This window comes from Streptococcus sp. 27098_8_69, from assembly GCF_041432445.1.
In the GTDB taxonomy this organism is placed as follows: Bacteria; Bacillota; Bacilli; order Lactobacillales; family Streptococcaceae; genus Streptococcus.
The window spans coordinates 1-41,898 of sequence record NZ_JAPVZO010000019.1; the positions used below are offsets into that span (position 1 = coordinate 1).

At 41.0% G+C, this 41,898-nt stretch carries 46 protein-coding genes, 2 pseudogenes and 1 other annotated feature; of the genes and pseudogenes, 40 read left to right on the forward strand and 8 right to left on the reverse strand.

All coding sequences use genetic code 11. The annotated features are described in order from the left end of the window. The first annotated feature begins 164 nt into the window (after positions 1 to 164). Both rplM and rpsI read left to right on the forward strand, forming a co-directional pair. Positions 165 to 611 (forward strand): 50S ribosomal protein L13, encoded by a 447-nt coding sequence (gene rplM, locus O3658_RS07325; RefSeq protein WP_001044622.1) that lies wholly within the window; start codon positions 165 to 167, stop codon positions 609 to 611. An 18-nt stretch (positions 612 to 629) separates the two neighbouring features. Then, positions 630 to 1,022, forward strand: coding sequence for a 30S ribosomal protein S9 (gene rpsI, locus O3658_RS07330; protein ID WP_000075969.1), 393 nt, complete (start codon positions 630 to 632; stop codon positions 1,020 to 1,022). A 106-nt stretch (positions 1,023 to 1,128) separates the two neighbouring features. On the opposite strand, the pseudogene O3658_RS07335 reads toward rpsI, so the two are convergent. Beyond that, a pseudogene (locus O3658_RS07335) lies at positions 1,129 to 1,329 on the reverse strand (tyrosine-type recombinase/integrase); the annotation flags it as partial. 139 nt (positions 1,330 to 1,468) lie between these two features. Between O3658_RS07335 and O3658_RS07340 the strand changes: the two are divergent. The 6 genes from O3658_RS07340 to O3658_RS07365 all read left to right on the forward strand — a co-directional run bounded on the left by O3658_RS07340 (position 1,469) and on the right by O3658_RS07365 (position 6,842). Beyond that, a complete protein-coding gene (locus O3658_RS07340; protein WP_371560444.1) occupies positions 1,469 to 1,981 on the forward strand; it encodes a GNAT family N-acetyltransferase in 513 nt (170 codons plus the stop codon). A 684-nt stretch (positions 1,982 to 2,665) separates the two neighbouring features. Further along, positions 2,666 to 3,115 carry a MarR family winged helix-turn-helix transcriptional regulator gene (locus O3658_RS07345; RefSeq protein WP_371560520.1) on the forward strand — a complete coding sequence of 150 codons (450 nt, stop codon included), beginning with the start codon at positions 2,666 to 2,668 and terminating at the stop codon, positions 3,113 to 3,115. 18 nt (positions 3,116 to 3,133) lie between these two features. Next, positions 3,134 to 3,988, forward strand: a complete 855-nt coding sequence (locus O3658_RS07350; RefSeq protein WP_371560446.1) for an SDR family oxidoreductase — start codon at positions 3,134 to 3,136, stop codon at positions 3,986 to 3,988. Next, complete coding sequence (locus tag O3658_RS07355) at positions 3,981 to 4,709, forward strand: ATP-binding cassette domain-containing protein (protein WP_371560448.1); 729 nt, start codon at positions 3,981 to 3,983, stop codon at positions 4,707 to 4,709. Before O3658_RS07350 ends, O3658_RS07355 begins: the two co-directional genes overlap by 8 nt. Further along, positions 4,702 to 6,222 (forward strand): ABC transporter permease/substrate-binding protein, encoded by a 1,521-nt coding sequence (locus O3658_RS07360; RefSeq protein WP_371560450.1) that lies wholly within the window; start codon positions 4,702 to 4,704, stop codon positions 6,220 to 6,222. The genes O3658_RS07355 and O3658_RS07360 overlap by 8 nt, the downstream gene beginning before the upstream one ends. Continuing rightward, positions 6,219 to 6,842 carry an endonuclease III domain-containing protein gene (locus tag O3658_RS07365; protein WP_371560452.1) on the forward strand — a complete coding sequence of 208 codons (624 nt, stop codon included), beginning with the start codon at positions 6,219 to 6,221 and terminating at the stop codon, positions 6,840 to 6,842. Before O3658_RS07360 ends, O3658_RS07365 begins: the two co-directional genes overlap by 4 nt. Before the next feature lie 186 nt (positions 6,843 to 7,028). Here the strand turns inward: O3658_RS07365 and O3658_RS07370 are convergent, their stop codons facing one another. Next, positions 7,029 to 7,562, reverse strand: a complete 534-nt coding sequence (locus tag O3658_RS07370; RefSeq protein ID WP_371560454.1) for a TetR/AcrR family transcriptional regulator — start codon at positions 7,560 to 7,562, stop codon at positions 7,029 to 7,031. Positions 7,563 to 7,695: 133 nt separating this feature from the next. Here O3658_RS07370 and O3658_RS07375 point away from each other — a divergent pair, with 133 nt between their 5' ends. Together O3658_RS07375 and O3658_RS07380 are read left to right on the forward strand one after the other, a co-directional pair. Continuing rightward, positions 7,696 to 8,592, forward strand: a complete 897-nt coding sequence (locus O3658_RS07375) for a cation diffusion facilitator family transporter (RefSeq protein WP_371560456.1) — start codon at positions 7,696 to 7,698, stop codon at positions 8,590 to 8,592. Positions 8,593 to 8,671: 79 nt separating this feature from the next. Beyond that, positions 8,672 to 9,709, forward strand: a complete 1,038-nt coding sequence (locus O3658_RS07380) for a zinc-binding dehydrogenase (RefSeq protein ID WP_281335687.1) — start codon at positions 8,672 to 8,674, stop codon at positions 9,707 to 9,709. A gap of 63 nt (positions 9,710 to 9,772) precedes the next feature. On the opposite strand, the gene O3658_RS07385 is transcribed toward O3658_RS07380, so the two are convergent. Then, entirely contained in the window at positions 9,773 to 10,774 is a 1,002-nt protein-coding gene (locus O3658_RS07385) for a LacI family DNA-binding transcriptional regulator (RefSeq protein WP_371560459.1), read from the reverse strand. A gap of 168 nt (positions 10,775 to 10,942) precedes the next feature. Between O3658_RS07385 and O3658_RS07390 the strand changes: the two genes are divergently transcribed. The 3 genes from O3658_RS07390 (at position 10,943) to O3658_RS07400 (ending at position 14,095) form a co-directional block, all read left to right on the forward strand. Further along, complete coding sequence (locus O3658_RS07390) at positions 10,943 to 12,121, forward strand: galactokinase (protein ID WP_371560461.1); 1,179 nt, start codon at positions 10,943 to 10,945, stop codon at positions 12,119 to 12,121. Between the two features lie 18 nt (positions 12,122 to 12,139). After that, a complete protein-coding gene (locus tag O3658_RS07395; protein WP_371560462.1) occupies positions 12,140 to 13,621 on the forward strand; it encodes a UDP-glucose--hexose-1-phosphate uridylyltransferase in 1,482 nt (493 codons plus the stop codon). Between the two features lie 69 nt (positions 13,622 to 13,690). Then, the gene (locus tag O3658_RS07400) at positions 13,691 to 14,095 is read left to right on the forward strand and encodes a PaaI family thioesterase (protein ID WP_371560463.1); all 405 of its coding nucleotides are present in this window, start codon (positions 13,691 to 13,693) and stop codon (positions 14,093 to 14,095) included. 58 nt (positions 14,096 to 14,153) lie between these two features. Here O3658_RS07400 and O3658_RS07405 read toward each other — a convergent pair whose 3' ends face one another. Then, a complete protein-coding gene (locus tag O3658_RS07405) occupies positions 14,154 to 14,540 on the reverse strand; it encodes a bleomycin resistance protein (RefSeq protein ID WP_371560465.1) in 387 nt (128 codons plus the stop codon). 11 nt (positions 14,541 to 14,551) lie between these two features. Beyond that, positions 14,552 to 15,379 carry an exodeoxyribonuclease III gene (locus O3658_RS07410; protein WP_371560467.1) on the reverse strand — a complete coding sequence of 276 codons (828 nt, stop codon included), beginning with the start codon at positions 15,377 to 15,379 and terminating at the stop codon, positions 14,552 to 14,554. 132 nt (positions 15,380 to 15,511) lie between these two features. Between O3658_RS07410 and O3658_RS07415 the strand changes: the two genes are divergently transcribed. The 14 genes from O3658_RS07415 to trpA all read left to right on the forward strand — a co-directional run bounded on the left by O3658_RS07415 (position 15,512) and on the right by trpA (position 30,404). After that, positions 15,512 to 15,967, forward strand: a complete 456-nt coding sequence (locus tag O3658_RS07415) for a DUF3290 family protein (RefSeq protein WP_371560469.1) — start codon at positions 15,512 to 15,514, stop codon at positions 15,965 to 15,967. Further along, on the forward strand, positions 15,964 to 16,599 hold the full coding sequence (locus tag O3658_RS07420) for a DUF421 domain-containing protein (protein ID WP_371560471.1): 636 nt from the start codon (positions 15,964 to 15,966) through the stop codon (positions 16,597 to 16,599). Before O3658_RS07415 ends, O3658_RS07420 begins: the two co-directional genes overlap by 4 nt. A 54-nt stretch (positions 16,600 to 16,653) precedes the next feature. Next, entirely contained in the window at positions 16,654 to 18,399 is a 1,746-nt protein-coding gene (locus O3658_RS07425) for an ABC transporter ATP-binding protein (RefSeq protein WP_371560473.1), read from the forward strand. Then, positions 18,389 to 20,131 (forward strand): ABC transporter ATP-binding protein, encoded by a 1,743-nt coding sequence (locus O3658_RS07430; protein WP_371560476.1) that lies wholly within the window; start codon positions 18,389 to 18,391, stop codon positions 20,129 to 20,131. Before O3658_RS07425 ends, O3658_RS07430 begins: the two co-directional genes overlap by 11 nt. A gap of 107 nt (positions 20,132 to 20,238) precedes the next feature. After that, positions 20,239 to 20,931 (forward strand): sugar transferase, encoded by a 693-nt coding sequence (locus O3658_RS07435; RefSeq protein WP_371560478.1) that lies wholly within the window; start codon positions 20,239 to 20,241, stop codon positions 20,929 to 20,931. Positions 20,932 to 20,969: 38 nt separating this feature from the next. Continuing rightward, positions 20,970 to 22,196 carry a DegT/DnrJ/EryC1/StrS family aminotransferase gene (locus O3658_RS07440; protein WP_371560480.1) on the forward strand — a complete coding sequence of 409 codons (1,227 nt, stop codon included), beginning with the start codon at positions 20,970 to 20,972 and terminating at the stop codon, positions 22,194 to 22,196. Positions 22,197 to 22,255: 59 nt separating this feature from the next. After that, positions 22,256 to 22,487: a binding site (T-box leader), on the forward strand. A gap of 185 nt (positions 22,488 to 22,672) precedes the next feature. Continuing rightward, the gene (gene trpB, locus O3658_RS07445) at positions 22,673 to 23,851 is read left to right on the forward strand and encodes a tryptophan synthase subunit beta (protein ID WP_371560482.1); all 1,179 of its coding nucleotides are present in this window, start codon (positions 22,673 to 22,675) and stop codon (positions 23,849 to 23,851) included. A 293-nt stretch (positions 23,852 to 24,144) separates the two neighbouring features. Further along, entirely contained in the window at positions 24,145 to 25,506 is a 1,362-nt protein-coding gene (gene trpE, locus O3658_RS07450) for an anthranilate synthase component I (RefSeq protein WP_371560484.1), read from the forward strand. Next, positions 25,503 to 26,069, forward strand: a complete 567-nt coding sequence (locus O3658_RS07455; protein ID WP_033679778.1) for an aminodeoxychorismate/anthranilate synthase component II — start codon at positions 25,503 to 25,505, stop codon at positions 26,067 to 26,069. Before trpE ends, O3658_RS07455 begins: the two co-directional genes overlap by 4 nt. Positions 26,070 to 26,079: 10 nt before the next feature. Then, positions 26,080 to 27,084, forward strand: coding sequence for an anthranilate phosphoribosyltransferase (trpD, locus tag O3658_RS07460; protein ID WP_371560486.1), 1,005 nt, complete (start codon positions 26,080 to 26,082; stop codon positions 27,082 to 27,084). Further along, entirely contained in the window at positions 27,081 to 27,848 is a 768-nt protein-coding gene (gene trpC, locus O3658_RS07465) for an indole-3-glycerol phosphate synthase TrpC (RefSeq protein WP_371560488.1), read from the forward strand. Before trpD ends, trpC begins: the two co-directional genes overlap by 4 nt. Next, complete coding sequence (locus tag O3658_RS07470; RefSeq protein ID WP_371560490.1) at positions 27,835 to 28,434, forward strand: phosphoribosylanthranilate isomerase; 600 nt, start codon at positions 27,835 to 27,837, stop codon at positions 28,432 to 28,434. The genes trpC and O3658_RS07470 overlap by 14 nt, the downstream gene beginning before the upstream one ends. Beyond that, entirely contained in the window at positions 28,412 to 29,635 is a 1,224-nt protein-coding gene (gene trpB / locus O3658_RS07475; RefSeq protein ID WP_084925140.1) for a tryptophan synthase subunit beta, read from the forward strand. Before O3658_RS07470 ends, trpB (O3658_RS07475) begins: the two co-directional genes overlap by 23 nt. Further along, a complete protein-coding gene (gene trpA / locus O3658_RS07480; protein WP_371560493.1) occupies positions 29,628 to 30,404 on the forward strand; it encodes a tryptophan synthase subunit alpha in 777 nt (258 codons plus the stop codon). The genes trpB (O3658_RS07475) and trpA overlap by 8 nt, the downstream gene beginning before the upstream one ends. Here the strand turns inward: trpA and O3658_RS07485 are convergent. Continuing rightward, positions 30,376 to 30,477, reverse strand: a pseudogene (locus tag O3658_RS07485) (prepilin peptidase); the annotation flags it as partial. The gene trpA and the pseudogene O3658_RS07485 overlap by 29 nt on opposite strands. Before the next feature lie 120 nt (positions 30,478 to 30,597). Between O3658_RS07485 and O3658_RS07490 the strand changes: the two are divergent. Beyond that, positions 30,598 to 31,329, forward strand: a complete 732-nt coding sequence (locus O3658_RS07490) for a hypothetical protein (protein ID WP_075231471.1) — start codon at positions 30,598 to 30,600, stop codon at positions 31,327 to 31,329. 14 nt (positions 31,330 to 31,343) lie between these two features. After that, on the forward strand, positions 31,344 to 32,495 hold the full coding sequence (locus O3658_RS07495) for an ImmA/IrrE family metallo-endopeptidase (protein WP_075231470.1): 1,152 nt from the start codon (positions 31,344 to 31,346) through the stop codon (positions 32,493 to 32,495). A gap of 51 nt (positions 32,496 to 32,546) precedes the next feature. On the opposite strand, the gene O3658_RS07500 is transcribed toward O3658_RS07495, so the two are convergent. Continuing rightward, positions 32,547 to 33,206: an A24 family peptidase gene (locus tag O3658_RS07500; RefSeq protein ID WP_371560496.1), complete on the reverse strand. Its 660-nt coding sequence runs from the start codon at positions 33,204 to 33,206 to the stop codon at positions 32,547 to 32,549. 70 nt (positions 33,207 to 33,276) lie between these two features. Between O3658_RS07500 and O3658_RS07505 the strand changes: the two genes are divergently transcribed. From O3658_RS07505 to O3658_RS07540, 8 genes are all read left to right on the forward strand, one after another. Next, positions 33,277 to 33,732 (forward strand): GNAT family N-acetyltransferase, encoded by a 456-nt coding sequence (locus O3658_RS07505; RefSeq protein ID WP_371560499.1) that lies wholly within the window; start codon positions 33,277 to 33,279, stop codon positions 33,730 to 33,732. An 85-nt stretch (positions 33,733 to 33,817) separates the two neighbouring features. Continuing rightward, positions 33,818 to 34,567, forward strand: coding sequence for a tRNA pseudouridine(38-40) synthase TruA (gene truA, locus O3658_RS07510; RefSeq protein WP_371560501.1), 750 nt, complete (start codon positions 33,818 to 33,820; stop codon positions 34,565 to 34,567). Further along, positions 34,557 to 35,330: a bifunctional hydroxymethylpyrimidine kinase/phosphomethylpyrimidine kinase gene (locus O3658_RS07515; protein ID WP_371560503.1), complete on the forward strand. Its 774-nt coding sequence runs from the start codon at positions 34,557 to 34,559 to the stop codon at positions 35,328 to 35,330. Before truA ends, O3658_RS07515 begins: the two co-directional genes overlap by 11 nt. Next, entirely contained in the window at positions 35,308 to 35,769 is a 462-nt protein-coding gene (locus O3658_RS07520; RefSeq protein ID WP_075227789.1) for an ECF transporter S component, read from the forward strand. The genes O3658_RS07515 and O3658_RS07520 overlap by 23 nt, the downstream gene beginning before the upstream one ends. Before the next feature lie 68 nt (positions 35,770 to 35,837). Further along, a complete protein-coding gene (locus tag O3658_RS07525) occupies positions 35,838 to 36,062 on the forward strand; it encodes a YqgQ family protein (protein ID WP_049529907.1) in 225 nt (74 codons plus the stop codon). Positions 36,063 to 36,067: 5 nt separating this feature from the next. Further along, positions 36,068 to 36,448, forward strand: a complete 381-nt coding sequence (locus O3658_RS07530; RefSeq protein ID WP_371560506.1) for a rhodanese-like domain-containing protein — start codon at positions 36,068 to 36,070, stop codon at positions 36,446 to 36,448. A 92-nt stretch (positions 36,449 to 36,540) separates the two neighbouring features. After that, on the forward strand, positions 36,541 to 36,768 hold the full coding sequence (locus O3658_RS07535; protein WP_371560508.1) for a DUF4190 domain-containing protein: 228 nt from the start codon (positions 36,541 to 36,543) through the stop codon (positions 36,766 to 36,768). A 200-nt stretch (positions 36,769 to 36,968) separates the two neighbouring features. Then, positions 36,969 to 37,196 (forward strand): DUF4190 domain-containing protein, encoded by a 228-nt coding sequence (locus O3658_RS07540; protein ID WP_371560510.1) that lies wholly within the window; start codon positions 36,969 to 36,971, stop codon positions 37,194 to 37,196. Positions 37,197 to 37,236: 40 nt separating this feature from the next. Here O3658_RS07540 and O3658_RS07545 read toward each other — a convergent pair whose 3' ends face one another. Beyond that, positions 37,237 to 37,962, reverse strand: coding sequence for a 16S rRNA pseudouridine(516) synthase (locus O3658_RS07545; RefSeq protein WP_371560512.1), 726 nt, complete (start codon positions 37,960 to 37,962; stop codon positions 37,237 to 37,239). Positions 37,963 to 38,123: 161 nt separating this feature from the next. Between O3658_RS07545 and typA the strand changes: the two genes are divergently transcribed. From typA to O3658_RS07560, 3 genes are all read left to right on the forward strand, one after another. After that, complete coding sequence (gene typA / locus O3658_RS07550; protein WP_371560514.1) at positions 38,124 to 39,965, forward strand: translational GTPase TypA; 1,842 nt, start codon at positions 38,124 to 38,126, stop codon at positions 39,963 to 39,965. Between the two features lie 19 nt (positions 39,966 to 39,984). Further along, positions 39,985 to 40,230, forward strand: a complete 246-nt coding sequence (locus tag O3658_RS07555; RefSeq protein WP_371560516.1) for a DUF3165 family protein — start codon at positions 39,985 to 39,987, stop codon at positions 40,228 to 40,230. A 370-nt stretch (positions 40,231 to 40,600) separates the two neighbouring features. Continuing rightward, on the forward strand, positions 40,601 to 41,898 hold a 1,298-nt coding region (locus tag O3658_RS07560; protein ID WP_371560518.1), incomplete at its 3' end, for a G5 domain-containing protein.

The following is a 41,898-nucleotide window of genomic DNA, read 5'->3' on the forward strand; positions in this document are numbered from 1 at the left end:
AATAAAAAAATATTTTCCCAATCTCTTGACTTTTATCTGAGAATTTTGATACAATAGTAGACGGTATTGTTTACCCCATTTGTAAGGCCCCGGAACCTTTCAAATACCCCGCGGACCGGAACATCCGCCCTGTAAACAAAAACGATATTCATATAGGAGAAATCATGAACAAAACTACATTCATGGCTAAACCAGGCCAAGTAGAACGCAAATGGTACGTTGTTGACGCAACTGATGTACCTCTTGGACGCCTTTCAGCAGTTGTTGCTAGCGTACTTCGCGGAAAAAATAAACCAACATTCACACCACACACTGATACAGGTGACTTCGTAATCGTTATCAATGCTGAAAAAGTTAAATTGACTGGTAAAAAAGCATCTGATAAGATCTACTACACTCACTCAAACCACCCAGGTGGATTGAAATCAATCTCTGCTGGTGAACTTCGTTCTAAAAATGCAGTTCGTTTGATCGAGAAATCAGTTAAAGGTATGCTTCCACACAATACTCTTGGCCGCGCTCAAGGTATGAAATTGAAAGTATTCGTTGGAGCTGAGCACACTCACGCTGCACAACAACCAGAAGTTCTTGATATTTCAGGACTTATCTAAGGAAAGGAACAATAAAGTATGTCACAAGCACAATATGCAGGTACTGGACGTCGTAAAAACGCTGTTGCACGCGTTCGCCTTGTTCCAGGAACTGGTAAAATCACTGTTAACAAAAAAGATGTTGAAGAGTACATCCCACACGCTGACCTTCGTCTTGTAATCAACCAACCATTCGCAGTTACTTCAACTGTAGGTTCATACGACGTTTTCGTTAACGTTGTAGGTGGTGGATACGCTGGTCAAGCGGGAGCTATCCGTCACGGTATCGCTCGTGCCCTTCTTCAAGTAGACCCAGACTTCCGCGATTCATTGAAACGCGCAGGACTTCTTACACGTGACTCACGTAAAGTTGAACGTAAGAAACCAGGTCTTAAGAAAGCTCGTAAAGCATCACAATTCTCAAAACGTTAATCAATACGATTATATCAACGTTTCAAAGCACTCAAAAGTTTACCTTATGGGTGCTTTTTTCGTGTTTTTTTGAAAAGTTCACCTCAAAGTTTACCTTATTTTCACCTTATTGTTTTAGAGACTTTAAAGCAAATTCACCTACTATCATAGGAACTACATTAGAGGTATTTACATAAATCTGTGTTGTTCCTGTGTCACTGTGTGTTAGAGCCTCAGAGATAGCTTCTAAGCTCATTCCTGCTTGTTTAGCAAGAGTAGCATCGGTATGGCGTAATTTATGAGGTGAAATGTGTTTTAACCTTGGATATTATTTTTCTTCATAGTATGTTGTGCTATAATGTAGATGCGATATGAAAAAATTAAGATAGCTCTGTAAATTCTGTAAATGTCACTTTGTGTGAACATGAGTAAATTTGAGTTTAGAGAATGATAGGAGATGTTTTACAATGATAAGTTTAGAGCTGATGTTTGAAGAAAATAGCATAGATGTTTATTCTTTTGAAAAAGAAAATAGAGAGTATTTTGAGCGAAGTTTACCTCCTAGACCAGCTCACTATTTTGACTTAGAAGGTTTTAAAGAAATTACAAGGGGATTGTTAAGGGAACAAGAGAGCCATGATGTCTACATGCATCTTATTAGAGATGCACAAGGCATTATGGTCGGAAGAATCAATTTAAGTGTTTTAGGGAAGGATAGAAAAACAGCGGAACTTGGATATAGGATTGGAGAAAATGTTACTAATTTAGGATATGCAAGCGAAGCAGTTAAACTCGTTTTAGAAAAGGCCTTTACTACTTATGGTTTACATAAGATTATCGCAGGGACGGCAACGGACAATCTGGCTTCCCAGAGAGTGCTTTTAAAAAATGGTTTCACCTTTAGTAAAATCATAGAAAATGACTTTCAAATGCATAACGAGTGGATTCATACGGCAGTATTTGAGATAAGGAATCTATAGCATCATCATTACCAGTCGTTTGCCAAAACTCAACATTCCCAGTAGACATTTGTCTGCTTTTTTATGGAAAATAGAAGGATATTTGTATAGTTGATTGAAATAAGATGTGAACAAAGAGGTTAGGAGAGTCAGATTAATTTCTAAAAATGTTTTAGAATCTATATTGTACTACTCTAAGTTCAATCTACTATAGCATTCTTTGTTCTTGTTTTTAGTTCTCTATCGTCATGATTTCAAGCCAATTTGTATCTATAATATCTCTTTATTAGCCTTGTTTCTTGTCAAACTTTTTAATCCTCAGATCAAGCCGAATATCTTATCAGCTAGTTTTGCTATGGGATTTAATATTCTATTGAATACATCAATTGTCTGTTATCTTTACTTTCTTGAGTTAAAAACTCTTAGTTTTAGTTCTTTTTACTTACTCTACTATATAAAAATTTTTATCATTCCTTTATGCTTGGTTTCTAGTCAAAATTCTAAGTATGGTCCTTATCTAGCCCATAGTACTCTTTTTAAGAGGGATGCTTCAGATGTAATTTATGTTTAATTTTATAAAAACGATGACTTTCTACTTTTTGGTAGGAAGTTTTTTATTATTTCCATATCGAAATAGTTGACAGATGTAATTCAGGGTGTTACAATAATTAAAAAGTTCGATATAGAATAAAAAAAGGAGACAAAATAGACAAGATGTTAGGGGGCTACCAAGCTCTACAGATTCGATTGTTAAATGGGCGTATCTTTCAAAAGTTGCTGAGCAAGGAACCAGATGCTCAGTACAGAAGTGAACAAGGGAAAATTTTAACGATTTTGTGGAAGCAAGAGTTGGGGTGCGCTACTGCGACCGATATCGCTCTCGCGACGGGTCTAGCCAATAATACATTGACCAGTATGGTTAAGAAATTGGAAGAACAAGGCTTGGTTACGATTCAACCTTGCACACAGGATAAAAGGAAAAAATATATTTCTTTGACAGAACTTGGTTGGGCGCAAAAAGAAATTGGAGACCGTGTTAGTCGGGAACTGGGAGAGATTTTCTACCAAGGGTTTTCAGATCAAGAAATCCGAGAATTTGAAGCCTATCAAGAGCGGATTATCTCAAATCTAAAGGCTAAAGAAAATGACATCTAAGGAAAGGAAGTAACAGTTATGATTGGTATTACAGGGGTATCAGGGGAATTAGGTTCCTATGTGGCGAATCTTATAGATCAAAAAGGAATTGCTTCCGTCCATTTAGCACGAAGCCCAGAGCGTGCAAAGATCTATGCGTCTGCGGAAATCCGTAGAATATCGTATGTCAATACACCAGAGGTGGTTGAGGCCTTGAAGGGTATTGATATCTTGTTGATGGTTTCTGCTCGGGAAAATCCAGAGCGTGTCAAGGAGCATAAGGAGTTTTTAGATGCTGCAAGACTAGCAGGGGTGCAACATATCGTTTATACCTCCTTTTATGGGGCAGATGAGAAGGCAACGTTCACTTTGTCTCGAGATCATGCCCAGACGGAAGCCTATATCAAGGAGTTAGGGTTCACCTACACTTTTTTGAGAGATAATTTTTACTTGGATTTCTTGATTGATATTGCACTTGAAAATGAAGAAATTCGTGGTCCGGCCGGCAGTGGCCTTGTGTCAGCTGTTGCCCGTAAGGACACATCTAGGGTTGCAGCAGAAATTCTTTTAAATCCTAAGGAGTGGGAAAATCAAACCTTGAATTTGACAGGGCCAGAGGATCTCTCCATGGAAGAAATCGTAGCACTTCTCTCAAATCAGACCGGTAAGGACATCACGTATATAGATGAATCAGTAGAAGAAGCCTATGAGTCACGAAAAAAATGGCCAGCACAAACTTGGGAGTACGATGCATGGGTCAGTACTTATACAGCGATTAAAGTTGGGGAACAGGCTGGGGTTTCAACAGATATCGAAAAAGTCCTAGGGCATCCAGCAAGCAACCTATTGGATATTCTTAGAGACAGAAAACTTATTGAGGAAAAAAATGATTGAATACAAACATGTAGCCTTGCGCTACACGGATAAAAACATTTTGAAAGATGTCAATCTCCGAATTGAAAATGGAGAATTCATGGTGCTAGTGGGTCCTTCAGGATCTGGAAAGACCACTATGATCAAGATGATTAACCGTCTTTTGGAACCGACAGATGGCAATATCTATATGGATGGAAAACGCATCAAAGACTATGATGAACGAGAATTACGTCTCAGTACCGGCTATGTCCTTCAAGCTATTGCCCTATTTCCTAACTTGACGGTTGCGGAAAATATAGCTCTCATTCCTGAGATGAAGGGCTGGAGCAAGGAGCAAATCACCTCTAAAACCGAAGAACTCTTGAACAAGGTGGGGCTACCTGCTGCAGAGTATGCCCATCGTTTACCAAGCGAGTTATCTGGTGGTGAGCAACAGCGGATTGGCATTGTACGAGCCATCATTGGGGAACCAAAAATCTTGCTGATGGATGAGCCCTTTTCAGCCTTGGATGCTATCTCTCGCAAGCAGTTGCAAGCTCTCACCAAGGATTTGCACAAGGAGTTCGGGATGACCACCATCTTCGTTACTCATGATACGGATGAGGCTTTGAAATTAGGGGATCGAATTGCAGTTTTGCAGGATGGAGAAATTCGCCAGGTGGCAGAACCTAAAACAATTTTACAAGCGCCTGCGACAGACTTTGTAGCAAACTTATTTGGAGGTAGCCTTCATGTCTAATTTGATTTCAACCTTTCAAGAGCGTTTTGGGGAATGGTTAACCGCTCTTGGGCAACACTTACAATTATCGCTTTTGACCTTATTGGTTGCTATTTTTCTGACCATCCCACTTGCGGTTTATCTAAATAGCCACAAAAAAGCTGCGAACTGGGTGCTACAAGTTGCGGGTATCTTTCAGACCATTCCTTCAATGGCTTTGTTGGGGCTCTTTATTCCTTTCATGGGGATTGGAACCTTACCAGCCCTTACAGCTCTAGTTATTTACGCTATTTTTCCGATTTTAGAAAATACGATTACAGCCTTGAACGGCATTGATCCTAGTCTTGAGGAGGCAGGGATTGCTTTTGGAATGACCAAGTGCGAGCGACTCAAAAAGTTTGAAATTCCACTTGCCATGCCTGTCATTGTATCGGGGGTTCGTACAGCAACCGTTATGATCATTGGGACAGCGACTTTAGCCGCTCTTGTTGGAGCTGGTGGATTAGGCTCCTTTATCCTTTTGGGAATTGATCGTCGGAATGCTAGTCTCATTTTAATCGGTGCAATCTCATCAGCTATTTTGGCTATTCTCTTTAATGTTGTTCTCAAATGGTTGGAAAAGGCAAAGTTGCGTACGATTGTTGCAGCCTTTGCAGTGATGGTCCTTGGTTTGGGAGCTAGTTATGCTCCAAGCATGATTCCTAACAAAGAGAAAGAAAATCTGGTTATAGCTGGGAAGTTGGGACCTGAACCTGAGATTCTCATGAATATGTATAAGCTTCTCATTGAGGAAAATACGGATATGACGGTGACGGTCAAGCCTAACTTTGGGAAGACAGATTTCCTTTATCAAGCGCTGAAAAAAGGGGACATTGATATCTATCCAGAATTTACAGGGACTATTACAGGTTCTCTCTTGCAGCCAGCTCCTAAAGTGAGCAATGACTCTGAAGAGGTTTTCGAAGCTGCGCGTGATGGTATTAAGAAACAAGATAATCTAGTCTTACTGAATCATATGGCTTATCAAAACACCTTTGCGATTGCAGTTCCTAAAAGTATTGCGAAAGAATATAATTTGAAGACTATTTCCGATCTTAAGGGAGTTCAAGATAAACTGAAGGCAGGATTTACTCTAGAGTTTAATGACCGCGAGGATGGAAACAAGGGATTGCAATCTGTTTATGGACTAAATCTCAATGTGGCAACAATGGAGCCAGCCCTTCGCTATGATGCGATCAAGGCTGGTGATATACAGATTATGGAAGTTTATTCGACAGACCCAGAAATCGAACGTTACCAACTTCAAATTTTAGAAGATGATCAACACCTCTTCCCTCCTTATCAAGGGGCACCACTCATGAAAGCTGAATTACTCGAAAAACATCCGGAGTTGGAAGCTGTTCTTAATAAGCTAGCTGGTAAAATCACTGAGAACCAGATGAGTCAGATGAACTACCAGGTTGGTATTGATGGTAAGGATGCTTATACTGTTGCACATGATTTCTTGGTGGAACAGGGATTATTGAAAAAATGATCAAGCAAGAAGAAATACAAGAGACTCTTTTGCGACTCTGTAAGCACTATGGAGAACAAAATTGGTGGCAATCGGATAACAAGCTGGAAGATTTGGTATCGACAATTCTTATCCAGCGAACAACTGAGAAGAATGCCAAGTTAGCTTTAGCTGGTCTTATGGATGTCATGACAGTAGAGGGTATCCTGGCTTTATCGCTAGAAGAGTTACAGGAACGTATTCGACCTGCTGGATTTTTTAAGCAAAAGTCTCAAACGATTAGGGGACTTCTGATCTGGTTAAGAGAAAATGGTGGTTTTGAGGTTCTTGCTAGGATTGGAACAGAAGATTTACGGAAGAAACTTTTAGAGTTAAAAGGGATTGGACCAGAGACTGCAGATGCACTTTTACTTTATCTTTTTGATCGTCCAGTATTTATTTCTGATGAATATGCGAGAAGACTTTTTCGACGCTTAGAATTTGGAAACTTTAAAACCTATAGTGAAATGCATGCTGTTTATGGTGACGTCTTGGAAGGATTCACTCTTAAACAATGCCAAGAGATTCATGCTGTTATTGATGAGCATGGGAAAGCTTTTAGCAAAAGTAAAGGCCAGTTAGACGAAAGTTGGTTACGATAAAAAATTCTAAGACTTCTTGTCTTAGAATTTTTTTAGTGAATTTACTGGCTTAAAAAATCATAGTTTGATCAGATTAGTAAGTAGAAAGTAGATGTAAAATACTCAAGGTGAATTGGAATATTTGAATGATAGAATGTCGACTAGTATTTTTCTTTTGAGTGGATATGAAATCTATAGTTGTGTTTACTACTTCATCTCTAAAACATCTAAGTAAAAGCTCACTACTTGATCTTCCTTATAGGATTTTCCTTTTTTGAGCCACCAGGTCAATGTTTCGATAAAGTTAGTTACTACAAAATGCTTGAGATAGGAAGTAGGAATATTAGGATAGGAAACTTGTAAATCCTTTGCGACCATGGGATAAACATGGTGTTCCAATTCTTTCTGTAATTGGCGGAGGAAGTAGTCATTTTTAGAGAAAAGAAGACTGGTGACGTGGTCCTGATTTTTCTTAAAATGCGAAAAGATATGGGACAAATAAGCTTCTGTAGATATATTTTCCTCGCGTTCAAAAAGATGATGAAAGAGATACCGGCAGAGCTCATCTAGGAGTAATTCCTTACTCTCATAGTGACTGTAAAAGGTGGAGCGACCAACATCTGCCAGGTCTATAATCTCCTGAACTGTGATAGTTTCGTAATCTTTTTGATTCAATAATTGTAAAAAAGCAGTATAGATAGCTTTTCGTGTCTTGGTAATGCGGCGATCTTGAGCAACCATATGGACAATTTGAACAAATTGTTCAGTAACTTACAAAGAGAACAGTTTGCCCCTATCCTTTCTTTTCGGAGTAAGAGATAATACTAGTAAAGGGAATATTTATACTACTATTATACCAAAGGAGGATGAAAAAATGACAACGAAAGGTGCGGTTTGGCTAGCTTTTTTCTTAAATTTGAGTTATGCCATTGTCGAGTTTATGGCTGGTGGAGTGTTTGGTTCCAGTGCTGTTCTTGCTGACTCTGTCCATGATTTGGGAGATGCAATCGCAATTGGGCTATCAGCATTTCTAGAAACAATCTCCAATCGTGAAGAAGATAGTCATTACACCTTGGGGTACAAACGTTTTAGTCTCTTAGGTGCCTTGGTAACGGCTGTTATTCTCATGACAGGATCTGCTTTAGTCATTTTGGAGAATATAACGAAACTCTTTCATCCACAAGCGGTCAATGATGAGGGTATCCTCTGGCTAGGAATCATTGCTGTTAGCATTAATGTGCTGGCGAGTCTAGTAGTTCGCAAGGGAAAAACAAAAAACGAATCCATTCTTAGCCTGCATTTTCTGGAAGATACTCTGGGTTGGCTGGCTGTTATCCTAATGGCTATTGTTCTGCGATTTACCGACTGGTATATTCTGGATCCGCTCTTATCTCTTGTCATTTCCTTCTTCATTCTGTTAAAGGCTATTCCACGTTTTTGGTCTACACTCAAGATTTTCCTCGATGCCGTGCCAGAAGGAGTGGATATCAAGCAAGTAAAGAGTGATTTGGAACGGTTGGAGTATGTGGCTAGTATCAATCAGCTTAACCTATGGACCATGGATGGTTTGGAGAAAAATGCCATTATCCATGTTTGTCTAAAAGAGATCGGACAGATGGAGGTTTGTAAAGAATCCATTCGAACCCTACTCAAAGATTGTGGTTTTCAAAATATTACCATTGAGGTAGATGCAGACTTAGCAAGCCACCAGGTTCATAAGCGTAAAATTGAGGAGTTGGAAGTAGATAAAAGTCATGAACATCATCATTAATGAGATGTAGTATAAGTGAGCGAAAGCTAAATAAAAAGTGTATACTAAAGGTAGTTACATAGAGAGAGGAAATTTTTAAATGAAATCAGCAATTTATACCAAGGCAGGTCAGGTCGGCATTGAAGAAGTTAAGCGTCCAAGCATTCAAGAATCGGATGATGTCATTATCCGTGTAGTTCGTGCTTGCGTTTGTGGTTCAGACCTATGGAGTTACCGCAATCCAGATATTAAAGCGGGACATAAAAATAGTGGACACGAAGCAATCGGAATCGTTGAAGAAACTGGAGAAGCCATTACCACGGTCAAGCCCGGTGATTTTGTGATTGTGCCATTTACTCATGGTTGTGGGGAATGTGATGCCTGTCGTGCTGGATTTGATGGTTCCTGTGACAATCATATTGGAAATAACCTAGGTGGAAATTTCCAAGCTGAATATCTCCGCTTCCACTATGCTAATTGGGCCCTTGTAAAAATTCCTGGACAACCGTCTGACTACACAGAAGGTATGCTCAAGTCTCTCTTGACTCTGGCTGATGTCATGCCAACAGGCTATCATGCAGCGCGTGTAGCAGATGTAAAACCAGGTGATAAGGTTGTCGTTATTGGGGATGGGGCTGTTGGCCAATGTGCTGTCATTGCTGCTAAGATGCGTGGAGCTTCACAAATTATCCTTATGAGTCGTCACGAAGATCGTCAAAAGATGGCCTTGGAATCAGGAGCGACAGCTGTTGTAGCTGAGCGAGGAGAAGAAGGCATTGCCAAGGTGCGTGAAATTCTTGGCGGTGGAGCAGACGCCGCTCTTGAGTGCGTCGGTACTGAAGCGGCTGTTGAGCAAGCACTGGGTGTCCTTCATAATGGCGGTCGTATGGGATTTGTAGGAGTTCCACATTATAAGAATCGTGCTCTTGGTTCAACCTTTATGCAAAATATCTCTGTTGCAGGTGGAGCAGCTTCTGCAACAACATACGATAAGCAATTCTTGCTCAAAGCTGTTCTTGATGGTGATATCAATCCAGGTCGTGTCTTTACTTCAAGTTACAAACTAGAAGATATTGACAAAGCATATAAGGCCATGGATGAACGCAAGACCATTAAATCTATGATTGTGATGGATTAAAAAGAAAAACCTAATAGGATTTGAGAAACTCTATTAGGTTTTTTTTATGTTCAAGTGTTGTGCTTAATGCAAGGTGCTTTCTCTTAAAGTCAGTTTGGTTCCTAGCATGGTGAGGCTTGGAATTTTACGGCCGTGAAGGACTTCTCTGTTCAAAATATCCATTCCTGTGCGTCCCATTTCTTCGGTGTAGACAGTAATACTAGAAAGTGGTGGGAACACTTGCTTGGTTAGAATAGTATCATTAAAGGAAATAATGCTGACGCGCTCTGGTATGCTGATGCTGGCTTCTTGAATAGCGCGAAGAGCACCGATTGCCAAACTATCACTAGCTGCAAAAAAGGCTTGTGGAAGGTTATCTCCTAATTTTTCGATAGCCTCTTTCATCAAGTTGTATCCAGATTGGGCAGTAAATAGCCCTTGGAAAATGAATTCTTCGTTATAAATTCCCTTTTCTTGTGTATAGGATTTAAAGTAATCTAAGCGTTTATCTGAGATAACTTCTTCATGGTCAGTAGTAGTTTCAAGACCGGATAGGATACCAATCTTTTTAAGCCCATGATCTGTAAAGTAATCAACCACCTGTCGAACCGCATTATAGAAATCCGTAATGACACAGGTATGACCAAGGGCAATCGTATCACTGTCAAGGAAAACTAGAGGTTTGTGATATTCTTCAAACGAGGCAATCTGTGCTTGGCTAAATTTCCCGATACAAAGAATCCCAATAACTTCTTCGCTAAGCGTAAAAGGTTGATCATTGAAATAACGCAAGATATCGTAATCTAATTCTTGAGCTCTATTTTCAATTCCTAGGCGAATCTGGTAGTAGTAGAGATCTTCTAACTCTCCCTGTTCACTGACCCACTGGATAATAGCGATTTTCTGTTTAAGTTTATGTGATTCACCTGTTTTGAGATGTTTGGTGTAGCCTAGTTCTTCGGCAACGGTTAAAATACGATGTCTGGTTTCTTCTGTCACAGATAGGCTCTGATCGCGATTGAGGACACGGGATACAGTTGCGATCGAGACAGAGGCTAGCTGAGCAATATCTTTGAGTGTAGCCATAATTCCCCTCCTTTTTAGGTTATTATAGCATATTTTTCTTCCTTTTTACTCATAGTTTAGTAAAATATCGGTAAAAATGTTGACCTAAGCAAAACCCTTGGGTACAATAGAAGAAAACGATTACAGGATAAACTTTTTTACCTAATATTTCGTCAAAGGAGAATTCATATGACACAACATCTTACTGCTGAAGCACTTCGCAAGGATTTTCTTGCTGTTTTTGGTCAAGAAGCAGATCAAACCTTCTTCTCACCAGGGCGCATCAACTTGATTGGGGAACATACTGACTATAATGGTGGCCATGTTTTCCCGGCAGCTATTTCACTAGGAACTTATGGAGCTGCACGCAAGCGCGATGACCAAGTATTGCGTTTCTACTCCGCAAACTTTGAGGACAAAGGCATTATCGAAGTGCCTCTAGCTGACCTTAAGTTTGAGAAAGAGCACAACTGGACCAACTATCCAAAAGGTGTCCTTCATTTCTTGCAAGAAGCTGGGCATGTGATTGACAAAGGTTTTGATTTCTATGTTTTTGGGAATATCCCAAATGGTGCGGGCTTGTCTTCTTCTGCATCTTTGGAGCTTTTGACTGGTGTCGTGGCAGAATACCTCTTTGACCTAAAATTGGACCGTTTAGATTTAGTAAAAATCGGGAAATTGACAGAGAATAACTTTATCGGTGTTAACTCTGGTATCATGGACCAATTTGCTATCGGTATGGGGGCAGATCAACGTGCTATTTACCTAGATACTAATACTCTAGAATACGACTTGGTTCCTCTTGATTTGAAGGACAATGTTGTTGTTATCATGAATACCAACAAACGCCGTGAACTAGCAGATTCTAAGTACAATGAACGCCGTGCTGAATGTGAAAAAGCAGTGGAAGAACTCCAAGCTGCCTTGGATATCCAGACTTTAGGTGAATTGGACGAGTGGGCTTTTGATGAATACAGCTACTTGATCAAAGACGAAAATCGCTTGAAACGTGCTCGCCATGCCGTTCTTGAAAACCAACGTACCCTTAAAGCGCAAGCCGCTCTTCAAGCAGGAGATTTGGACAAGTTTGGTCGTTTGATGAATGCATCTCATGTTTCGCTTGAGCACGACTATGAAGTAACTGGTTTGGAATTAGATACCCTCGTTCACACTGCATGGGCTCAAGAAGGTGTTCTTGGTGCTCGTATGACAGGAGCAGGTTTTGGTGGTTGTGCGATCGCCTTGGTTCAAAAGGATGCGGTTGAGTCCTTTAAAGAAGCTGTAGGCAAGCACTATGAAGAAATCGTTGGTTACGCTCCAAGTTTCTATATCGCTGAAGTGGCAGGTGGAACTCGCGTTCTTGATTAGTCAGAAGGAGGGTTTCTAGTGACCTTAGTAGAAAATTTTGTGACCAAAGTCATTGCAGAAAGTAGCTTTGAAGAGTTGGATCGGATTTATCTAACCAATCGTGTTTTAGCACTGGTGGGAGATGGAGTTCTTGAAGTTGAGACTGACCAAGATGATTTGATTGACCTCAAAGACCAGCTTGTCGAGGAAGCCGTTCGATTGGAAACGATTGAAGATAGTCAGGCTGCGCGTGAGATTCTCGGTGCTGACCTCATGGACTTGGTAACCCCTTGTCCAAGTCAGGTTAATCGTGATTTTTGGGATACCTATGCCCAGTCTCCAGAGCAGGCGATTGCGGATTTCTACCAACTCAGTCAGAGAAATGACTACATCAAACTGAAGGCTATCGCAAAGAATATTGCTTATCGTGTACCGTCTGACTACGGTGAACTGGAGATTACCATCAATCTCTCTAAGCCTGAAAAGGATCCAAAAGAGATAGCGGCAGCTAAGTTGGTTAAATCCAGTAACTATCCTCAATGTCAGCTTTGTATGGAAAACGAAGGCTACCAAGGACGTGTTAATCATCCAGCTAGAAGCAATCACCGAATTATTCGTTTTGATATTTCTGGTCAGGAGTGGGGCTTCCAATATTCGCCTTACGCTTACTTTAATGAGCACTGTATTTTCCTAGACAGCAAGCATCGTCCTATGGCTATTAGTCGCCAAAGTTTTGAACGTTTGTTAGCAATTGTGGAGCAGTTCCCAGGCTACTTTGCTGGTTCGAATGCTGATTTGCCAATCGTAGGTGGCTCCATCCTGACCCATGATCATTACCAAGGTGGGCGCCATGTATTCCCAATGGAAGTGGCTCCTATTCAGAAAAGCTTTACCTTTGAAGGTTTTGAATCTGTAAAAGCAGGGATAGTTCAGTGGCCTATGTCAGTCATTCGATTGACTTCGGATTCTAAAGAGGATTTGACAGAACTAGCGGATAAAATCTTACTGGCTTGGCGTCAATACTCAGATCCAAGTGTACAGGTCTTGGCAGAAAGTAATGGAACACCGCATCACACTATCACACCGATTGCGCGTAAAAGAGATGGGCAGTTTGAGTTGGATTTGGTCTTACGGGACAATCAAACATCTCCAGAGCATCCAGATGGTATCTATCATCCCCACAAGGATGTCCAACATATCAAGAAGGAAAATATCGGCTTGATAGAGGTTATGGGATTGGCTATCTTGCCACCACGCTTGAAGAAAGAAGTGGAGCAAGTAGCAGCTTACCTAGTCGGAGAGGATGTTCTAGTAGCAGATTATCACAAAGAATGGGCGGATGAATTGAAAGACTCCCATCCTTACTTGACTGACAAAGACCAAGCTCTTAATATCGTCCAAGAATCTGTTGGAAAAATCTTTGCTCGAGTTTTGGAAGATGCAGGAGTTTACAAGCAAACAGAAGAAGGACAAGCAGCCTTTATGCGTTTCGTGGAGCAGGTTGGGATTTTAGCTGAATAAGTGCTTCTCCCTTGCGCAGAGTCTTGAAAAGTAGTATCATAGTGTCGTTTAAAATATCAGGAGGAAAGTATGAAAGATTTTCACTTTGACGCTATATCTGCCTTTGAAAACTACGAAATTGAAAAAATGAGAGACGGTCACGTTGCAGTAACGACAAAAGTAGTGGACTCCTCACTCAACTACTATGGGAATGCCCATGGAGGTTATCTATTTACCCTTTGTGATCAAATCAGTGGACTTGTGGTGATTTCGCTTGGATTAGATGGGGTGACACTCCAGTCTTCCATCAACTATCTGAAAGCTGGAAATCTAGGGGATGTTCTCACTATCAAAGGAGAATGTGTCCACCAAGGACGCACCACTTGTGTGGTCGATGTTGATATCACCAACCAAGATGGCCGAAATGTCTGCAAGGCAACCTTCACCATGTTTGTAACAGGACAACGGTCTGAAGATAGACAGGTGAGGATATAGGAAACAAGAAAAAGAGGTCTATGCCTCTTTTTTATTACTTTCCCACGGTAGTGTAATTCTATTCACTAAATCTTAAAAAATAGCCATCTGGGTCTAAAACTGCAAATTCATGAGGATAGATATATTGTTCACCAACACGAAATTCTCTTTTGGTCAAAGGACGATGAATAGGATAGTTAGACTTGATTACTTTCTGATAGAGTCGAGGGACATCCTCTATGCCGAAGGAGATGTTGACTCCACGACCAAAGGGGGAGTTTAGTTCAGCTAGTTCCTCCTTACTCCCCTCCTCTAGCATTAGTTGGCAATCTTCAAGAGATAGGAAGAGAAATTTTTCTTCTGGTCGTTCGTATTCGATGGTAAAACCCAACAAATCACAGTAGAAGGAACGGGACTGTTCTATATTTGAGACCATAAACTCGGGAATAACTGCATTGTAGTCCATAAATAAAATCCTTACAATTCAATCTCCAAGACAATCGGTGTATGGTCTTGGCGTGCTCCTGAATCGATCATATCTGACTTGGTAACCTTGTCTGCTACACGGTTACTTGTGAGCCAGTAGTCGATTCTCCAGCCTGTGTTGTTGATTTTTGAAGTCTTGCTGCGTTGTGCCCACCAAGTATAGCGTTCTGGCACATCGCCATGGATATGGCGGAAGGTATCTGTAAATCCTTTGGCTAAAAGGTTTGTAAATCCTTCACGTTCTTCGTCTGTAAATCCTGGTGAACGACGGTTGCTGGCTGGGTTGGCAAGGTCAATTTCCTTGTGGGCAACGTTGTAGTCTCCGGTTGCTAGGACAGGTTTTTGCTTGTCTAATTCAGCCAAGTACTCCGTATATTTGGCATCCCAAACTTGACGTTCTTCCAAGCGTTTGAGGCCATCACCAGCGTTTGGTGTGTAAACTTGAGTCACGAAAAATGTATCAAATTCTAAAGTGATGATACGGCCTTCAGAGTCCATGGTAGAAGGGGCACCGATTTCTGGGAAGCTGATGCTTGGAGTCAGTTCTTTCTTATAGAGGAACATAGTTCCAGCATAACCTTTACGAGCAGGTTCTTGAGAGGAACGCCAAGTATTTTCATATCCAGGGAAGAGTTCTTCTAACATCTCGAGATGTTTTTTAGTAGGCCCTGTAGCTGAAAGCTTGGTTTCTTGGATGGCAATGATATCAGCGTCTTCGGCTACCAAGGTTTGTAGGACATCTTGTGATAATTTCGCACGCGCAGAATCACTTGTCAATGCTGCATTGAGGGAATCAATATTCCATGAGATTAGTTTCATAATGTTTACCTTTTCATTCAGATTATAGACAATATTATACCAGAAAAGAATACATTTCCCCAGCGTATAGTTTGAAAAATCAAGGTCATTCCTTTATAATAAAGAATGATTTATATAAAGGATTGAAAATAAATGAAATTTTACTCATATGAATATGTCTTGAGCCAGATTGGCCAACAAAATAGTGTCATGATTGGCTTTGGAGTATTCTTGCTTGCCATCACTGGATTTTTTGCTTTTAAGGCTTACCGCGACCATCGAGGAACCAAGTTTCGCGAGTTGGTGATGATCTCGTCTTTGGCTTTACTGGCTGTCATTCTCGGTATTATATCTACTTATCAGTCAAATCAAGCTTCCAACAACCAATTTCAAACGTCACTTCATTTTATAGAAGTTGTTTCTGAGGACTTAGGGGTGGATAAATCAGAGGTCTACGTCAATACTTCTGCAGCCACAGATGGTGCACTTCTCAAGGTAGGAAACAAATACTACCGTGCTTTAAGTGGGAGTGAACCGGATAAATATCTCTTGGAAAAACTTGACTTATATCAAACAAGCGACATTGAATTAGTGGAGGCAAACAAATGACATTTAACTATATCGAAATTCTGATTAAACTGGCTTTAGGTCTTGTATCTCTTGTCTTTGTTATCAACATGACAGGGAAGGGAAATCTAGCGCCCAACTCAGCAATTGACCAAATCCAAAACTATGTTCTTGGGGGAATCATCGGTGGGGTAATCTATAATAGCTCTATTACTATCCTTCAGTATGCAGTTATCTTGATTATGTGGACAATCTTGGTTTTACTTCTCAAGTGGCTTACGAATAACGTCGGCTTTGTAAAACAAATGATTGACGGGAAACCAACCCTACTCATCAAAAATGGGGAAATTGATCCAGAAGCCTGCCGTTCTGTTGGCTTATCAGCTTCTGACGTAGCCCTTAAACTTCGTAGCCAAGGTATCTTCCAGCTTAAAGAAGTCAAGCGTGCTGTACGAGAGCAAAACGGTCAGCTGATTGTAGTACAAAATGGAGATGAAAATCCTAAGTTTCCTGTCATCACAGATGGTGTCATTCAGTTTGATGTCCTTGATACTCTCAGCTTAACGGAAGAATGGCTCTTAGATCATCTGAATAAGCAAGGGTATGATAATGTGGCCAATATCTTTATCGCTGAGTATGACAAAGGTCAACTAAGCGTCGTCACCTATGAATAAGAAAAACCTGGGGTTCATGCCTCAGGTTTCCATTTGTCATTAGAAAGGAATTTTATGTCTATCATCCAAAAACTCTGGTGGTTTTTTAAGTTAGAAAAACGTCGTTACCTCGTTGGAATCGTGGCTTTGGTCTTGGTCTCTGTACTCAACCTCATCCCACCTATGGTTATGGGGCGCGTGATCGATGCCATCACTTCGGGACGATTAACACAGGATGAGCTCCTGCTTCATCTCTTTTATCTCCTGCTGGCAGCTTTCGGAATGTACTATCTGCGTTATGTTTGGCGCATGTATATCCTAGGAACCTCCTACCGACTGGGACAAATCATGCGCTCAAGACTATTTGAGCATTTTACAAATATGTCGCCTGCTTTTTATCAGAATTATCGGACCGGGGACCTGATGGCTCACGCAACCAATGATATCAATGCTCTGACTCGTTTAGCAGGTGGTGGTGTCATGATGGCAGTGGATGCCTCTATCACAGCCTTGGTGACTTTACTGACCATGCTCTTTAGCATTTCTTGGCAGATGACCTTGGTTGCCATTCTGCCCTTGCCATTTATGGCCTATGCGACTAGTCGTCTGGGGAGAAAGACCCATAAGGCTTTCGGAGAATCACAAGCAGCCTTTTCAGAACTCAACAATAAGGTACAAGAGTCTGTTTCAGGTATCAAGATAACCAAGTCCTTTGGCTATCAGGCTGATGAATTGGCATCTTTCCAGGAAGTCAATGATTTGACCTTCCAAAAAAATCTGCAAACCATGAAATATGATAGCCTCTTTGACCCGATGGTTTTGCTCTTTGTTGGTTCTTCTTATGCCTTAACTCTCTTAGTCGGTGCCTTTATGGTGCAAGCAGGACAGGTAACTGTTGGGAATCTGGTCACCTTTATCTCTTACTTGGATATGTTGGTCTGGCCCTTGATGGCCATTGGTTTCCTCTTTAATATCACTCAAAGAGGGAAAGTTTCTTACCAACGTATTGAGAGTCTCTTGTCTCAAGAGTCACCTGTCAAAGATCCAGAATCTCCACTTGACGGGATTGAAAACGGGCGTTTGGACTATTCCATTGATAGTTTTGCCTTTGAAGACGAGGAGACGCTGAGAGATATACATTTTAGTCTCGAAAAAGGGCAAACCTTGGGCTTGGTTGGGCAGACTGGTTCAGGGAAGACTGCTTTGATTAAGTTGCTCCTACGTGAGTATGACGTTGATCAAGGAGCCATTTATCTAAATGGTCATGACATTCGTGACTATCGACTAGCTGACTTACGTAGTTTGATGGGATACGTCCCACAGGACCAATTTCTCTTTGCAAGCTCTATCTTAGACAATATTCGATTTGGGAATCCTGACCTGCCTTTCTCAGAAGTAGAAGAAGCAACCAAGTTGGCTCAAGTCTATCAAGACATTCAAGCCATGCCCCAGGGATTTGATACGGTTATCGGCGAAAAAGGTGTGAGTTTGTCTGGTGGACAAAAGCAACGTCTGGCCATGAGTCGGGCTATGATTTTAAATCCTGATATCTTGATTTTAGATGATTCCTTGTCAGCTGTGGATGCCAAGACAGAGTTCGCTATTATCGATAATCTCAAGGAAACTCGCAAGGACAAGACGACCATTATCACTGCCCATCGACTCAGTGCAGTTGTCCATGCGGATTTGATTTTGGTCATGCAAAATGGCCGCATCATTGAACGAGGCACACATGAAGACTTACTAGCCTTGGATGGTTGGTACGCACAAACCTACCAGTCACAACAATTAGAAATGAAAGGAGAAGAAGATGCGCAATAAACAAGAACAATGGACTGTATTGAAACGCTTGTTGTCCTATCTAAAGCCCTATGGTCTCCTAACCTTTTTAGCCTTAGCTTTTCTCCTTACGACGACTGTTATCAAGAGTATCATCCCCTTGGTAGCTTCGCACTTTATCGACCAGTATCTAAATAACCTCAATCAGCTTGCCGTTACAGTTTTGCTAGCCTACTATGCTCTCTACATTCTTCAAACCATTGTTCAATATGTGGGAAATCTCCTATTTGCTCGTGTGTCCTACAGCATTGTTAGAGATATTCGACGTGATGCCTTTGCCAATATGGAAAAGCTAGGCATGTCTTATTTTGATAAAACACCTGCAGGTTCCATTGTTTCGCGTTTGACCAATGACACTGAGACTATCAGTGATATGTTCTCAGGGATCTTGTCCAGCTTTATCTCGGCGGTCTTTATCTTTGTGACAACCCTTTACACCATGCTCGTTTTGGACTATCGTCTGACAGCTTTAGTATTGCTCTTTTTACCCTTGATTTTCCTTTTGGTCAATCTCTACCGTAAAAAATCGGTCAAGGTTATCGAAAAAACCAGAAGTCTCTTATCAGATATTAACAGTAAGCTGGCAGAAAATATCGAAGGGATTCGCATCATTCAAGCCTTTAATCAAGAAAAGCGCCTACAAGAAGAGTTTGATGAGATTAACCAGGAACACCTAGTCTACGCTAACCGTTCGGTTGCCCTAGATTCCCTCTTCTTACGGCCGGCTATGAGCTTACTGAAGCTTTTGGGCTATGCAGTTTTGATGGCTTACTTTGGTTATCGTGGTCTTTATATGGGGATAACAGCAGGGACCATGTATGCTTTTATCCAGTACATCAATCGTCTCTTCGATCCACTCATCGAGGTAACACAAAACTTTTCTACCCTTCAAACATCCATGGTGTCAGCAGGTCGTGTCTTTGCACTTATTGATGAGACCAACTACGAACCGGCCCAAGAAAATGGACAAGCGGAGATTAGAGAAGGAAATATCCGTTTTGAACATGTGTCCTTCTCTTATGACGGAAAACACCAGATTCTTGATGATATTTCCTTTACCGTCAATAAAGGTGAAACCATCGCCTTTGTCGGGCATACTGGCTCTGGGAAATCTTCTATCATTAATGTTCTCATGCGCTTTTATGAATTTCAGTCTGGTCGAGTTCTCCTAGATGGTGTGGATATTCGTAAGTATAGCCAAGAGGAATTGAGAAAGAACATCGGTTTGGTTCTACAGGAACCTTTCCTCTATCATGGGACCATCAAGTCCAATATCGCCATGTACCAAGATATCAGCGATGACCAGGTTAAGGCAGCAGCAGAGTTTGTGGATGCAGATTCCTTCATTCAAGATCTTCCTTTAGGTTATGATGCTCCTGTATCTGAGCGTGGTTCGAGTTTTTCAACTGGTCAACGTCAGCTTCTTGCCTTTGCTAGAACTGTTGCCAGTCAACCGAAAATTCTGATTTTGGATGAAGCGACAGCTAATATTGATTCTGAAACAGAAGCCTTGGTCCAAAATTCTTTAGCCAAGATGAGACAAGGTCGGACAACCATTGCCATCGCCCATCGCCTTTCTACCATTCAAGATGCTAATTGTATCTATGTTCTTGATAAGGGACGAATCATCGAAAGTGGAACCCACGAGGAACTCCTAGCATTGGGTGGAACCTATCACAAGATGTATAGTTTGCAGGCAGGGGCTCTTTCCTAGGGAAGAATTCCTTTAAAACACAGATTTCTTGCACTGCCTTTTTCATTTTGTGGTATAATGTAGAATGTTAATAAAGATTATATATAAAAAAACAGAGGAGGATGTGCATGCTGAAATGGGATGAACTGCCTCAAGAAATGCAATTGAGCGAGGTAAAACCATACTACCAGCTTGTGTCTAGAAGAAAAGGCTCACTGATTCTCAAGCGCTGCCTAGATTTGTTTCTAGCCTTGATCTTGTTAATCTTGACTTCACCCGTATTTCTGATTCTAAGTATTTGGATCAAGCTAGATAGCAAGGGTCCAGTCATTTACAAGCAGGTGCGGGTAACCCAGTACAACCGACATTTCAAGATTTGGAAATTCCGGACCATGGTCACGGATGCGGACAAGAAAGGAAGTCTGGTAACTTCTGCCAATGACAGCCGCATCACCAAGGTTGGAAATTTCATTCGCCGTGTTCGTTTGGATGAACTTCCACAATTGGTCAATGTTCTCAAAGGAGAGATGTCCTTTGTGGGAACTCGTCCAGAAGTACCACGCTATACTGAGCAGTACAGCCCTGAAATGATGGCTACCTTGCTCTTGCCAGCAGGGATTACATCGCTTGCCAGCATTAACTATAAGGACGAGGATGCCATTATCAGTCAAATGACTGCAAAAGGTATGTCGGTCGACCAAGCTTATGTCGAAAGAGTCCTTCCAGAAAAGATGCACTATAATCTAGCCTACCTACGTGATTTTAATTTCTTCGGAGATATCAAAATCATGTTCCAGACTGTATTTGAAGTTTTAAAATAAGTAATCACAAGAGTGAATACAGTAAAAGGAGTAAATCAATGCCAAATTACAATATTCCATTTTCACCACCCGATATTACCGAAGCTGAAATTGCTGAAGTAGCAGATACCCTCCGCTCTGGTTGGATCACAACAGGTCCAAAGACAAAAGAATTGGAGCGTCGTCTATCTGCCTATACTCAGACACCTAAGACAGTCTGCCTCAACTCTGCAACAGCAGCCCTTGAATTAATCTTGCGCGTGCTTGAAGTGGGTCCTGGTGATGAAGTTATCGTTCCAGCTATGACCTACACAGCTTCATGTAGCGTCATCACTCACGTAGGTGCGACACCAGTGATGGTTGATATCCAAGATGATACCTTTGAAATGGACTATGACAAGCTTGAGCAAGCAATTACTGAGAAGACAAAGGTTATCATCCCAGTTGAACTTGCAGGGATTATCTGTGACTATGACCGTTTGTTCCAAGTTGTTGAGAAGAAACGTGACCTCTTTACAGCTACTAGCAAGTGGCAAAAGGTCTTTAACCGTATTGTGATTGTATCTGATAGCGCCCACGCTTTGGGATCAACCTATAAAGGACAAGCAGCTGGTTCAATCGCTGACTTCACATCATTCTCTTTCCACGCGGTTAAGAACTTCACAACTGCTGAGGGAGGAAGTGCGACCTGGAAAGCAAATCCAGCGATTGATGATGAAGAAATGTATAAAGAATTCCAAATCCTTTCCCTTCATGGTCAAACAAAAGATGCTCTTGCCAAGATGCAACTAGGCTCATGGGAATACGATATCGTAACTCCTGCCTACAAGTGTAATATGACAGATATCATGGCTTCACTTGGTTTGGTTCAGCTAGATCGTTATCCTGGATTGCTTCAACGTCGTAAAGAAATCGTGACTCGCTATGACCGTGGATTTGCAGGAACTCGCATTCATCCATTGGCTCATGAGACAGATACTGTAGAATCTTGTCGTCACCTTTACATCACCCATGTAGAAGGTGCAAGTCTCGAACAACGCAACCAAATCATCCAAGAATTGGCTAAAGCAGGAATCGCAAGTAACGTGCATTACAAACCGCTTCCTCTTTTGACAGCCTATAAGAATCTTGGTTTTGATATGGCAGATTATCCGCGAGCTTATGCTTTCTTTGAAAATGAAATTACATTACCGCTTCACACGAAATTAACGGATGAAGAAGTAGACTATATCATTGAGACTTTTGTCAGAGTTTCTGAAGAAGTTCTTGCTTCTTCAAAAAACTAATAAAAAAATTAGTAAAAAATGAATGAAAACGGTTGACAAAGGAAAAGCAATAACATATAATTAACTCAACAAATCAGAAAAGTAGTTATTTTTGATCTTCAGGGAGCCTGTGGTTACTGTGAACAGGTGGTTGAAAGTAGTGAAATTGGGCTGATTTGAAAAAATGAATTTGAAACAATGAAAATTCGGTAGGCACACCTTACAGTGCAACTTGTTGTTAGACAAGGCAGAGATGTAAAGGGGATATTCTCTTTACAATTGAGGTGGTACCGCGTTACGAACGCCCTCACATGGAAGTAGATTCCGTGTGTGGGCTTTTTTTATCCGTCATTTTGTTTATCTTTTATTAGGGCGTTAACTGAGAGTAATATTCAAGTTTCACTTGTTCTTTGAGTAAAGGCTGAAATGGTCCCCCAGACCATTTCACTACCAAAAGCAAACAAAAAGTCGGATTCATACAGAAGGAGGAAAAATTTATGACAACTAAAGGTTATTTTGGACAATTTGGTGGTAGTTTTGTACCAGAACCAATTCAGGCTTTATTAGATGAGTTGGAAGTGACTTTTGATAGATACAAGGATGATCCTGAATTTTTGGCAGAATATCGTCATTACTTGAAAGATTATTCAGGTCGTGAGACTCCGCTCTATTTTGCAGAAAGTTTGACGGATTATCTAGGTGGGGCTAAGATTTATCTCAAACGTGAAGATCTTAACCACCTTGGGTCACACAAACTTAACAATGTCCTTGGACAAATCCTTCTTGCTAAACGCATGGGTAAAAAACGTGTGATTGCAGAGACAGGAGCTGGTCAGCACGGTGTTGCGACAGCTGCAGCAGCAGCCAAATTTGGTATGGCATGTGATGTCTATATGGGGGCAGAAGATGTGGAACGTCAACGTCTCAACGTCTTCCGTATGGAGATGATGGGAGCAACTGTTCACGCAGTTGAAACTGGTACTCGTACCCTTAAAGATGCGGTTGACGCAGCCTTTGGAGCATGGATGAATGACCTTGATGCTTTCTACGTTTTAGGTTCGGCTGTAGGTCCGCACCCTTACCCAACGATTGTTCATGAATTCCAAAAAGTAATCAGTGAAGAATCACGTCGTCAAATCTTGGAAAAAGAAGGACGTTTGCCAGACTACGTCATTGCCTGTGTGGGTGGTGGTTCTAATGCCATCGGTGCCTTTTCACAGTATGTAGCTGATGAAGAAGTTAAATTGGTTGGGGTAGAAGCTGCTGGTCACGGTCTAGATACTGACAAACACGCGGCAACAATGACCAAGGGTAGTGTAGGAATTGTCGATGGAATGAAAACCTATGCAGTCTTTGGCGAAGATGGAAATGTTGCACCTGTTTACTCTATCTCTGCTGGTTTAGACTATCCAGGGGTTGGACCAGAACACGCCTTCTTTAAAGACTCTGGTCGTGTAGAGTATGTAGCAGCGACAGATGAAGAAGCTGTCCAAGCCTTGCTTTTATTAAGTAAAACAGAGGGAATTATCCCCGCGATCGAAAGCTCACACGCTATCGCAGAGGCAGTCAAACGTGCACCAAAACTAAGTAAAGATGAGATTATCGTCATCAATGTCTCAGGCCGTGGAGACAAAGACGTAGCTGCTATTGCAGATTATCTTGAAGCTAAAAAATAAAAGATGGAAAATATACAGATATTTCTCTCACAGAGAGCTTGTGGTTGCTGGAAACAAGCAGAGAAAGCTGTAAGGTTGGGTCCATCTGAAATGAGAGAAGAAAACATAATTCTCAAGGGAGTGCCCTTTATCGCACAACCTGTTACAGGAACTATCTGAGGCAGGAATGAGAGATAGGAGAAATCCTATAATTGAGGTGGCACCGCGAATTTCGTCCTCACGCAAGTTATTTTGCGTGGGGATTTTTTGTAGCATCAACACGGAATTTAAGAAGAACTGAAAGGGAAATTACAATGGAACGAATCATTCATGGAGATGTTTTATCACCAATTTTGGCTTATATGCGCCTAAAGGGGGAGCACAAGGTTATCTTAGAAAGTATTCCGAGAGACAAGGAAACAGCTCGTTTTTCTATCTTGGCCTATAATCCAGTTTTTGAAATTAAGTTCGAAAATGGAGTCCTTTATCAAAATGGGCAAGTGATTGATTGTGATCCCTTGGATTTCCTTTATGAAGTGACTCGTAAGAGCCAGCACCATTCAGATCTACCCTTTGGTGGTGGAGCTATTGGCTTTGTTGGTTACGATATGATTTCTCTCTATGAAGAAATTGGTCAAATTCCAGAAGATACGATTGGAACGCCAGATATGCATTTCTTCGTATATGAGAGTTATATAGTTTTTGACCATAAGAAAGAAAAAATTCATGTCATAGAGGATGCTCTTTACAGTGAACGTAGTAATGAAGAACTAGAAGTGGCTTTGAACCAAGTTTTAGGAGAGTTGAAAATTCCTGCTCCTAATGAATTTGAAGATTTGGACGTTTCTCCACTTCAGTTTAGACCACATATCGCGCCTCAGAAATTTGAAGAAATGGTAGAAACAGCACGCGACTTGATTCGAAATGGCGATATGTTCCAATGCGTACTCAGTCAGCGATTCTCAGCAGAGATTACTGGAAATCCATTTGACTTCTACAGAAATCTCCGCGTGACCAATCCATCTAATTACCTTTATTTCTATGATTTTGGGGATTATCAAATCATTGGAGCCAGTCCAGAAAGTTTGGTTTCCGTTAAAAATGGCATCGTAACAACTAATCCGATTGCAGGGACACGACCAAGAGGGGCCACGGATGAAGAAGACAAGGCTTTGGCGACTGACCTGCTTTCTGATGAGAAGGAAACAGCAGAACATCGGATGTTGGTAGACTTGGGACGTAATGATATCGGCCGCATCTCTGAAACGGCCAGTGTTCAAGTTACCAAGTATATGGAAGTGGAGCTCTTCCGTTATGTTATGCATTTGACCAGTGTGGTCAAGGGGCGTTTGCTTCCAGAACTCACTGCCATGGATGCCTTGAAAGCTACACTTCCAGCTGGAACAGTTTCAGGAGCACCAAAGATTCGTGCTATGAGACGCATCTATGAACTGGAAACAGAAAAACGTGGCGTATACGCAGGAGCAATCGGCTACTTGTCTGCGACGGGTGATATGGATTTCGCCATTGCCATCCGAACCATGATTCTCAAAAATCAAACAGCTTATGTTCAGGCTGGGGCAGGGATTGTCTACGACTCTATCGCCCAAAACGAATACCAAGAAACCATTAACAAGGCTAAATCTATGACTAGAATGGGAGAACTAAGACCATGATTTTATTGATTGACAACTATGATTCTTTTACCTATAACTTGGCCCAATACATTGGGAATTTTGCAGAAGTGCAAGTCTTGAGAAATGATGATCCCAAGCTGTATGAAGAAGCTGAAAAAGCGGATGGTCTGGTCTTTTCTCCTGGCCCTGGTTGGCCAGTTGATGCTGGAAAGATGGAAGATATGATTCGTGACTTTGCAGGCAAGAAACCGATTCTAGGGATTTGTTTGGGTCACCAAGCCATCGCAGAAGTTTTTGGTGGGAAGTTAGGTTTGGCACCAAAAGTCATGCATGGGAAACAGAGCAATATCAGTTTTGAAGCGCCATCTGTTTTGTATCAAGGTATTGAGGACGGCCGTGCGGTCATGCGTTACCACAGTATTTTGATTGAAGAAATGCCAGAAGAATTTGAAGTGACAGCTCGTTCGACTGATGACCAGGCCATTATGGGAATCCAACACAAAACCCTTCCAATTTATGGCTTCCAGTACCATCCAGAGAGTATCGGAACGCCTGATGGCTTGTCTTCTATTCGGAATTTTATCGAGAATGTTGTAAAGTGAGGAAACTAGGATGAAAGAGATTATTGAAAAACTAGCAAAATTTGAAAATTTATCAGGTGTGGAAATGACGGACGTTATTGAGCGTATCGTAACTGGGCGTGTAACTGAGGCGCAGATTGCTTCTCTCCTCTTGGCCCTTAAGATGAAGGGGGAAACACCTGAAGAGCGCACAGCCATTGCCCAAGTCATGAGAGGACATGCCCAACACATTCCAACTGAAATCCATGATGCCATGGACAACTGTGGTACTGGTGGGGACAAGTCTTTCAGCTTTAACATTTCCACAACTGCAGCCTTTGTCTTGGCTGGTGGCGGTGTTCACATGGCCAAGCACGGAAACCGTTCGATTTCTTCTAAATCTGGTTCTGCAGATGTCCTCGAAGCTTTGGGTATCAATCTAGACCTCAAACCAGCTGAACTAGGTAAGGTCTTTGATAAAACTGGAATCGTCTTTCTCTTTGCCAAAAATATGCACCCAGCTATGAAATACATCATGCCAGCTCGTTTGGAGTTGGGAATCCCAACGATTATGAACTTGACTGGTCCCCTAATTCATCCAATGGCCTTGGAAACACAGCTTCTTGGAATTAGTCGTCCAGAACTTCTAGAAAGCACAGCTCAGGTTTTGAAAAATATGGGTCGCAAACGTGCTATCGTGGTTGCTGGGCCAGAAGGGTTGGATGAAGCTGGTTTGAATGGAACAACCAAGATTGCTCTTCTTGAAAATGGCGAAATCACCTTGTCAAGCTTCACTCCCGAGGATTTGGGAATGCAACGCTACGCTATCGAAGACATTCGTGGGGGAAATGCTCATGAAAATGCAGCAATTCTTGTCAGTGTTCTTAATAACGAACCAAGTCCATTCTTGGAAACAACAGTCTTAAATGCAGGTCTCGGATTCTACGCCAATGGTAAGGTGGCTAGTATCAAGGAAGGAGTGGCCTTGGCCCGTCAAGTGATTGCTAGTGGCAAGGCCCTTGAAAAACTCAGACTGTTACAGGAGTACCAAAAATGAGTCAGGAATTTTTATCACGAATTTTGGAGCAGAAGGCGCGTGAGGTCGAGCAGATGGAGTTGGAGCAAATCCAGCCCCTGCGCCAGACCTATCGCTTGGCTGACTATCTAAAACAACACCAAGACCGTTTACAGGTAATCGCTGAAGTTAAGAAGGCTAGCCCTAGTCTGGGAGATATCAATCTCGATGTGAATATTGTGCAACAGGCCCAGACTTACGAGGCTAACGGCGCTGTTATGATTTCTGTTCTGACAGACGAAGTTTTCTTCAAAGGTCATTTGGATTATCTTCGTGAGATTTCCAGTCAGGTAGAGATTCCGACTTTAAACAAGGACTTTATCATCGATGAAAAGCAAATCATCCGTGCTCGCAATGCAGGTGCAACAGTTATCTTACTCATCGTAGCGGCTTTATCAGAAGAACGCCTCAAGGAACTGTATGACTATGCGACAGAGATTGGTCTAGAAGTATTAGTGGAAACTCATAATCTAGCAGAGCTAGAAGTAGCCCACCGCCTTGGAGCTCAAATTATCGGTGTGAATAATCGTAATTTGACTACCTTTGAAGTTGACTTGCAGACTAGTGTAGACTTGGCCCAATACTTTAAGGACGATTGCTTGTACATTTCTGAATCTGCTATTTTTACAGAAGCAGATGCGAAACGAGTTGCACCCTACTTTAACGGAATTTTGGTAGGAACAGCCCTCATGCAGGCAGAAGATGTAGCCCAGAGAATCAAGGAGTTGCAGATTGACAAAGGTTAAGATTTGTGGACTATCGACCAAAGGAGCGGTAGAAACAGCTGTGTCAGCAGGGGCCGACTACATCGGTTTTGTCTTTGCACCTAGCAAAAGACAGGTGACCTTGGAACAAGCAGCAGAGCTGGCTAAGATCATTCCTACAAATGTCAATAAAGTTGGGGTATTTGTTTCACCAAATCGGGAAGAATTACTAGAAGCGATTGAAAAGGTTGGCTTGGACATGGTACAAATTCATGGTCAGGTGGCAGATGATTTGTTTGAGAAATTACCTTGTGCCAGCATTCAGGCAGTGCAGGTGGATGGAGATGGTCATGTACCAAGTTCACAGGCAGATTATCTACTTTTTGATGCACCTGTGGCAGGAAGCGGTCAAACCTTTGACTGGGAGCAACTGGATACGACAGAACTATCTCAGCCTTTCTTCATCGCAGGCGGGCTCAATGAGGATAATGTAGAAGAAGCGATTCAACACTTTACTCCCTTTGCAGTAGATGTATCAAGTGGAGTAGAATCAAACGGACAAAAAGATCATGAAAAAATTAGAAGATTTATAGAGAGGGTTAAGCATGGCATATCAAGAACCAAATAAAGATGGATTTTACGGAAAATTCGGCGGACGTTTCGTCCCAGAAACATTGATGACAGCAGTTTTGGAGTTGGAAAAGGCTTATCGTGAAAGTCAGGCAGATCCAAGTTTCCAAGAGGAATTAAACCAACTTTTGCGCCAGTATGTGGGACGTGAAACTCCTCTTTACTACGCAAAAAACTTGACCCAGCATATCGGCGGAGCCAAGATTTACCTCAAACGTGAAGACCTCAACCATACAGGTGCACACAAGATTAACAATGCCTTGGGCCAAGTTCTTCTCGCTAAACGCATGGGCAAAAAGAAAATTATTGCTGAAACAGGTGCCGGTCAACATGGTGTGGCAACTGCAACTGCTGCGGCCCTCTTTAACATGGAATGTACTATCTATATGGGTGAGGAAGATGTTAAACGCCAAGCCCTCAATGTCTTCCGTATGGAACTTTTGGGAGCCAAGGTGGAAGCTGTAACAGATGGTTCGCGCGTGCTCAAGGATGCAGTCAATGCAGCCCTTCGTTCATGGGTAGCCAACATCGATGATACCCACTATATCCTTGGTTCTGCCTTGGGGCCTCATCCTTTTCCAGAAATTGTGCGTGATTTCCAAAGTGTTATCGGTCGAGAAGCTAAACAACAGTACCGTGACTTGACAGGGCAAGATTTGCCAGATGCCCTAGTAGCCTGTGTTGGTGGAGGTTCGAATGCTATCGGGCTTTTCCATCCATTTGTGGAAGATGAGTCAGTGGCTATGTATGGAGCTGAAGCGGCAGGACTAGGTGTGGATACAGAGCATCATGCAGCAACCTTGACCAAGGGTAGACCAGGTGTTCTCCACGGTTCGCTCATGGATGTGCTCCAAGATGCTCATGGTCAAATTTTAGAAGCCTTCTCTATCTCAGCAGGTTTAGACTACCCAGGTATCGGTCCAGAACATTCTCATTACCACGATATCAAGCGTGCGACCTATGTTCCTGTGACAGATGAGGAAGCTTTGGAAGGATTCCAACTCTTGTCTCGTGTGGAAGGGATTATCCCAGCCTTAGAGTCTAGTCACGCTATCGCCTTTGCGGTGAAATTAGCCAAAGAACTTGGACCAGACAAGTCAATGATTGTCTGTCTATCAGGTCGCGGGGACAAGGATGTAGTTCAAGTTAAAGACCGTTTGGAAGCAGACGCAGCAAAGAAGGGAGAAGCTCATGCCTAAGACACTAACAGAAAAACTGAACGCTATCAAAGCAACTGGAAAGGGAATTTTTGTTCCCTATATCATGGCTGGAGACCACGAAAAAGGATTAGATGGTCTCGGTGAAACAATTCACTTTTTAGAAGACTTGGGTGTTTCAGCCATTGAAGTGGGAGTTCCCTTCTCGGATCCAGTTGCAGATGGTCCTGTTATCGAGGAAGCTGGCTTGCGTAGCCTAGCTCGCGGAACCTCTACCCAGGCTTTGGTTGAAACCTTGAAAACCATTGAAACAGAAATCCCAATTATCATCATGACTTACTTTAACCCCCTCTTTCAGTACGGTGTGGAGAAATTTGTTAAAGAACTTGCTGATACAGCAGTCAAGGGCTTGATTATACCAGACCTCCCTCATGAGCACGCTAACTTTGTAGAGCCCTTTTTGGCAGGTACAGACATAGCCTTGATTCCACTTGTCAGCTTGACAACAGGAATTGAGCGCCAGAAAGAGTTGATCAAGGGAGCAGAAGGCTTTGTCTATGCCGTTGCTATTAACGGGGTGACAGGGAAGTCAGGCAATTACCGTGCAGACTTGGATAAGCACTTGGCACAATTGCATCAAGTAGCTGACATCCCAGTCTTGACAGGTTTTGGTGTGTCTAGTCAAGCCGATGTAGAACGCTTTAATGCGGTGTCAGATGGCGTTATCGTTGGTTCGAAAATTGTAAAAGCTCTCCACCAAGGAGAGCCAATTGAGGACTTTATCAAACAAGCAGTAGCTTACCAAAAATAATCACACAAGCAGCGAGTAAAAGGAAAGGCACGAAAGGAAGTCTTTCCTTTTTCTTTTGTAGGAGAAAGGCCAGTTTTAGATATCATTTGCTAAGTTACTCTGATATGTAACTTTAAGAAAAAGCTAATTATTGTAGTAATTTCTTTAAGAAAATGATATAATTCATTAAAAAGTATTCGGAGGAGGAAAAATTATGTTGAATCAGGATCTCTTTGATTCGCTCAAGGCACAAAAAATTGTAGATACTTTGATGAAAGGTCAAAAAGATTATGTAGATGAACGTCTAGAAAAAAGAGAGACAATGAAAGTGTCGAATGGTTATGCATGGACGCGACCTAATCATATTGATAATGCATTTGCATCAGCAGATTTGTTTGAGTATAAATTACAATTAGCAGGACAGACTTGGGGATATTTAGAATTTGAAACAAATACAGAAAAATATGGGAAAGTATTGTTAATTATAAAGGGTAAGAAGCGACTTACGAGCCAATTTCCTTTGGTACAAAAAAATAAGAGTGGCTACTTATTTGAATATGCTAGGATGAATACACTTTATCTTAATCAACATTCTTCCTACAAAAATGATGAAGATAGTCATTCTTTTCCAATTCAGATGGAGTTAGTTTCTGATGAAATGATTCAAGAAATTGAACAAGCTACTAAAAATTCGAATATCGAAAAATTTATGATTTTAACTTATGAGGCGGACTCGGAAAACAATATTATATCTGTAGATGTTGTTATGCCTGATGCACGAACTGGTCAGTTACACTTGATTCAGGATTTGTCTGAGTATATTCAATCAAGTTCGTACCATTTCGAAGAAGCTAAATATCAAGATATTCCTAATTTTTCAGAATTATCGGAAACAGAAGATTTTGAAATTATTCCAAGAATAGAAAAACAAGAAGCTCAAAAGTAGTAAGGAGTATGTAAATGTTTAATGGTCGGGTATTGAAAGAATTACGGCTGTTAAATGGTTTAAGTAGAGCAGAATTGGCTCAGAGAATTAATTTAACGGAACAAGCCATTTGGCAGTTTGAGTCTAACGAAACGAAACCTAAATTATCAACTAGACTGCATTTGGCCAACCAATTTCATGTTGATTTAACTTATTTTGAACAGGAAGAAGAGAGCATTCGATTTGATTCTTCTGTAATTGCCTTTAGAAATGCAGATCTAGCAACACGGAAAACAATAGATATTCAAACTATGTATTTACATAAGGTAGATAGTTTGATTGATTATTTTGAAAGTTTTGTAATTATACCTAATATTACAATTCATGACCTAAGTAATGTAGTGAGTGAATCTTATCATAAGGGAGAATCTATTGAGGAATTGGCTCTTTACGCCAGAGGAAAATTAGGCATTTCAAAAGATAATCATGATTTGCTTTATAAATTAGAACGTTCAGGAATCTATATCGTGGAACGACTCATTAATGGTCAAGCTGATGCTTATAGCGCATGGTCAAAATCGGGAAGACCTTATATTGTATTGGGAACGAATAAATCATCTGTACGTCGAAATTTTGATTTAGCTCATGAGCTAGGACATATTCTTTTGCACAAATATAAAGATATGAATGAAGATGGTGATTGTTTGGAGCAAGAAGCAAATTATTTTGCATCATGTTTTTTATTGCCAAAAGAAGAGTTTTTAGTCAAATTTGAAGAGAGGGTAGGGAAACGTGTTAGCAATCCTGATAGTTATATTTTATTGAAGTCGGATTTGAATGTTTCGATACAGGCTTTAGAGTATCGAGCTTTTAAGTTAGGATTATTGACTCCAAAGCAACATTCTTACTTTTATCGTCAAATTGCGCAAAAAGGTTACAAAATTATTGAACCTTTGGATGATCAAATTTTTGTAAAAAAACCAAGCAAAGTAAAGAGTATTCTGGACGTTGTTTTGAGTAATCGTCTAGTCAGTCTAGCGACGATAATGTCTAAACAAAGTATTCGTTTACAGTTTATAAGCGAAATATTTTCGGTCGAAATGAAATTTTTTGATCAATATCAAGAAGATAAAAGAACAGATCAATTTGATAATATCATTCCTTTGTATAAAAGAAATAATTTATAATTTAACTGTGAAATAATTTCATGAAGGACATATGATAGAAATTGGACTTTATCAAACAAGCAGTAGCTTACCCAAAATAATCATACAAGCAGCCAGTAAGAGGAAAGGCACAAAAGGTAGTCTTTCCTTTTTCTTTAGTAGGAGAAAGGCTAGGATACCAGTCGTGGAAGCAAATTGAATTAAAATCAGAATTTCTGTAAGTGTAAAGACGAGTGCACAAGAAGCCAGAAAGAGAAAATCCCCTGCCCCTATGCGGATATCGATAAAGTGAGCCAAAATTCCAAGGACAAGGAAGAAGACCATGACCAGATTCCAGCCAGAGGAAGCCATGAGGATTAGGTGGAAAGTCATCCAGACCAGTAGGGGATACTCCTGATGACGAAAGTCGTAGATGCCTAAGGTCAAGCCAGCGGCAATCAAAATGACTTGATTCAAAGTTAGAAATCCCCAAGAAAAAGTTAAAAAGAGTAGTCCCAAGCACAACTCAAAGAGAACATACCAGAAAGGATAGTGGGCCTTGCAATAGCGACAGCGAAAGCCATGGACTACTTGAGAGACAATCGGAATCAAATCCAGTGATTTCAAGCGAGTCTGACAAGAATCACAGTGACTAGCAGGGAAAACAATGGATTGCTCAGGGAAACGATCAATGACCAATCCAAGAAAGGAAGCAAAAATAGCTCCAACAAGAAAAAAGTAAAGATGAATCATACTTATTTATTCGGAAAAAATAAGAGAAAGAGTATAATAGTTGGATATAGGAAAAATTTTAGGAGCAAATATGAAAATTCACTTTGAAAAAGGACTTCAGATAGAAAATGCCCAACTCATTTGTCGCTGGTCTAATGCTTTGGGAGAAAGTTTTCAGAAGCAATGGATGGGACCAATGATTCCTTTTCCCTTGGCAATTCAAGTCTTGCAAGATTTGGAAGGAATTTTTTCAATATTTGATGGACAAGAGTTTGTGGGGCTTATCCAGAAAATCAGGCTAGAAGACAGGAATCTTCATATCGGGAGATTTTTTATCAATCCTCAGAAACAGGGGCAGGGCTTAGGTAGCCAGGCTTTAAGGAAATTTGTTAGTTTGGCCTTTGAAAATGAAGACATAGATACTATTTCTCTAAATGTCTACGAGGCAAATCAAACAGCTTACAATCTTTACCAAAAAGAAGGATTTGAAATCGTTCAAATGGTTGAAGCACCTGTACGAAAATATATGATGATAAAATCTAGATAAGAATTAGATTATATCAATAACTGTCCCCATGCAATTTTCGGTTTTCAAACTTGTTGCAGAGAAATTTTCTTGATAAAATAGATACATGACTAGATATAAAGCTATAATTTCTTATGATGGCTATGCTTTTGCTGGTTTTCAGCGGCAACCTCACGCGCGTAGTGTCCAAGAGGAAATTGAAAAAACTCTAACCAAATTAAATAAAGGACAGGCCATTACAATACATGGTGCTGGGCGAACGGACAGTGGTGTTCATGCCTTAGGGCAGGTCATCCACTTCGATCTCCCCTATCAGATGGATGAGGAAAAACTTCGCTTTGCTCTTGATACCCAAAGTCCTGAAGATATCGATGTGATTTCGATTGAGATAGTGGCTGACGATTTTCATTGCCGTTATGCCAAGCATAGCAAGACCTATGAGTTTATCGTGGATAGAGGGCGTCCTAAAAATCCTATGAGACGTCATTATGCTACTCACTTTCCCTACCCACTCGATGTGGAACGGATGCAGGAGGCTGTCAAAAAGCTTGAGGGGACCCATGATTTTACTGGTTTTACGGCATCAGGTACTAGTGTAGAGGATAAGGTCAGGACGATCACGGAAGCTAGTCTTAGGGTTGATGAAACAGGACAATTTTTGACCTTTACTTTCTCAGGCAATGGCTTCCTCTATAAGCAGATTCGAAATATGGTTGGAACCTTGCTGAAAATTGGTAACAACCGTATGCCAGTTGAACAGATTGACCTCATCTTGGAGAAAAAAAACAGACAGTTGGCAGGACCAACTGCAGCACCTAATGGATTGTATTTAAAGGAGATTCGTTATGAAGAATAATCGTATTTTAGCACTTTCAGGAAATGATATTTTTAGTGGTGGTGGACTAGCTGCTGACCTTGCGACTTATACTTTAAATGGTTTGCATGGTTTTGTAGCCATGACTTGCTTGACTGCCTTGACAGAAAATGGTTTTGAGGTCTTCCCGACGGATGAGACTATTTTTCAACAACAGTTGGATAGTCTTAAAAGCGTAGACTTTGGAGGGATTAAGATTGGTCTCTTGCCGACTGTTGGTGTTGCTGAGAAAGCATTGAATTTCATCAAGGAAAGATCAGGAGTCCCTGTCGTTCTGGATCCTGTATTGGTTTGTAAGGAAACGCATGATGTTGCAGTTAGCGAACTCTGTCAAGAGTTGATTCGCTTTTTCCCTTATGTATCTGTGATTACTCCCAATCTTCCTGAGGCAGAGTTGCTTGCAGATCAAAAGATTGAAAGTCTGGATGATATGAAAGCTGCAGCGGGGAAATTACATGGCTTAGGAGCGCCAGCAGTCATTATTAAGGGAGGAAATCGTCTCAGTCAGGATAAGGCTGTAGATGTCTTTTATGATGGAGAGAATTTTACCATTCTTGAAAACCCAGTCATTCAAGGACAAAATGCTGGGGCAGGATGTACCTTTGCGTCAAGTATTGCTAGCCAGCTAGTTAAGGGAGAAGAACTCTTACCAGCAATTGAAACTTCCAAAGCCTTTGTTTACCGTGCCATTGCACAAGCAGATCAATATGGAGTGAGACAGTATGAAGCAAACCAAAACAACTAAAATTGCCCTAGTATCTATCTTAGCAGCCACTTCTGTCGTATTGGGGTATTTTATAAAAATCCCAACACCAACTGGATTTCTAACACTTTTGGACGTTGGAGTCTTCTTCACAGCCTTTTACTTTGGAAGCCGTGAAGGAGCCGTTGTCGGGGGGTTAGCAGGATTTCTCATTGACCTCATTTCAGGCTACCCTCAGTGGATGATTTTTAGCTTAATCAATCATGGTTTGCAAGGCTATTTTGCAGGCTTTAAAGGGAAATGGCAATGGTTAGGATTAGTCTTGGCGACTCTATTCATGGTAGCTGGTTATGCCTTAGCATCAGCTTGGATGAATGGTTGGGGTGCAGCTATTCCAGAAATCATCCCAAATCTCATGCAAAATGTTGTTGGAATGACTCTAGGATTTCTTCTTTGTCATAGTGTAAAGAAATTCAGATAATAGTGAAAAAAGGAAACCTACTCCGAACTATTAGGGAACTATTGAAAAAACTCTGATTATTTGCTAAAATGAGAGCTATGAAAACACTCTACGATGTGCAACAATATCTAAAACAGTTTGGTATCATTGTTTATATGGGAAAACGTCTCTATGACATTGAACTGATGAAGATTGAACTATCACGGATTTATGATGCAGGCTTGATGGACAAGCTAGATTATCTTGAAGCAGAAGCTGTTCTTCGCAGAGAGCACAAACTAGAATTAGACTATTTAGAAAAAAATGGAGATTAGGTAATATGGTAACTTGGATATTATGGGGACTTATTGTAGCGATGTTGGCTTGGATGGGATACAACTACCTTCGCATTCGTCGTGCAGCGAAAATTGTAGACAATGCAGAGTTTGAGTCTTTGATTCGTACAGGTCAGTTAATTGACTTGCGTGATCCAGCTGACTTCCACAGAAAACATATCCTTGGAGCTCGTAATATTCCTTCAAATCAATTGAAGACAAGTCTTGCAGCTCTTCGCAAGGATAAACCTGTCCTTCTATATGAAAACCAACGTGCGCAACGTGTGACCAATGCAGCACTTTTCTTGAAAAAGCAAGGCTTCTCAGAAATCTATATCCTCTCTTACGGATTGGATTCATGGACTGGCAAGGTGAAGTCTAATTAACAATGTGAAAAAACTTGTCACATATGTTTAATATAAAGTCTCGGCTTTTTATGGTATAATTGTTAGTATAAAATTTAAGGAGTTTTTTGAAGATGAAAGAAAAGAAAAAACCATCACTTGTTTTAGGTATCCTATCTATCGTCCTTGGTTTGCTATCTCCAATTGTAGGTCTCGTTTTAGGGATCATTGGTCTAGTCTTGGCTAATTCACATCAAAAAGAATCTGAATTAGACTATAAAACAGAACGAATTCTTAATATCGTAGGGATTGTAGTTTCTGTAATTAACTGGGTTGCAGGACTCTTCTTAATGATGCACTAATCAGGATTCTAACAAAAAAAGCTTTATTTTTAAAAGCTTTTTTTGTTTTATCCACTTTTCGTTAAGTGGTTTTTAATGATTTTCAATTCTTTCTGGCTCAGGGACAAGTTTGCATAGTTCTAAAACTTGTTACCTAATAGATAAAGCCAAATTGTATGGTATAATGAATGGGTTAAAAAATTTAAGAAGTTTATTGAAAAATGCAAGAAAAGAAGAAAAATCCACTTATAGTGGGTATCCTATCTATTGTTCTCGGATTACTAAATCCATTCGTAGGCCTGTTTTTGGGTATCGTTGGTCTAGTCTTGGCTATCTCACTTCAAAAAGAACCTGAACTAGACTATAAAAAAGAACGAACTCTCAATATCGTAGGTATTGTAGTTTTTGTAATAAACTTGATTGTAGCCATAGCGAGAGTTTATGGATAAGCAATAACAAAAAAGCTTTGAAGTATAAAGCTTTTTTGTTTTATCCACTATTTTCTAAGTATGTTTTAATAAACCGCAGTTCTTCTTTGTTTAGAGGACGGAAATCACCTTCTGCTAGGTCAGGGTCCAATATAAAATTCCCGAATTGAACTCGTTTTAGGGCAGTGACCTTGACACCAACAGAGAGGAACATTTTTTTGACTTGATGAAACTTTCCTTCAGAGATGGTGATAGTGGCTTTGCTGAGACTAGGACTTGAGGATAAAATCTCAAGTTGAGCAGGTTTACAAATAGTTCCGTCAAGAAAGACAATCCCGTCTTTGAACTCTTGAATATGGTCGGGAGTTAGTGGCCCATTGACCTCTACTTGGTAAGTTTTATCGACATGGTATTGAGGATGGAGGAGTTGAAAACCTAGAGGCCCATTGTCCGTTAAGAGGAGGAGTCCTGTCGTATCCCGATCCAGACGACCGATGGCGTAGAGTTGGTCAGACTGGAGATGCTGAGGAAGGAGGTCCATGACCGTTGGGAGTTTCTTATCCTTGCTTGCAGTTACGACTCCATTTAGCTTATGGAGCATGAGGTAGGTGTGTTCATATCCTTGGATTTTTCTATCTTTGAAAATCAGCTCTTGCAACCCTGTATCAACATTCTGTGCAAGGGAACGAGCAGCGTGTCCATCTACAAAGATTTCTTTTTTCAAAAGAGCTTGTTTCATGGCCTTACGGCTGATTTTTTCCTGGGCTAATAATTTATCTAAACGCATACCAGCCTATCTTATCACAAGTCAGGATTTTTGAAAAGAAAAGAGAAGGAATGAATTTTCTTTTGAAAACATTTACACTTGCTTGAATTAAGTCATTTGCTTAAAATTGTGGTATAATCGTTCAGTTAGAAAATAAATTTTTGAATACAATAGAGGAAATCATGACAAAATTAAGAGAAGATATCCGTAATATCGCGATTATCGCCCACGTCGACCACGGTAAAACTACCCTCGTTGACGAATTGTTGAAACAATCTGAAACTCTTGACGCGCGTACAGAATTAGCTGAGCGTGCAATGGACTCAAACGATATTGAGAAAGAGCGTGGAATCACCATCCTTGCGAAAAATACAGCAGTTGCCTACAACGGAACTCGTATCAACATCATGGACACACCAGGACACGCGGACTTCGGTGGAGAAGTTGAACGTATCATGAAAATGGTTGACGGTGTTGTTTTGGTCGTAGATGCTTACGAAGGAACTATGCCACAGACTCGTTTCGTATTGAAAAAAGCCTTGGAACAAGACCTTGTGCCGATCGTTGTCGTTAACAAAATCGACAAACCATCAGCTCGTCCAGCAGAAGTCGTAGATGAAGTCTTGGAACTTTTCATCGAGCTTGGTGCAGATGATGACCAGCTTGACTTCCCAGTAGTCTATGCTTCAGCGATCAACGGAACATCTTCATTATCAGATGATCCAGCAGACCAAGAAAAGACGATGGCGCCAATTTTTGACACCATTATTGACCACATCCCAGCTCCGATTGATAACTCAGATGAGCCCCTTCAATTCCAAGTGTCACTTCTTGACTACAACGACTTTGTAGGCCGTATCGGTATCGGACGTGTCTTCCGTGGTAGTGTAAAGGTTGGGGACCAAGTTACCCTTTCTAAATTGGACGGTACAACCAAGAACTTCCGTGTTACAAAACTCTTTGGTTTCTTTGGTTTGGAACGTCGTGAAATCCAAGAAGCCAAAGCTGGTGATTTGATTGCCGTATCAGGTATGGAAGATATCTTTGTCGGTGAAACCATTACTCCAACAGATGCAGTTGAGGCATTGCCAGTTCTTCACATTGACGAACCTACTCTTCAAATGACTTTCTTGGTTAATAACTCACCATTTGCTGGTCGTGAAGGAAAATGGGTCACTTCTCGTAAGGTTGAAGAGCGCCTTCAAGCTGAGTTGCAAACAGACGTTTCACTTCGTGTTGAGTCAACAGATTCACCGGATAAATGGACTGTTTCAGGACGTGGAGAATTGCACTTGTCAATCCTTATTGAAACAATGCGTCGTGAGGGCTATGAACTTCAAGTATCTCGTCCAGAAGTTATCGTAAAAGAAATCGATGGTGTTAAATGTGAGCCATTTGAACGTGTTCAAATCGATACTCCAGAAGAATACCAAGGTTCTGTTATCCAAAGTCTTTCTGAACGTAAAGGTGAAATGTTGGATATGATTTCAACTGGTAATGGTCAAACTCGTTTGGTCTTCCTTGTTCCAGCGCGTGGTTTGATTGGTTACTCAACAGAGTTCTTGTCAATGACTCGTGGTTATGGTATCATGAACCATACCTTCGACCAGTACTTGCCATTGATTCCAGGTGAAATTGGTGGTCGTCACCGTGGTGCCCTTGTTTCTATCGATGCTGGTAAGGCTACAACTTACTCAATCATGTCTATCGAAGAACGTGGTACGATCTTTGTCAACCCAGGTACTGAGGTTTACGAAGGAATGATCATTGGTGAAAACTCTCGTGAAAACGACTTGACAGTTAACATCACGAAAGCGAAACAAATGACCAACGTTCGTTCAGCTACTAAGGACCAAACAGCGGTTATCAAGACTCCTCGTATCTTGACCCTTGAAGAGTCTCTTGAGTTCTTGAACGACGATGAGTACATGGAAGTAACTCCTGAATCTATCCGTTTGCGTAAGCAAATCCTTAACAAGGCAGAGCGTGAGAAAGCAAACAAAAAGAAAAAGTCAGCTGAATAAAAGCTAGAAAGAGCAGAAAATGGTCTATTTAATCATAGGGATTTTATTACTCTTACTCTATGTATTTGCGACACCTCAAAGTATCAAGGGGACGGTTAATATTGTAATTCTTGTTTTTGGTTTCGTTTCCCTATTGATTCTATTGATGTTGTCAATCTTACAAATCTTCCAACTGCCAACAGAATTCTTTATTACAGTAGCTATGCTTGTTCTCACTTACTTTAGTTTGCGAGACATATCCTCAATGTCGGTGAAAAAGAGATAGGCAAATGGCTTTGGAGTTCTGCTAGAATTCAGTAAAGATATTTATAAAACATACCACAAGTGAAGTCAGAAAAACTGATTTTACTTGTGGTTTTTTTGCTCTGTAACAAAGAAATCGTATTTACTTTTCTTATGATTTTTGAAAAGTTAATCGATTTGTATCAATGCTATCTTTTCCTTCAGTGGCAGGATATTGGAAGAACATTTGAGAAATAAAGCTCGAACTTCGAATCTTTGCAAAGAATAAGGATGGATTTCTTTAAAACTGGATAAAGAAGCTAAATATGGTAATTTTTTATTCAAATCTTTTGTAGGCGTTTACTATTTTTGATATACTGTGAGAAGGAATAGATACGAAATTGGAGTTTATTATGAAAGAACATCATTTTAAAGCAAAACAACGCTTTTCTTTGAGGAAGTATGCAGTAGGAACTTGTTCCGTCTTATTGGGAACGAGTTTATTTTTTGTGGGCACAAGTGAAAATGGTGTGGTTGCAGAGGAAAGGATTCCCCAGCTAGTGTCACACTATGTGGAAGACAAAGATTTACCTGAATCTTTGAAGGCTGAACTACGTTGGTTTGAAGAGAATGCTATCCAAGTGGAGGAAGGTAAGGATTATTACTTCGTCTACCGTAAATCTGCGGCGAAGTTACCTGATACTGGCTTGTTTTCAAATGCCATCCTGCCTGTGCTAGGTACAGGAATCTTGTTAGTTTCGCTCACTCTCATTAAAAAGCGAAAGGGAGCTTCTCTCTTTCTAGTGACAGTTTTGGCTGTAGGTGGGACTGCTCTATCAGTTTCTGCCTTGGAGAACTTAGTAGAGCTTCGTCCAGCACTTGTCAAAACAGTTGCAGGAGAATTTTTGCCTAGTCCAGAAAAGATTGAGGGTTATGAATTTACAGGCTATTATTTTGTAAGGGGAAATGGAGAAGTTTCTAGAAATGAAAATACAAAACCTAATTCTCCACAAGCAGATAAGGTAGAATCCACCCCAATTCCAAGCGAAGGTACTCCAAGCTTGGTAGAGGTGAAGCCAGAACTTGAGGTTACAACAGAGGCTCTTGCTTATGATACTATTTATCAGGACGATCCAGACTTGCTTAAGGGTCAAACCCGTGTCATTCGAGCAGGCGTAGCAGGTGAGCGCACTATCTTAACGGAAGTGACGACTGTGGATGGCAAGGAAGACCGCCAAGTCAAATCCAATACTGTGACTTTGGAGCCAATTTCCGAAATCATAGCAGTAGGCACTAAGGTAGAATCCACTTCAATTCCAAGTGAAGGTGCTCCAAGCTTGGTCGAGGTGAAACCAGAGCTAGAGGTCACGACAGAAGCGGTTGCTTACGATACTATTCATCAGGACGATCCAGACTTGCTTAAGGGTGAAACTCGCCTTATTCGAGCAGGCGTAGCAGGTGAGCGCACTATCTTAACGGAAGTGACGACTGTAGATGGTAAGGAGGTCCGTCAAGTCAAATCCAACACTGTAACCTTAGAACCAGTTACCGAAATCATAGCAGTAGGCACTAAGGTAGAATCCACCTCAATCCCAAGTGAGGGAGCACCAAGCTTGGTCGAGGTGAAACCAGAGCTAGAGGTCACGACAGAAGCCGTTGCCTATGATACTATTCATCAGGACGATCCGGACTTGTTCAAGGGTCAAACCCG

Coding starts and splice junctions, on each gene's coding strand:
- O3658_RS07365 (WP_371560452.1), top strand. CDS start 6,219: ATGATCAAGCAAGAAGAAATACAAGAGACTCTTTTGCGACTCTGTAAG.
- O3658_RS07525 (WP_049529907.1), top strand. CDS start 35,838: ATGAGAGCTATGAAAACACTCTACGATGTGCAACAATATCTAAAACAG.
- O3658_RS07505 (WP_371560499.1), top strand. CDS start 33,277: ATGAAAATTCACTTTGAAAAAGGACTTCAGATAGAAAATGCCCAACTC.
- O3658_RS07355 (WP_371560448.1), top strand. CDS start 3,981: ATGATTGAATACAAACATGTAGCCTTGCGCTACACGGATAAAAACATT.
- O3658_RS07515 (WP_371560503.1), top strand. CDS start 34,557: ATGAAGAATAATCGTATTTTAGCACTTTCAGGAAATGATATTTTTAGT.
- O3658_RS07545 (WP_371560512.1), bottom strand. CDS start 37,962: ATGCGTTTAGATAAATTATTAGCCCAGGAAAAAATCAGCCGTAAGGCC.
- trpB (WP_084925140.1), top strand. CDS start 28,412: ATGGCATATCAAGAACCAAATAAAGATGGATTTTACGGAAAATTCGGC.
- O3658_RS07360 (WP_371560450.1), top strand. CDS start 4,702: ATGTCTAATTTGATTTCAACCTTTCAAGAGCGTTTTGGGGAATGGTTA.
- O3658_RS07380 (WP_281335687.1), top strand. CDS start 8,672: ATGAAATCAGCAATTTATACCAAGGCAGGTCAGGTCGGCATTGAAGAA.
- trpA (WP_371560493.1), top strand. CDS start 29,628: ATGCCTAAGACACTAACAGAAAAACTGAACGCTATCAAAGCAACTGGA.
- O3658_RS07530 (WP_371560506.1), top strand. CDS start 36,068: ATGGTAACTTGGATATTATGGGGACTTATTGTAGCGATGTTGGCTTGG.
- O3658_RS07455 (WP_033679778.1), top strand. CDS start 25,503: ATGATTTTATTGATTGACAACTATGATTCTTTTACCTATAACTTGGCC.
- O3658_RS07385 (WP_371560459.1), bottom strand. CDS start 10,774: ATGGCTACACTCAAAGATATTGCTCAGCTAGCCTCTGTCTCGATCGCA.
- O3658_RS07340 (WP_371560444.1), top strand. CDS start 1,469: ATGATAAGTTTAGAGCTGATGTTTGAAGAAAATAGCATAGATGTTTAT.
- O3658_RS07430 (WP_371560476.1), top strand. CDS start 18,389: ATGCGCAATAAACAAGAACAATGGACTGTATTGAAACGCTTGTTGTCC.
- O3658_RS07415 (WP_371560469.1), top strand. CDS start 15,512: ATGAAATTTTACTCATATGAATATGTCTTGAGCCAGATTGGCCAACAA.
- O3658_RS07555 (WP_371560516.1), top strand. CDS start 39,985: ATGGTCTATTTAATCATAGGGATTTTATTACTCTTACTCTATGTATTT.
- O3658_RS07405 (WP_371560465.1), bottom strand. CDS start 14,540: ATGGACTACAATGCAGTTATTCCCGAGTTTATGGTCTCAAATATAGAA.
- O3658_RS07540 (WP_371560510.1), top strand. CDS start 36,969: ATGCAAGAAAAGAAGAAAAATCCACTTATAGTGGGTATCCTATCTATT.
- O3658_RS07495 (WP_075231470.1), top strand. CDS start 31,344: ATGTTTAATGGTCGGGTATTGAAAGAATTACGGCTGTTAAATGGTTTA.
- O3658_RS07520 (WP_075227789.1), top strand. CDS start 35,308: ATGAAGCAAACCAAAACAACTAAAATTGCCCTAGTATCTATCTTAGCA.
- rpsI (WP_000075969.1), top strand. CDS start 630: ATGTCACAAGCACAATATGCAGGTACTGGACGTCGTAAAAACGCTGTT.
- truA (WP_371560501.1), top strand. CDS start 33,818: ATGACTAGATATAAAGCTATAATTTCTTATGATGGCTATGCTTTTGCT.
- O3658_RS07350 (WP_371560446.1), top strand. CDS start 3,134: ATGATTGGTATTACAGGGGTATCAGGGGAATTAGGTTCCTATGTGGCG.
- trpC (WP_371560488.1), top strand. CDS start 27,081: ATGAGTCAGGAATTTTTATCACGAATTTTGGAGCAGAAGGCGCGTGAG.
- O3658_RS07375 (WP_371560456.1), top strand. CDS start 7,696: ATGACAACGAAAGGTGCGGTTTGGCTAGCTTTTTTCTTAAATTTGAGT.
- O3658_RS07410 (WP_371560467.1), bottom strand. CDS start 15,379: ATGAAACTAATCTCATGGAATATTGATTCCCTCAATGCAGCATTGACA.
- O3658_RS07420 (WP_371560471.1), top strand. CDS start 15,964: ATGACATTTAACTATATCGAAATTCTGATTAAACTGGCTTTAGGTCTT.
- rplM (WP_001044622.1), top strand. CDS start 165: ATGAACAAAACTACATTCATGGCTAAACCAGGCCAAGTAGAACGCAAA.
- O3658_RS07535 (WP_371560508.1), top strand. CDS start 36,541: ATGAAAGAAAAGAAAAAACCATCACTTGTTTTAGGTATCCTATCTATC.
- trpB (WP_371560482.1), top strand. CDS start 22,673: ATGACAACTAAAGGTTATTTTGGACAATTTGGTGGTAGTTTTGTACCA.
- typA (WP_371560514.1), top strand. CDS start 38,124: ATGACAAAATTAAGAGAAGATATCCGTAATATCGCGATTATCGCCCAC.
- O3658_RS07440 (WP_371560480.1), top strand. CDS start 20,970: ATGCCAAATTACAATATTCCATTTTCACCACCCGATATTACCGAAGCT.
- O3658_RS07500 (WP_371560496.1), bottom strand. CDS start 33,206: ATGATTCATCTTTACTTTTTTCTTGTTGGAGCTATTTTTGCTTCCTTT.
- O3658_RS07370 (WP_371560454.1), bottom strand. CDS start 7,562: ATGGTTGCTCAAGATCGCCGCATTACCAAGACACGAAAAGCTATCTAT.
- O3658_RS07400 (WP_371560463.1), top strand. CDS start 13,691: ATGAAAGATTTTCACTTTGACGCTATATCTGCCTTTGAAAACTACGAA.
- trpE (WP_371560484.1), top strand. CDS start 24,145: ATGGAACGAATCATTCATGGAGATGTTTTATCACCAATTTTGGCTTAT.
- trpD (WP_371560486.1), top strand. CDS start 26,080: ATGAAAGAGATTATTGAAAAACTAGCAAAATTTGAAAATTTATCAGGT.
- O3658_RS07490 (WP_075231471.1), top strand. CDS start 30,598: ATGTTGAATCAGGATCTCTTTGATTCGCTCAAGGCACAAAAAATTGTA.
- O3658_RS07435 (WP_371560478.1), top strand. CDS start 20,239: ATGCTGAAATGGGATGAACTGCCTCAAGAAATGCAATTGAGCGAGGTA.
- O3658_RS07425 (WP_371560473.1), top strand. CDS start 16,654: ATGTCTATCATCCAAAAACTCTGGTGGTTTTTTAAGTTAGAAAAACGT.
- O3658_RS07390 (WP_371560461.1), top strand. CDS start 10,943: ATGACACAACATCTTACTGCTGAAGCACTTCGCAAGGATTTTCTTGCT.